The 54,284-nt window shown below is 51.2% G+C and carries 71 protein-coding genes and 3 tRNA genes; 55 read left to right on the top strand and 19 right to left on the bottom strand.

Annotated features, from left to right (window positions below):
• The first annotated feature begins 230 nt into the window (after positions 1-230).
• From NNO02_RS04015 to sdiA, 9 genes are all read left to right on the top strand, one after another.
• Positions 231-1,526: a FliC/FljB family flagellin gene (locus tag NNO02_RS04015; protein WP_271454254.1), complete on the top strand. Its 1,296-nt coding sequence runs from the start codon at positions 231-233 to the stop codon at positions 1,524-1,526.
• A 79-nt stretch (positions 1,527-1,605) separates the two neighbouring features.
• On the top strand, positions 1,606-2,808 hold the full coding sequence (fliB, locus tag NNO02_RS04010; protein ID WP_032936835.1) for a flagellin lysine-N-methylase: 1,203 nt from the start codon (positions 1,606-1,608) through the stop codon (positions 2,806-2,808).
• A gap of 196 nt (positions 2,809-3,004) precedes the next feature.
• A complete protein-coding gene (fliA, locus tag NNO02_RS04005; protein WP_005127740.1) occupies positions 3,005-3,724 on the top strand; it encodes an RNA polymerase sigma factor FliA in 720 nt (239 codons plus the stop codon).
• A 57-nt stretch (positions 3,725-3,781) separates the two neighbouring features.
• Positions 3,782-4,333 carry a flagella biosynthesis regulatory protein FliZ gene (gene fliZ, locus NNO02_RS04000; protein ID WP_040232441.1) on the top strand — a complete coding sequence of 184 codons (552 nt, stop codon included), beginning with the start codon at positions 3,782-3,784 and terminating at the stop codon, positions 4,331-4,333.
• A 214-nt stretch (positions 4,334-4,547) separates the two neighbouring features.
• Positions 4,548-5,348, top strand: coding sequence for a cystine ABC transporter substrate-binding protein (tcyJ, locus tag NNO02_RS03995; protein WP_119174357.1), 801 nt, complete (start codon positions 4,548-4,550; stop codon positions 5,346-5,348).
• 155 nt (positions 5,349-5,503) lie between these two features.
• A complete protein-coding gene (gene dcyD, locus NNO02_RS03990; RefSeq protein WP_271454253.1) occupies positions 5,504-6,490 on the top strand; it encodes a D-cysteine desulfhydrase in 987 nt (328 codons plus the stop codon).
• A 21-nt stretch (positions 6,491-6,511) separates the two neighbouring features.
• A complete protein-coding gene (gene tcyL / locus NNO02_RS03985) occupies positions 6,512-7,180 on the top strand; it encodes a cystine ABC transporter permease (protein WP_061068102.1) in 669 nt (222 codons plus the stop codon).
• Positions 7,177-7,929, top strand: a complete 753-nt coding sequence (gene tcyN / locus NNO02_RS03980) for an L-cystine ABC transporter ATP-binding protein TcyN (protein WP_271454252.1) — start codon at positions 7,177-7,179, stop codon at positions 7,927-7,929. Before tcyL ends, tcyN begins: the two co-directional genes overlap by 4 nt.
• 230 nt (positions 7,930-8,159) lie before the next feature.
• On the top strand, positions 8,160-8,882 hold the full coding sequence (sdiA, locus tag NNO02_RS03975; protein ID WP_137381532.1) for a transcriptional regulator SdiA: 723 nt from the start codon (positions 8,160-8,162) through the stop codon (positions 8,880-8,882).
• Positions 8,883-8,948: 66 nt separating this feature from the next.
• On the opposite strand, the gene NNO02_RS03970 is transcribed toward sdiA, so the two are convergent.
• Both NNO02_RS03970 and NNO02_RS23820 read right to left on the bottom strand, forming a co-directional pair.
• Positions 8,949-9,173, bottom strand: a complete 225-nt coding sequence (locus NNO02_RS03970; RefSeq protein WP_005127733.1) for a DUF2594 family protein — start codon at positions 9,171-9,173, stop codon at positions 8,949-8,951.
• A gap of 19 nt (positions 9,174-9,192) precedes the next feature.
• Positions 9,193-9,240, bottom strand: coding sequence for a hypothetical protein (locus NNO02_RS23820; RefSeq protein ID WP_418222342.1), 48 nt, complete (start codon positions 9,238-9,240; stop codon positions 9,193-9,195).
• Between the two features lie 393 nt (positions 9,241-9,633).
• Here NNO02_RS23820 and uvrY point away from each other — a divergent pair, with 393 nt between their 5' ends.
• From uvrY to NNO02_RS03935, 6 genes are all read left to right on the top strand, one after another.
• A complete protein-coding gene (gene uvrY / locus NNO02_RS03960) occupies positions 9,634-10,290 on the top strand; it encodes a UvrY/SirA/GacA family response regulator transcription factor (RefSeq protein ID WP_137381533.1) in 657 nt (218 codons plus the stop codon).
• On the top strand, positions 10,287-12,119 hold the full coding sequence (uvrC, locus tag NNO02_RS03955) for an excinuclease ABC subunit UvrC (RefSeq protein ID WP_271442692.1): 1,833 nt from the start codon (positions 10,287-10,289) through the stop codon (positions 12,117-12,119). Before uvrY ends, uvrC begins: the two co-directional genes overlap by 4 nt.
• A gap of 55 nt (positions 12,120-12,174) precedes the next feature.
• Entirely contained in the window at positions 12,175-12,723 is a 549-nt protein-coding gene (gene pgsA / locus NNO02_RS03950; RefSeq protein ID WP_003030490.1) for a CDP-diacylglycerol--glycerol-3-phosphate 3-phosphatidyltransferase, read from the top strand.
• 151 nt (positions 12,724-12,874) lie between these two features.
• Positions 12,875-12,950: transfer RNA gene (locus NNO02_RS03945), tRNA-Gly, on the top strand.
• 51 nt (positions 12,951-13,001) lie between these two features.
• Positions 13,002-13,075 (top strand) — tRNA-Cys (locus tag NNO02_RS03940).
• Between the two features lie 12 nt (positions 13,076-13,087).
• Positions 13,088-13,174: transfer RNA gene (locus tag NNO02_RS03935), tRNA-Leu, on the top strand.
• A 128-nt stretch (positions 13,175-13,302) separates the two neighbouring features.
• On the opposite strand, the gene NNO02_RS03930 is transcribed toward NNO02_RS03935, so the two are convergent.
• Genes NNO02_RS03930 through NNO02_RS03915 form a run of 4 tightly spaced genes read right to left on the bottom strand, consistent with a single transcriptional unit; the run spans position 13,303 to position 15,952 of the window.
• Entirely contained in the window at positions 13,303-14,310 is a 1,008-nt protein-coding gene (locus tag NNO02_RS03930) for a phage integrase (RefSeq protein ID WP_048998564.1), read from the bottom strand.
• Positions 14,307-14,900 carry a hypothetical protein gene (locus tag NNO02_RS03925; protein WP_048998565.1) on the bottom strand — a complete coding sequence of 198 codons (594 nt, stop codon included), beginning with the start codon at positions 14,898-14,900 and terminating at the stop codon, positions 14,307-14,309. Before NNO02_RS03925 ends, NNO02_RS03930 begins: the two co-directional genes overlap by 4 nt.
• Positions 14,901-14,917: 17 nt before the next feature.
• Positions 14,918-15,550: a membrane protein gene (locus tag NNO02_RS03920; protein ID WP_048998567.1), complete on the bottom strand. Its 633-nt coding sequence runs from the start codon at positions 15,548-15,550 to the stop codon at positions 14,918-14,920.
• A 9-nt stretch (positions 15,551-15,559) separates the two neighbouring features.
• Complete coding sequence (locus NNO02_RS03915) at positions 15,560-15,952, bottom strand: helix-turn-helix domain-containing protein (protein ID WP_101743135.1); 393 nt, start codon at positions 15,950-15,952, stop codon at positions 15,560-15,562.
• A 311-nt stretch (positions 15,953-16,263) separates the two neighbouring features.
• On the opposite strand from NNO02_RS03915, the gene NNO02_RS03910 reads away from it, so the two are divergent.
• The 14 genes from NNO02_RS03910 to NNO02_RS03845 all read left to right on the top strand — a co-directional run bounded on the left by NNO02_RS03910 (position 16,264) and on the right by NNO02_RS03845 (position 23,948).
• A complete protein-coding gene (locus tag NNO02_RS03910) occupies positions 16,264-16,467 on the top strand; it encodes a hypothetical protein (protein ID WP_024142410.1) in 204 nt (67 codons plus the stop codon).
• Positions 16,468-16,477: 10 nt separating this feature from the next.
• The gene (locus NNO02_RS03905) at positions 16,478-16,678 is read left to right on the top strand and encodes a DUF4761 family protein (protein ID WP_137378553.1); all 201 of its coding nucleotides are present in this window, start codon (positions 16,478-16,480) and stop codon (positions 16,676-16,678) included.
• Positions 16,668-16,841, top strand: a complete 174-nt coding sequence (locus NNO02_RS03900; protein ID WP_271454251.1) for a hypothetical protein — start codon at positions 16,668-16,670, stop codon at positions 16,839-16,841. The genes NNO02_RS03905 and NNO02_RS03900 overlap by 11 nt, the downstream gene beginning before the upstream one ends.
• 12 nt (positions 16,842-16,853) lie before the next feature.
• The gene (locus NNO02_RS03895; protein ID WP_271454250.1) at positions 16,854-17,081 is read left to right on the top strand and encodes a phage filamentation protein Fil family protein; all 228 of its coding nucleotides are present in this window, start codon (positions 16,854-16,856) and stop codon (positions 17,079-17,081) included.
• Positions 17,082-17,099: 18 nt separating this feature from the next.
• A complete protein-coding gene (locus tag NNO02_RS03890; RefSeq protein WP_101743133.1) occupies positions 17,100-17,372 on the top strand; it encodes a hypothetical protein in 273 nt (90 codons plus the stop codon).
• 69 nt (positions 17,373-17,441) lie between these two features.
• Complete coding sequence (locus NNO02_RS03885) at positions 17,442-17,666, top strand: hypothetical protein (RefSeq protein ID WP_124021243.1); 225 nt, start codon at positions 17,442-17,444, stop codon at positions 17,664-17,666.
• Positions 17,663-18,211, top strand: coding sequence for a 3'-5' exonuclease (locus tag NNO02_RS03880; protein WP_271454249.1), 549 nt, complete (start codon positions 17,663-17,665; stop codon positions 18,209-18,211). The genes NNO02_RS03885 and NNO02_RS03880 overlap by 4 nt, the downstream gene beginning before the upstream one ends.
• Before the next feature lie 8 nt (positions 18,212-18,219).
• Positions 18,220-19,185 carry a DNA adenine methylase gene (locus NNO02_RS03875; protein ID WP_271454266.1) on the top strand — a complete coding sequence of 322 codons (966 nt, stop codon included), beginning with the start codon at positions 18,220-18,222 and terminating at the stop codon, positions 19,183-19,185.
• A complete protein-coding gene (locus NNO02_RS03870) occupies positions 19,185-19,391 on the top strand; it encodes a hypothetical protein (protein WP_003835835.1) in 207 nt (68 codons plus the stop codon). The genes NNO02_RS03875 and NNO02_RS03870 overlap by 1 nt, the downstream gene beginning before the upstream one ends.
• Complete coding sequence (locus NNO02_RS03865; RefSeq protein ID WP_271454248.1) at positions 19,388-19,561, top strand: hypothetical protein; 174 nt, start codon at positions 19,388-19,390, stop codon at positions 19,559-19,561. Before NNO02_RS03870 ends, NNO02_RS03865 begins: the two co-directional genes overlap by 4 nt.
• A 10-nt stretch (positions 19,562-19,571) precedes the next feature.
• The gene (locus NNO02_RS03860) at positions 19,572-20,120 is read left to right on the top strand and encodes an AsnC family protein (RefSeq protein WP_271454247.1); all 549 of its coding nucleotides are present in this window, start codon (positions 19,572-19,574) and stop codon (positions 20,118-20,120) included.
• Positions 20,117-22,756, top strand: a complete 2,640-nt coding sequence (locus NNO02_RS03855; protein ID WP_271454246.1) for a replication endonuclease — start codon at positions 20,117-20,119, stop codon at positions 22,754-22,756. The genes NNO02_RS03860 and NNO02_RS03855 overlap by 4 nt, the downstream gene beginning before the upstream one ends.
• Before the next feature lie 158 nt (positions 22,757-22,914).
• Entirely contained in the window at positions 22,915-23,178 is a 264-nt protein-coding gene (locus NNO02_RS03850) for a DUF7415 domain-containing protein (RefSeq protein WP_271454245.1), read from the top strand.
• Positions 23,179-23,252: 74 nt separating this feature from the next.
• Entirely contained in the window at positions 23,253-23,948 is a 696-nt protein-coding gene (locus tag NNO02_RS03845) for a hypothetical protein (protein WP_023305078.1), read from the top strand.
• Positions 23,949-24,339: 391 nt separating this feature from the next.
• Here the strand turns inward: NNO02_RS03845 and NNO02_RS03840 are convergent, their stop codons facing one another.
• Both NNO02_RS03840 and NNO02_RS03835 read right to left on the bottom strand, forming a co-directional pair.
• Positions 24,340-25,392, bottom strand: coding sequence for a phage portal protein (locus NNO02_RS03840; protein WP_271454244.1), 1,053 nt, complete (start codon positions 25,390-25,392; stop codon positions 24,340-24,342).
• Positions 25,393-25,394: 2 nt separating this feature from the next.
• On the bottom strand, positions 25,395-27,116 hold the full coding sequence (locus NNO02_RS03835) for a terminase large subunit domain-containing protein (protein WP_008500365.1): 1,722 nt from the start codon (positions 27,114-27,116) through the stop codon (positions 25,395-25,397).
• 160 nt (positions 27,117-27,276) lie between these two features.
• Between NNO02_RS03835 and NNO02_RS03830 the strand changes: the two genes are divergently transcribed.
• From NNO02_RS03830 to NNO02_RS03755, 17 genes are all read left to right on the top strand, one after another.
• Entirely contained in the window at positions 27,277-28,110 is an 834-nt protein-coding gene (locus tag NNO02_RS03830) for a GPO family capsid scaffolding protein (RefSeq protein WP_010835070.1), read from the top strand.
• Positions 28,111-28,133: 23 nt separating this feature from the next.
• Complete coding sequence (locus NNO02_RS03825; RefSeq protein ID WP_271454243.1) at positions 28,134-29,183, top strand: phage major capsid protein, P2 family; 1,050 nt, start codon at positions 28,134-28,136, stop codon at positions 29,181-29,183.
• A gap of 46 nt (positions 29,184-29,229) precedes the next feature.
• Entirely contained in the window at positions 29,230-30,093 is an 864-nt protein-coding gene (gene gpM / locus NNO02_RS03820) for a phage terminase small subunit (protein WP_271454265.1), read from the top strand.
• Between the two features lie 103 nt (positions 30,094-30,196).
• Complete coding sequence (locus NNO02_RS03815; RefSeq protein WP_271454242.1) at positions 30,197-30,694, top strand: head completion/stabilization protein; 498 nt, start codon at positions 30,197-30,199, stop codon at positions 30,692-30,694.
• Positions 30,694-30,894: a tail protein X gene (locus NNO02_RS03810; RefSeq protein WP_271454241.1), complete on the top strand. Its 201-nt coding sequence runs from the start codon at positions 30,694-30,696 to the stop codon at positions 30,892-30,894. The genes NNO02_RS03815 and NNO02_RS03810 overlap by 1 nt, the downstream gene beginning before the upstream one ends.
• Positions 30,885-31,166, top strand: a complete 282-nt coding sequence (locus NNO02_RS03805; protein ID WP_000420349.1) for a hypothetical protein — start codon at positions 30,885-30,887, stop codon at positions 31,164-31,166. The genes NNO02_RS03810 and NNO02_RS03805 overlap by 10 nt, the downstream gene beginning before the upstream one ends.
• The gene (locus tag NNO02_RS03800; protein WP_271454240.1) at positions 31,163-31,714 is read left to right on the top strand and encodes a lysozyme; all 552 of its coding nucleotides are present in this window, start codon (positions 31,163-31,165) and stop codon (positions 31,712-31,714) included. The genes NNO02_RS03805 and NNO02_RS03800 overlap by 4 nt, the downstream gene beginning before the upstream one ends.
• Entirely contained in the window at positions 31,711-32,106 is a 396-nt protein-coding gene (locus NNO02_RS03795; protein ID WP_271454239.1) for a DUF2570 domain-containing protein, read from the top strand. Before NNO02_RS03800 ends, NNO02_RS03795 begins: the two co-directional genes overlap by 4 nt.
• Positions 32,015-32,251: an Rz1-like lysis system protein LysC gene (gene lysC, locus NNO02_RS23815; protein ID WP_418230110.1), complete on the top strand. Its 237-nt coding sequence runs from the start codon at positions 32,015-32,017 to the stop codon at positions 32,249-32,251. The genes NNO02_RS03795 and lysC overlap by 92 nt, the downstream gene beginning before the upstream one ends.
• Positions 32,248-32,697 carry a phage tail protein gene (locus NNO02_RS03790; RefSeq protein ID WP_008500374.1) on the top strand — a complete coding sequence of 150 codons (450 nt, stop codon included), beginning with the start codon at positions 32,248-32,250 and terminating at the stop codon, positions 32,695-32,697. Before lysC ends, NNO02_RS03790 begins: the two co-directional genes overlap by 4 nt.
• On the top strand, positions 32,694-33,335 hold the full coding sequence (locus tag NNO02_RS03785; protein ID WP_271454238.1) for a phage virion morphogenesis protein: 642 nt from the start codon (positions 32,694-32,696) through the stop codon (positions 33,333-33,335). The genes NNO02_RS03790 and NNO02_RS03785 overlap by 4 nt, the downstream gene beginning before the upstream one ends.
• Entirely contained in the window at positions 33,335-33,919 is a 585-nt protein-coding gene (locus NNO02_RS03780) for a phage baseplate assembly protein V (RefSeq protein WP_271454237.1), read from the top strand. Before NNO02_RS03785 ends, NNO02_RS03780 begins: the two co-directional genes overlap by 1 nt.
• Entirely contained in the window at positions 33,916-34,284 is a 369-nt protein-coding gene (locus tag NNO02_RS03775; protein WP_010835080.1) for a GPW/gp25 family protein, read from the top strand. Before NNO02_RS03780 ends, NNO02_RS03775 begins: the two co-directional genes overlap by 4 nt.
• Entirely contained in the window at positions 34,271-35,167 is an 897-nt protein-coding gene (locus NNO02_RS03770; protein WP_271454236.1) for a baseplate assembly protein, read from the top strand. Before NNO02_RS03775 ends, NNO02_RS03770 begins: the two co-directional genes overlap by 14 nt.
• Complete coding sequence (locus tag NNO02_RS03765; protein ID WP_008500379.1) at positions 35,160-35,774, top strand: phage tail protein I; 615 nt, start codon at positions 35,160-35,162, stop codon at positions 35,772-35,774. Before NNO02_RS03770 ends, NNO02_RS03765 begins: the two co-directional genes overlap by 8 nt.
• Entirely contained in the window at positions 35,764-37,359 is a 1,596-nt protein-coding gene (locus tag NNO02_RS03760; RefSeq protein ID WP_271454235.1) for a phage tail protein, read from the top strand. The genes NNO02_RS03765 and NNO02_RS03760 overlap by 11 nt, the downstream gene beginning before the upstream one ends.
• Positions 37,356-37,520, top strand: a complete 165-nt coding sequence (locus tag NNO02_RS03755; RefSeq protein ID WP_271454234.1) for a hypothetical protein — start codon at positions 37,356-37,358, stop codon at positions 37,518-37,520. The genes NNO02_RS03760 and NNO02_RS03755 overlap by 4 nt, the downstream gene beginning before the upstream one ends.
• A gap of 258 nt (positions 37,521-37,778) precedes the next feature.
• Here the strand turns inward: NNO02_RS03755 and NNO02_RS03750 are convergent, their stop codons facing one another.
• Positions 37,779-38,471, bottom strand: coding sequence for a hypothetical protein (locus tag NNO02_RS03750; protein ID WP_271454233.1), 693 nt, complete (start codon positions 38,469-38,471; stop codon positions 37,779-37,781).
• Positions 38,472-38,642: 171 nt separating this feature from the next.
• Between NNO02_RS03750 and NNO02_RS03745 the strand changes: the two genes are divergently transcribed.
• The gene (locus NNO02_RS03745; RefSeq protein WP_271454232.1) at positions 38,643-39,212 is read left to right on the top strand and encodes a recombinase family protein; all 570 of its coding nucleotides are present in this window, start codon (positions 38,643-38,645) and stop codon (positions 39,210-39,212) included.
• Between the two features lie 7 nt (positions 39,213-39,219).
• Here NNO02_RS03745 and NNO02_RS03740 read toward each other — a convergent pair whose 3' ends face one another.
• From NNO02_RS03740 to NNO02_RS03715, 6 genes are read right to left on the bottom strand one after another with little or no spacing between them, the layout of a single operon-like run.
• On the bottom strand, positions 39,220-39,708 hold the full coding sequence (locus NNO02_RS03740) for a phage tail protein (protein ID WP_024142417.1): 489 nt from the start codon (positions 39,706-39,708) through the stop codon (positions 39,220-39,222).
• A gap of 9 nt (positions 39,709-39,717) precedes the next feature.
• A complete protein-coding gene (locus NNO02_RS03735; RefSeq protein ID WP_271454231.1) occupies positions 39,718-42,657 on the bottom strand; it encodes a phage tail tape measure protein in 2,940 nt (979 codons plus the stop codon).
• Positions 42,647-42,895, bottom strand: a complete 249-nt coding sequence (locus NNO02_RS03730) for a GpE family phage tail protein (RefSeq protein ID WP_149022286.1) — start codon at positions 42,893-42,895, stop codon at positions 42,647-42,649. The genes NNO02_RS03735 and NNO02_RS03730 overlap by 11 nt, the downstream gene beginning before the upstream one ends.
• Positions 42,820-43,119: a phage tail assembly protein gene (locus tag NNO02_RS03725; protein WP_200022222.1), complete on the bottom strand. Its 300-nt coding sequence runs from the start codon at positions 43,117-43,119 to the stop codon at positions 42,820-42,822. Before NNO02_RS03725 ends, NNO02_RS03730 begins: the two co-directional genes overlap by 76 nt.
• 52 nt (positions 43,120-43,171) lie before the next feature.
• Positions 43,172-43,687, bottom strand: a complete 516-nt coding sequence (locus NNO02_RS03720; protein ID WP_010835090.1) for a phage major tail tube protein — start codon at positions 43,685-43,687, stop codon at positions 43,172-43,174.
• Complete coding sequence (locus tag NNO02_RS03715; protein ID WP_008500387.1) at positions 43,688-44,869, bottom strand: phage tail sheath subtilisin-like domain-containing protein; 1,182 nt, start codon at positions 44,867-44,869, stop codon at positions 43,688-43,690. It lies immediately after the preceding gene.
• Between the two features lie 151 nt (positions 44,870-45,020).
• On the opposite strand from NNO02_RS03715, the gene NNO02_RS03710 reads away from it, so the two are divergent.
• Positions 45,021-46,175, top strand: coding sequence for a phage late control D family protein (locus tag NNO02_RS03710; protein WP_271454230.1), 1,155 nt, complete (start codon positions 45,021-45,023; stop codon positions 46,173-46,175).
• Positions 46,176-46,220: 45 nt separating this feature from the next.
• Positions 46,221-46,469, top strand: coding sequence for an ogr/Delta-like zinc finger family protein (locus NNO02_RS03705; protein ID WP_271454229.1), 249 nt, complete (start codon positions 46,221-46,223; stop codon positions 46,467-46,469).
• A gap of 329 nt (positions 46,470-46,798) precedes the next feature.
• Here the strand turns inward: NNO02_RS03705 and NNO02_RS03700 are convergent, their stop codons facing one another.
• Positions 46,799-47,143, bottom strand: a complete 345-nt coding sequence (locus NNO02_RS03700; protein ID WP_271454228.1) for a hypothetical protein — start codon at positions 47,141-47,143, stop codon at positions 46,799-46,801.
• A 219-nt stretch (positions 47,144-47,362) separates the two neighbouring features.
• Here NNO02_RS03700 and NNO02_RS03695 point away from each other — a divergent pair, with 219 nt between their 5' ends.
• Positions 47,363-47,833 (top strand): SRPBCC family protein, encoded by a 471-nt coding sequence (locus tag NNO02_RS03695; protein ID WP_271454227.1) that lies wholly within the window; start codon positions 47,363-47,365, stop codon positions 47,831-47,833.
• Between the two features lie 121 nt (positions 47,834-47,954).
• On the opposite strand, the gene NNO02_RS03690 is transcribed toward NNO02_RS03695, so the two are convergent.
• Positions 47,955-48,974 (bottom strand): patatin-like phospholipase family protein, encoded by a 1,020-nt coding sequence (locus tag NNO02_RS03690; RefSeq protein WP_271454226.1) that lies wholly within the window; start codon positions 48,972-48,974, stop codon positions 47,955-47,957.
• Positions 48,975-49,296: 322 nt separating this feature from the next.
• Here NNO02_RS03690 and NNO02_RS03685 point away from each other — a divergent pair, with 322 nt between their 5' ends.
• The 4 genes from NNO02_RS03685 to NNO02_RS03670 all read left to right on the top strand — a co-directional run bounded on the left by NNO02_RS03685 (position 49,297) and on the right by NNO02_RS03670 (position 51,924).
• The gene (locus NNO02_RS03685; protein WP_271454225.1) at positions 49,297-50,439 is read left to right on the top strand and encodes a transglutaminase-like domain-containing protein; all 1,143 of its coding nucleotides are present in this window, start codon (positions 49,297-49,299) and stop codon (positions 50,437-50,439) included.
• Complete coding sequence (locus tag NNO02_RS03680) at positions 50,417-50,773, top strand: mercuric transporter MerT family protein (protein WP_333908922.1); 357 nt, start codon at positions 50,417-50,419, stop codon at positions 50,771-50,773. The genes NNO02_RS03685 and NNO02_RS03680 overlap by 23 nt, the downstream gene beginning before the upstream one ends.
• Positions 50,770-51,051 carry a heavy-metal-associated domain-containing protein gene (locus NNO02_RS03675; protein WP_271450232.1) on the top strand — a complete coding sequence of 94 codons (282 nt, stop codon included), beginning with the start codon at positions 50,770-50,772 and terminating at the stop codon, positions 51,049-51,051. Before NNO02_RS03680 ends, NNO02_RS03675 begins: the two co-directional genes overlap by 4 nt.
• Before the next feature lie 207 nt (positions 51,052-51,258).
• On the top strand, positions 51,259-51,924 hold the full coding sequence (locus NNO02_RS03670; RefSeq protein ID WP_271450233.1) for a YecA/YgfB family protein: 666 nt from the start codon (positions 51,259-51,261) through the stop codon (positions 51,922-51,924).
• A gap of 81 nt (positions 51,925-52,005) precedes the next feature.
• On the opposite strand, the gene tyrP is transcribed toward NNO02_RS03670, so the two are convergent.
• Positions 52,006-53,217, bottom strand: a complete 1,212-nt coding sequence (tyrP, locus tag NNO02_RS03665; protein ID WP_202038372.1) for a tyrosine transporter TyrP — start codon at positions 53,215-53,217, stop codon at positions 52,006-52,008.
• A 233-nt stretch (positions 53,218-53,450) separates the two neighbouring features.
• Here tyrP and NNO02_RS03660 point away from each other — a divergent pair, with 233 nt between their 5' ends.
• Positions 53,451-53,690, top strand: coding sequence for a YecH family metal-binding protein (locus NNO02_RS03660; protein WP_005127720.1), 240 nt, complete (start codon positions 53,451-53,453; stop codon positions 53,688-53,690).
• 45 nt (positions 53,691-53,735) lie between these two features.
• Here NNO02_RS03660 and ftnA read toward each other — a convergent pair whose 3' ends face one another.
• Entirely contained in the window at positions 53,736-54,233 is a 498-nt protein-coding gene (ftnA, locus tag NNO02_RS03655) for a non-heme ferritin (RefSeq protein ID WP_005127719.1), read from the bottom strand.
• Positions 54,234-54,284: the final 51 nt, after the last annotated feature.

The raw sequence follows: 54,284 nt of genomic DNA, 5'->3' as shown, positions 1-54,284 counted from the left end.
ATTGTTATGCGGGTTATCGGCAGTCTGCGCGCAAAGTTTAATGATAGTTTGGTGAAAATAATGCGCAGAATAGTGGTGCATATAGAGGGTATTTCGCGGGCTAAGAAAAAAAACGACGGAAACTAAAAATTTTCTAAAGTTCGAATTTAAGGTGCCGATACATGGGTTACGGTCAGAAACCGTGGGCAACAGCCCAATAACATCGAGTTGTAATTGATAAGGAAAAGATCATGGCACAAGTCATCAATACAAACAGCCTGTCGCTGTTGACCCAAAACAACCTGAACAAATCTCAGTCCGCTCTGGGCTCTGCTATCGAACGTCTGTCCTCTGGTCTGCGCATCAATAGCGCGAAAGACGATGCTGCTGGCCAGGCGATCGCTAACCGCTTCACTTCTAACATCAAAGGCCTGACTCAGGCATCCCGTAACGCTAACGACGGTATCTCTGTTGCCCAGACTGCTGAAGGCGCGCTGTCTGAAATCAATAACAACCTGCAGCGTGTTCGTGAACTTTCCGTGCAGGCAGCAAATGGTTCTAACTCTGATTCTGACTTGTCTTCAATTCAGGACGAAATTAATCAGCGTTTACAAGAGATCGATCGCGTATCTCAGCAGACTGATTTTAACGGCAAGAAAGTATTAAATCAGGCTGGGAGCTTAACAATACAAGTCGGTGCTAATGACAATGAAACTATTACTATTGATTTGAAAAAAATCGATAGCACAACCCTAGGTTTAGCAGATCTGAATATCTCTAACAGTGGGACCTCAATAAAAATGGGCGATACTATTAATGTTCGTTACTCGCCTTCTAAAACTGCAGATTTTTCAGATGTAAATACTGGGGTTGGCGAAGTTGATTTCGCAGCTTTAGCAGCGGCAGATGCCACGAATGTTAAGTTAGTTCAAGACAAATCAGGTAAGTATTACGCTTCCGGGGATAAAGGCGCTACATACTATGCTGCATCAGTTGATAATAAAACGGGTAAGGTCACTATTGATAGTCGAAATCCAAAGGCTGACACTACAGGATTAACTCTTACTGATGTTGCCGAAATTGGCAAAAATGTGACCTCAAGTACGACTACACTGACACCGAATCAATCCTTGGTTAGTTATAAAGATCAATCAGGTAATGCAGCATACGCTGTCAAAACTGTAGATACTAACGGTGCTTCAACTTATGTAAATGCAGTTATTTCTGATACTGGTGTGGTTACGGCTGGAAGCAATACTCTCAATTTGGGAACTACAGATCCTTTGAAGAAAATTGATGATGCATTATCTGACGTTGATCAGTTCCGTAGCTCCCTGGGTGCGATTCAAAACCGTTTTGAATCTGCAATCACCAACCTGGGTAACACTGTGAACAACCTGTCTTCTGCTCGTAGCCGTATTGAAGACTCCGACTACGCGACCGAAGTGTCTAACATGTCTCGTGCGCAGATCCTGCAGCAGGCGGGCACCTCTGTTCTGGCACAGGCTAACCAGACCACGCAAAACGTCCTCTCTTTACTGCGTTAATCCACCGATTGGGTTACTCAGTCATTAGAGACAATAAAGGCAGCGAAAGCTGCCTTTTTTCTATACTGGAGTCTGAAAAATGCAAGAAATTACCGTTACTGAACCCCATTTTGTGACTACGTTTCAGTGCACTGGCACGCAATGTCGCGATCATTGCTGTAAAGGCTGGAATATACATCTGGATAAGGCAACGGTGAATAAGTATGTCTCCAGTAAAAATGAGAATATTAGAAATATTGCTAAAGAGAATATTATTCTGCTTAAGAAAGATATTATGCAGTGGGGGATGATTAAACTTGCGGATAACACAGGGAACTGCCCATACCTCACTGAAGAGAGTCTGTGCCAGGTACAAAAAACGCTCGGGGTCCAGGCGTTAAGTCCGATTTGTCAGGCATTCCCGCGTGTTGAGCGCACTTATAAAAATGATGTGAGAAAATCGCTAAATTTATCCTGCCCTGAGGTTGCTAGCATTGTATTAACAGACCCGAATGCGATGATGTTAAATGAAAAAAGCATCGTTAAACCGCAGGCTAATGCTAAACCCGCGCTTACACCACAGCAGAAATTGTTGAATCTTTTTTGTTTAAGTCTTGTTGATCAGGCTGGGCGTGATATCAACGCCGGACTTTATGCGCTGATTAAGTTTACGCTATTTATCGAGAAATTTAAGGCGGTTGATAATACCGCATTGGCCGAGATTGAACCCGTTTATCATGCACTGTTGGCTCAACTTCAATCGGGCGAGTTAAGAAAAGAGTTGTCAGATTTCTCGGCGGATCGAAATATCAAATTATCCTTAGCGCTTTTGTTGCAAGATTATTTCCGCAGTATCGACGGGAGTCGAGCGAGTGGGGTGTTGAATTACTATATTCAGTGTTTACTGAGAACGTTAACTCAGGACGATATGCAGTCTGTAGATGAGGGGATCGCCAGACTAGAGGCGACCTGGCAGAAGGTTTACGAACAACAGGATGAGACTGGATTCGATCTTAAAAATCTTATTTTGTATAAGATTTGGGAAAACAATTTCCCTAATCAAAAGAACGTAGATCCGTTACGATCCTTATACATGATAGGCGTTGAATACTACTTCATCAAAATGTTGATCGCCGCAAGTGCCTACGAAAGAACATACCTTGAGGAAGAAGATGTGATCAATATCGTCTACAGCTTCCATTCGCGAAGCCAGCATAATCCTACCGTCCATGAGAATTTTCACAAGCACATCGAGACCGTCAGAACGGGTGATGACCTGTCGATGATTCATCTCTTGACATAATTTTACCAGGGATGCGTGAAAGCGCATCCCTGGCACGTTAACCATTTGATTTATGGTTGATTATTTTCTCTGCGAAATAACTCCATAACCTACATAAGTGAAATAACCCTTCTTTTATAGCCTTATTCCTCCGATAGAACCCCCTGCAGAAACGGATAATCATGCCGATAACTCATTTAACGCAGGGCTGTTTATCGTGAATTCACTGTATACCGCTGAAGGTGTAATGGATAAACACTCGCTGTGGCAGCGTTATGTACCGTTGGTGCGTCACGAAGCATTGCGCCTTCAGGTGCGCTTGCCGGCGAGCGTGGAACTGGATGACCTGCTACAAGCGGGCGGCATCGGGTTATTGAATGCAGTTGACCGATATGACGCTTTGCAAGGAACGGCATTTACCACTTACGCAGTGCAGCGTATTCGTGGGGCTATGCTGGATGAACTACGCAGCCGGGACTGGGTGCCGCGTAGCGTTCGGCGCAATGCCCGCGAAGTGGCACAGGCGATGGGGCAACTGGAGCAGGAATTAGGGCGCAACGCGACGGAAACAGAAGTGGCGGAGCGTCTGGGGATCCCTGTACAAGAGTATCGTCAGATGTTGCTTGATACCAATAACAGCCAACTCTTCTCATACGACGAGTGGCGGGAAGAGCATGGCGATAGTATTGAGCTGGTGACAGAAGAGCATCAGCAAGAAAACCCGTTACAACAGCTTCTTGAGGGGAACCTCCGTCAGCGCGTGATGGATGCGATCGACGCATTGCCGGAGCGCGAGAAGCTGGTATTGACGCTGTACTATCAGGAAGAGCTGAATCTGAAAGAGATTGGTGCTGTTCTGGAAGTCGGTGAATCACGGGTCAGTCAGTTGCACAGCCAGGCCATCAAACGTCTACGCACCAAGCTGGGTAAGCTATAAGGGGTAATCTTTGCCCCTGAACAATGCCGCATAACGTATTGACTACCAGGAGTTCTCATGACGGTGCAGCAATCAAAAAGACGGCCACTAAGCCGCTACCTCAAAGATTTCAAACACAGCCAGACGCATTGCGCCCATTGCTTTAAGTTGCTCGACAGGATCACGCTGGTTCGCCGCGGGCAGATTGTGAATAAGATAGCCATCTCCCGCCTGGACACGTTGCTTGATGATGCTGAATGGGCGCAAGAGAAAAAAGAGTGGGTGGCGTTGTGCCGTTTCTGCGGTGATTTGCATTGCAAAGAGCAAAGCGACTTCTTTGACATTATCGGCTTTAAACAATTTTTGTTTGAGCAAACCGAAATGAGCCACGGTACGGTGCGCGAATATGTTGTTCGCCTGCGTCGTCTTGGCAATCATCTGACCGAACAAAAAATTTCCCACGACCTGCTGCAGGAAGGGTTCCTCGACGAAAACCTCGCCCCGTGGCTGCCAGAAACCAGCACCAATAACTACCGCATTGCGCTACGTAAGTATGAGCAGTTTAAAGCCCATACACATATGGGGCATATGCAGAAATCCGCCTGGACAGCCAGTTCTGATATATATTAAAAACGAATAAGGTGTAACAGAGTCGTGTTTGTGAATTACGGCGAACGTTCTACACTACGCTCATACACACGTCATCCTTCAAGCTGTCTCTGCGTTGGCGCCCCAGTCACTTACTCTGGTAAGCTCCTGGGGACTTACTCGCTTGCCGCCTTGATACAACTCGAATGATTTTGTGGATAAATAGCAGTCACTAATGACAATATTCGGGGTAACTATGAAATTAGCACTTCTGGGACGTCAGGCGCTGATGGGTGTAATGGCTGTTGCACTTGTCGCGGGTATGAGCGCAAAAACATTTGCGGACGAAGGTCTGCTAAATAAAGTGAAAGAGCGCGGCACGCTGCTGGTGGGGCTGGAAGGGACTTATCCCCCGTTTAGTTTCCAGGGTGACGACGGCAAACTGACCGGTTTTGAAGTGGAATTTGCCGAGGAGCTGGCTAAACATCTGGGTGTGAAAGCCTCGCTCAAGCCGACCAAATGGGACGGTATGCTGGCGTCGTTAGATTCCAAACGTATCGATGTGGTGATAAACCAGGTAACCATTTCTGACGAACGTAAGAAGAAATACGATTTCTCTACCCCGTATACGGTTTCTGGTATCCAGGCGCTGGTGAAGAAAGGTAACGAAGGCGTGATTAAGACCGCCGCGGACCTGAAAGGTAAAAAAGTCGGTGTTGGTCTGGGGACCAACTACGAAGAGTGGCTGCGTCAGAACGTACAGGGCGTAGATATTCGTACCTATGATGATGACCCGACCAAATACCAGGATCTGCGCGTAGGCCGTATCGATGCCATTCTGGTTGACCGTCTGGCCGCGTTGGATCTGGTGAAGAAAACCAAAGACACACTGGCCGTGACCGGTGAAGCTTTCTCCCGCCAGGAATCTGGTGTGGCGCTGCGTAAAGGCAATGAAGATCTGCTGAAAGCTGTGGATGCAGCCATTGCCGAGATGCAAAAAGACGGTACGCTGAAAGCCCTGTCCGAAAAATGGTTTGGAGCGGATGTGACGAAATAATCATCATCCGGATAAAAAAGGCGCCTTTAACAGCGCCTTTTTTTATTCCATTGCGCCTGAACGTGCATAATAAAAAGAACATCACAACAACTTCTACTCTCAGGCTTTTGGGCTGCTTGTTGCCCACAAGATGATGAGTAAACACCGGAGGCTCTATGCCACTGCATAACTTAACGCGCTTTCCCCGTCTGGAATTTATTGGTGCGCCAACGCCGCTCGAATATCTCCCGCGTTTCTCTGATTATCTCGGCCGCGATATTTTTATTAAACGCGATGACGTCACGCCGATGGCGATGGGCGGTAATAAACTGCGCAAACTGGAATTTCTGGCGGCGGACGCGCTGCGTGAAGGCGCAGACACATTGATCACCGCAGGGGCTATCCAGTCGAACCACGTGCGTCAGACGGCGGCGGTCGCGGCGAAGCTGGGGCTTCACTGTGTGGCGCTGTTAGAAAACCCGATAGGCACGACTGCGGAAAATTATCTCAGTAACGGTAACCGCCTGTTGCTGGATCTGTTCAATACCCAGATTGAAATGTGTGATGCGCTGACCGATCCGAATGCACAGCTTCTGGAACTGGCGACACGGATTGAAGCGCAGGGGTTCCGCCCGTATGTGATCCCGGTTGGCGGTTCTAACGCGTTGGGCGCATTGGGTTATGTCGAAAGTGCGCTGGAAATTGCTCAGCAATGTGAAGGTGCAGTAGAACTTTCATCCGTCGTGGTGGCGTCGGGCAGCGCAGGAACGCACGCCGGGTTGGCAGTAGGGCTGGAACAATTGATGCCGAACGTTGAGCTTATCGGTGTCACCGTTTCACGCAGCGTTGCTGACCAAAAACCAAAAGTCGTTGCGCTTCAGCAGGCGATTGCCAGTGAGCTGGAACTGACCGCGGCGGCAGATATTTTACTGTGGGATGATTATTTTGCGCCGGGTTACGGTACGCCAAATGAAGAAGGCATGGAGGCAGTAAAACTGTTGGCATGTCTGGAAGGCATCTTGTTGGACCCGGTGTATACCGGTAAAGCGATGGCAGGCCTGATTGACGGTATCAGCCAGAAACGCTTTAAAGATGAAGGGCCAATCCTCTTTATTCATACCGGTGGGGCACCTGCGTTATTTGCCTACCATCCACATGTATGACAACCAGGTAGAAAAATACTAATGCAAGAAAGTATCCAATTGGTCATTGATTCGCTGCCGTATCTGCTGAAAGGGGCGGTATTTACGCTCCAACTGAGTATCGGCGGGATGTTTTTTGGCCTGGTGCTGGGGTTCATCCTGGCGCTAATGCGTTTGTCATCACTGTTACCTGTGCGCTGGCTGGCGCGCTTTTATATCTCTATCTTTCGCGGCACGCCGTTAATTGCCCAGCTGTTTATGATCTACTACGGTCTGCCGCAGTTTGGTATTGAGCTGGACCCGATTCCGGCTGCAATGATCGGTCTGTCGCTGAATACTGCGGCTTACGCGGCAGAAACGCTGCGTGCGGCCATCTCCTCCATTGACAAAGGGCAGTGGGAAGCTGGGGCGAGTATCGGTATGACACCGTGGCAGACGATGCGCAGGGCGATTCTACCGCAGGCGGCACGCGTGGCATTGCCGCCGCTGAGCAACAGTTTTATCAGTCTGGTGAAAGACACATCACTGGCCGCGACCATCCAGGTACCGGAACTGTTCCGCCAGGCGCAGCTGATTACTTCACGTACGCTTGAGGTGTTTACCATGTATCTGGCGGCCTCGCTGATTTACTGGGTCATGGCGACGGTGCTTTCTGCGCTGCAGAACTATTTTGAAGAACAGCTCAACCGCCAGGAGAGAGATCCGAAATGAGTGCTATTGAAGTCAGAAACCTGGTGAAAAAATTTCACGGGCAAACGGTACTGCACGGCATTGATCTGGACGTTAAGCCTGGTGAAGTTGTGGCGATTATTGGGCCGAGCGGTTCAGGCAAAACTACGTTGCTGCGCAGTATTAATTTGCTGGAACAACCAGAGGCGGGCACCATCAAGGTCGGAGACATTACCATTGATACCGCACGTTCCTTAAGCCAGCAGAAAGGACTGATTCGCCAGTTGCGCCAGCATGTGGGGTTTGTGTTCCAGAACTTTAATTTATTTCCACATCGCACAGTACTGGAAAACATTATTGAAGGTCCGGTCATTGTGAAGGGAGAACCGAAGGCGGAAGCGACAGCGCGCGCGCGTGAACTTCTGGCAAAGGTTGGGCTTGCGGGTAAAGAGAGCAGCTATCCACGGCGGTTATCCGGCGGTCAGCAGCAGCGTGTCGCCATTGCCCGGGCGCTGGCTATGCGTCCGGAAGTGATTCTTTTTGATGAACCTACCTCCGCACTTGACCCTGAACTGGTTGGCGAAGTACTTAATACAATTCGTCAGCTGGCGCAGGAAAAACGCACCATGGTCATTGTGACACATGAAATGAGCTTTGCGCGTGACGTTGCTGACCGGGCGATATTTATGGATCAGGGCAAGATAGTGGAACAGGGGCCTGCAAAATCCTTATTTACTCATCCGCAGCAACCGCGGACCCGCCAGTTTCTTGAAAAGTTCCTGATGCAATAAAAGGTTAGAGAGCACTCATCGAAATAGTTTTTTGGCGAGTGCTCATTGCATAACTATTTATAATTACTGCTTTATTATTATTGCTTCATCCTGCCAGCATTGTGGGCTGTTACGTTACACTCAAGTAATTTCTTATTTGTCCGATAATTTGCATATATAAAATACATTTATGTGTTAGCTTGTTTCATACATTTGGATGATTATCAATCTCAGGGGCATTACCACTTAGTATGCAGGATCATGATTTCTTCACCTGGCGACGGAGCATGCTGTTACGCTTTCAGGAAATGGCGGCGGCAGAGGATGTCTATAACGAATTACAACATCAGACGCAGCACTTAGAGTTCGACTTTTATGCGCTCTGTGTCCGTCACCCCGTACCCTTTACCCGACCTAAAACGGTACTTCATACGACGTATCCCAAAGCATGGGTCGCACATTATCAATCAGAAAATTATTTCGCTATCGATCCGGTACTGAAACCCGAAAACTTCAGTCAGGGCCACTTACCGTGGGATGATACCTTGTTCCGTGACGCACAGCCGTTGTGGGACGCCGCGCGTAATCACGGTCTGCGCAAGGGGATGACGCAGTGCTTGATGTTGCCAAACCGGGCACTAGGCTTTTTGTCTGTGTCTCGCGCAAGTTTACGTAATGGCCGCTTTGCGCAGGATGAAGTCGAGCTCAGGATGCAACTGCTGGTACGAGAAAGTCTGTCAGTACTTATGCGGCTGGAAGATGACATGGTCATGGCGCCGGAGATGCGTTTTAGTAAGCGCGAAAAAGAGATTCTGAAATGGACCGCTGAGGGGAAAACCTCTTCCGAGATAGCAATGATTCTGTCGATCTCTGAAAATACCGTTAACTTTCATCAGAAGAATATGCAGAAGAAGTTTAACGCGCCAAACAAAACACAGATTGCCTGTTATGCCGCCGCAACGGGGCTTATCTGAATAAAATGTCGTTCTGAGTGTCAGACGCAAAACCGGCTGAGAGCATCGCTGTCAGCCGGTTTCTTATCACTGACGATAGGCCTGTTTAATTTGTTTAACAGTGCTGGTAAATACCGCGGCCTGTGTTTCGTCCTCAATCAGCGCGATCTGTTTTTCCATTTTAAGAATCACGCGTCCTGCATCGGCTTGTCCCATTGCCTGCAGCATCAGCGTTAACATGGCCTTCAGGCAGGTGACTTCATTAGCCAGTTCTTGATTATTCTCAGCAGTGGAAAAATCAGGCGTACTCATTTATTTTCCTCGTTATGTTTCAATGAAAAAGTGCGATGGCAAACGTCAAGGCGGCGGAGTATACCATAAGCTCGGCTAAAAATATCTGAGGTTGTTTTTTGCGCAAACAAAACCCAATGAGATTAAAATAAACAAGATGTTGCAGTGCATATATTTTCTCCACTCTTTGTTTATTCCGAGTATTTTACTCGTTAATTATTGTTACAAGCTTACCTTCCTATTTAGCATTCGGCGTAAGAATATGAATTTTTTGTCACTATTCTGAAACAGCTATGCAGATATAACCGCTGGCAAAAGCCCTTCAGCCATGAAAGTTTCCACGGTTCGTACAATCTAATTTCCAAAAACGAGAGCAAAATCGAAAGTCGGGTGTTTTTTAGATTTCAAAGTTGAGATAAAACCCGTTAACATAGGACCGATTAACTATCGGTAGCGTTATCCCTATTCTGGAGATATTCCTTTGATCAACGTTTTTCTTGTTGATGACCACGAACTGGTGCGCGCAGGGATACGACGCATTCTGGAAGATATAAAAGGCATTAAAGTTGTCGGCGAGGCGTGCTGCGGCGAAGATGCGGTCAAATGGTGCCGCGCTAACGCCGTCGATGTTGTGCTGATGGACATGAATATGCCCGGTATTGGCGGTCTGGAGGCAACCCGCAAAATTGCGCGTTCCTCGGCTGACATTAAAGTGATCATGTTGACTGTTCATACCGAAAACCCGCTGCCGGCAAAAGTTATGCAGGCGGGAGCCGCGGGCTATCTCAGTAAGGGGGCAGCCCCTCAGGAAGTCGTGAGTGCGATTCGTTCGGTTTTTTCCGGACAGCGCTACATTGCTTCCGATATTGCTCAACAAATGGCGCTTAGCCAGATTGAGCCAGAGAAAACGGAAACCCCGTTTGCCAGTTTGTCTGAACGCGAGTTGCAGATTATGCTGATGATCACCAAAGGCCAGAAGGTCAATGAGATCTCAGAGCAACTGAATCTTAGTCCCAAAACAGTGAACAGCTATCGCTATCGAATGTTCAGTAAATTAAACATTCATGGTGATGTGGAGCTGACTCACCTGGCAATTCGCCATGGCCTGTGTAATGCGGAGACATTAACAAGCCTGTGACCGATCAGTTCGATGCTAAAGCGTTTCTGAAAACTGTGACCAGCCAGCCTGGCGTCTATCGTATGTACGATACCGCCGGGACGGTTATCTATGTCGGTAAAGCGAAAGACCTGAAAAAACGGCTCTCCAGCTATTTCCGCAGCAACCTCGCGTCGCGTAAAACCGAAGCGCTGGTGGCACAAATTCAGCAGATTGATGTCACGGTGACGCACACCGAAACTGAAGCATTATTGCTTGAGCACAATTACATCAAGCTGTATCAACCGCGCTATAACGTATTACTGCGCGATGATAAATCCTATCCCTTTATTTTCCTGAGTGGCGATACCCATCCGCGTCTGGCGACGCATCGCGGTGCGAAGCATGCTAAAGGTGAATACTTTGGACCATTTCCTAACGGTTATGCCGTCCGTGAAACACTGGCGCTGTTGCAGAAAATTTTCCCAATACGTCAGTGTGAAAATAGCGTTTATCGCAACCGTTCACGCCCCTGTTTGCAATATCAGATTGGCCGTTGCCTTGGGCCATGCGTCGCCGGCCTGGTGAGTGAAGAAGAGTACGCGCAGCAGGTTGACTATGTACGCCTGTTTTTATCCGGCAAAGACGATCAGGTGTTAACGCAACTGATCGCCCGGATGGAGAAGGCCAGTCAGAACCTTGAGTTTGAAGAGGCCGCGCGTATCCGCGACCAAATTCAGGCGGTTCGCCGCGTTACTGAAAAACAGTTTGTTTCCAATACTGGCGACGATCTGGATGTCATCGGCGTGGCATTTGATGCCGGGATGGCCTGCGTACATGTATTGTTCATTCGTCAGGGCAAAGTGTTAGGCAGTCGCAGCTATTTTCCTAAAGTGCCCGGGGGAACGGAGCTGGGCGAGGTGGTTGAAACCTTCGTTGGGCAGTTCTATTTACAGGGTAGCCAGGTGCGTACCTTGCCTGGTGAGATCCTGCTCGATTTCAATCTTAGCGATAAGACGCTGTTGGCTGACTCTTTGTCTGAGCTGGCCGGGAGGAAGATTAACGTCCAGACGAAGCCGCGAGGCGATCGCGCCCGATATCTGAAGCTGGCGCGTACTAATGCGGCTACGGCGTTAACCACCAAACTTTCCCAGCAGTCCACGATTACCCAACGTCTGACGGCGCTGGCATCCGTGCTGAAACTGCCTGCGGTGAAACGCATGGAGTGTTTTGACATTAGCCACACGATGGGCGAGCAGACCGTTGCCTCCTGCGTGGTTTTTGACGCTAACGGGCCGCTGCGCGCAGAGTATCGTCGCTATAACATTACGGGTATTACGCCGGGTGATGATTACGCGGCGATGAACCAGGTGCTACGTCGGCGTTACGGTAAGGCAATAGAAGAAAGTAAGATCCCGGATGTTATTTTGATCGACGGTGGTAAAGGCCAGCTAGGGCAGGCGAAAGCTGTTTTTGCTGAACTGGACGTGTCCTGGGATAAGCAGCACCCTCTGTTGCTGGGGGTGGCAAAAGGGGCAGATCGCAAAGCCGGCCTGGAAACTCTGTTCTTTGAACCGGAAGGTGAGGGGTTTAGCCTGCCGCCGGATTCCCCTGCGTTGCACGTGATTCAGCATATCCGCGATGAGTCTCACGATCACGCCATCAGTGGACACCGTAAAAAACGGGCGAAGGTGAAAAGCACCAGCACGCTGGAAACCATCGAAGGCGTTGGACCTAAGCGCCGACAAATGTTGCTGAAATATATGGGGGGTTTGCAAGGGCTTCGTAACGCCAGTGTCGAAGAAATTGCAAAAGTGCCGGGTATTTCGCAAGCTCTGGCAGAAAAGATCTTCTACTCGTTGAAACATTAGGCCCTCTGTAGCAACATAGGGGTAATTTCACTGACAACAGATAGTTATCCGTCATATGCAATTTAATATCCCTACATTGCTCACGCTGTTTCGCGTCATTCTGATCCCATTCTTTGTATTGGCGTTTTATCTGCCATTCACTTGGGCTCCCTTCGTTTGTGCGCTGATTTTCTGTATCGCAGCCGTTACCGACTGGTTTGACGGTTTTCTGGCGCGCCGCTGGAACCAAAGCACACGTTTCGGGGCGTTCCTCGATCCGGTGGCAGATAAGGTCCTGGTGGCTATCGCGATGGTGCTGGTGACGGAGCACTACCACAGCTGGTGGGTGACATTGCCTGCCGCCACGATGATCGCGCGTGAAATTATCATTTCAGCACTGCGTGAATGGATGGCAGAACTTGGCAAGCGTAGTAGCGTGGCGGTGTCGTGGATCGGTAAAGTCAAAACGACATCGCAAATGGCGGCACTGGCATGGCTGCTGTGGCGTCCAAATATCTGGGTAGAGTATGCCGGGATTGCACTTTTCTTTGTCGCCGCGATTCTGACTTTATGGTCAATGTTCCAGTATTTGAGCGCTGCACGGGGAGATTTGCTTGATCAGTGATCGTTTCGCCGCAAATTTCAGCAAACGATCGTCAGTGGTGAAAAATATCGTTGACTCATTGCGTCAGGTAAGTAGAATGCAACGCATCGAACGGCAGCACTGATTGCCAGACGATAACAAAATCAAGTGATTAACAAAGTTACTTGGTGATGCGGGAATAGCTCAGTTGGTAGAGCACGACCTTGCCAAGGTCGGGGTCGCGAGTTCGAGTCTCGTTTCCCGCTCCAAATTTAAAACATCGGCATTTGCGGATGTTTGGCTGAAAGCCAGAAGATTTTGGCGCGTTAGCAAAGCGGTTATGTAGCGGATTGCAAATCCGTCTAGTCCGGTTCGACTCCGGAACGCGCCTCCAATTTCTTCCCGAGCCCGGATGGTGGAATCGGTAGACACAAGGGATTTAAAATCCCTCGGCGTTCGCGCTGTGTGGGTTCAAGTCCCACTCCGGGTACCATGGGAAAGAATAGAATAATCAAAGCAATAAGCAGTGTCGTGAAACCACCTACGGGTGGTTTTTTTGTTTTTGTCGTTTGCCAGTGGCAGCAAAATGGCAGCAGCGTGGCAGCATATTTTTGTGTTTGTCTATTTTGCCTCTTGGCGGTTATCGAACGGGTTAAGTGCTACCGCAGCATCAAGGTGGTTTGGGGCAAAATGTGCATACCTCATTGTCATCATGATCGTGCTGTGCCCGAGAATTTGCTGTAACACCAAAATATTCCCACCTCGCATCATGAAGTGACTCGCGAATGTATGACGTAGTACATGGGTACGCTGTCCTTTGGGTAGCTCTATACCTGCGCGTGCGAGAGCTGCCTTAAAAGCCTCGTATGCGGGTGAGAAGAGGGCACCACGCTTTTTAGGGAGCATCGCCTGTAGTTGTTGTGAAATTGGCACTGTGCGGTTCTTCTTGCTTTTGGTTTGCGTAAACGTCAGACGACCAGGAAGGATTTGAGATTGCTTTAAGTCTTGAGCCTCGCTCCATCGTGCACCGGTCGCCAGACAAATTCGTACGATAATCCCTAAATCTTTATTTGCAGACTGGTCGCATGCTGCAAGCAATCGGTCAATTTCTTCCTCATACAGAAAAGCCAGCTCCTGATCACCTTCTTTGAACTGCCTGATTCCAGACAGCGGGTTATCTCCTTCCCATTCCCCCAGCCGCTTCATTTCCGAGAATACTGCATGCAGGTAAGACTGCTCGCGGTTTACTGTCGCTTCACTCAGCTTCTTCTTGCCTTTCTGATTCCATTCACCACTCAAACGCCGCTCCCGGTATACAGCGAAAGTGTTTTTATCAAAGTGAGAAGCCAATGGATCACCAAGACGTTCGCATATGGCTAGTAACTTCACCTTTCTCTCATCACCAGATGAGAGCGTTTTGCCGTGCATTTCATACCAACGCTCAACAAATGCAGAGAGCGTTACCGCACAGTCATTAATAGCCTGACTGGCGACGCTATTCATGGTGCGACGCTCATAGGAGAGTGCCTCACCTTTAGTTGCAAACTGTTTGCGTATACGCTTGCCATCGCGGCCATATGGGAAACACTGGCAGAGCCATTTGCCTGAGGGAAGTTTCCTTACTGTCATTTTTTAACCTGCTTATAAAATTTAGAAATCCCGACGCCGCCTTGATCATCATAGAGAAATTGCTTGAACACCGAGGACATTTGGCAGGTTTGTGCCTTGTCGAACAAGTCATTGAAGGATTTGGCGCTAGTGAATTTTCGCAGATCTGACAATGCCTGATCTCTTGTTTTGGATAATGTATAAATTGGTGATTTGAGCTGGGTTACGTTTTTAACACCGTTAGTGATACTAATTTCATTAACAGAGGAAGTGACAGTTACTTTATCTGCATCACTGAAAGCAAATGCCCGATAAGTGTTTGAGATAAGGGCTTTTTTAGCCAAGAGATCCTTTACTTCTGTGGACTCATTGGCAAATACTTCAGAGTACACATGAATTTTAAGGGGTTTGCGGCTAATTATCTCCAGATTCCCATCTTCTTCAGTGTAATCGCCAAATAATAAATTAAACTCTGATTCATCTTTTATCTTAGCAGGGCCATTTAAGCAGGTGAGTTCAGGCTGTGTCTGCCGTCGTTTTAAGACTTCCGCTGAAGATGAGAAAGAAGCAATCGCCAGTATGCATAGACAAAAAATAGATTTGCATTTCATGTTGTTCACCAATTTAATTAAAATTTAAAGAGCATGTAGCCAGCCAGCAGCCCAATAGCAAAAAGTAAAAAACATTCCTTTGGATTGGCGGTTACAAAATTGAAAAGTGTGACATTAGTCTTTTGTGGTGTTTCCAGTGGGCTTTCAATTTTCAACTGTTCAAGCCAGCGGGATGCTTCTTGGAGCTGACTCAGAGTGAGATGATTAAGACGGCCAGTACCAAAGTTGAAATGGCAATATCGCAACATTTTTTGCCGCACCGAGGATTCTTCGGTATTTTTTAATAGCAGATGGATGATCGCTCTTCGACTATCAGTTTCCTTGAGACGTTCAAGCATAGATTGCAAGAAACTTACGGCGGTGTGGTACTGGTTAACGGTCATGTCATCTATGCTGGAGACGCCAATTTCAGCATGTAATTTGTGCCAAACTTCGTAGGCTTCAACATTTACGCTCCCATCACAGATTGCAGCTACCAGTCTATTTAGTTCGATGCGCTGAGCCTTCACCATCGGGCGCTCATCCTTCTTTTCGGAAGGTATTGCAATGTTGATAGTGTGGCGCCCGTCAAATCTATCTATTTGAACGCGGTTTTCCGTGAAATCGCGTCCAGCTGTCCGGTTTTGATCTCCAGAGGAATTCACTTCCATACTGCTTCCCTATTTATTGTTTTCGTTGTAATCCCTGCCAGCCACTCGGTTGCCATTTCCTGACACATTTACTGAGTTTGAGACGGAGCTGCCAGCCGTTAAGGCTGCAAATACAGCAGCTTTGACAGCTAATGGGGCGTTTCTGAAATGATTAATTAGATCATGCTCGTCACGGGTTAGTGCAACGCCTCCAGATTCTTGCCCTGTCAAAATGAACTGGACGTTGGCTCCATTCATTGCGAATGAGAGTAAAACATCTCCTCCAGGTACTATTGAGCCCCTCTCATATTTCCCCCATGTTTCCCGTGAAACACCGCATAGAGCCGCAGCTTCAGCCTGACTTAGGGCTAAGCGCTTCCTCTCTGATTTCAGTCTAATTATGCATTGAGATGTAAAGCTCACATTTACCACCTTGACAAAAGAGATCTATAGATCTCATAATGTTTTCCACAGACACTTAGCAGATCACAATATACCACTATGACACAAGCACAAAACACACAGCGGGCGCGTACGCCCAAAAATAGCGTTGCGGGAGGGTCTTTACCGCTACGTCTGTCACCTGAAGAACGCACTGAGATTGAAGCAATGGCAGAAGCTGAATGCCGATCCGCTTCAAATATGGTTCGCATAGTTTTTTTGCGCGGGCTTGAGTGCATGAAATCCACACATTTGCCGCAATCTGGTAACTGATACTAGCGTGTGAGGTAGAAATGACGGGCGTGACCATCAATATGAATGTTGCTGCTCCTTATGTATCTCTCAAGGAGTATTCCAGACTAACCGGCATTCCATTCGATACATGCAGGTTAATGGTTCGCGACGGAAGGATAATTATCAGACCTAAGGAGCTATCAGGGGGCAAGGTAGAAGTAAACATGATAGCCATGCTCAAGGATGCCATCGCAAACAGTTGACAGGAAAACCATGAATCATCTAATCCAACTGAGTCGCCATAGTTATGTATATCGGGGATTCACTATCCACATGTGCCCTAAAAATTCCAGAACAATGCAGCGCGCATACAGCGTACTGAATGACGGGAATTACTTCGGCAGAGACTTTGCATTAGCAGAGGCAATGCGAACCATTGATAAACTAAAAAATGGTGGGAGAAATGAAACTTGAAGTGGCTATCGGGATTTTTATTTTTGCTGTGTTTGTTTTGAGCCTAATTCAGTTCCTGATTAGGTGGCATTGCAATAAAGCGAAGCGACAAAAAGAGAAGCGGCTTTCTGAATTTAAAGCCAGACGCGAAGAAGTAGAACGTAAGTCCCGCAGACAACTGTAGCAGGAACAAGATATGAACGATAACGCTCCATCACTTGCCAGCCTGTTAAGGCAGGGTTGCCAAGTAACACACCATCGCAATACTCGCGGCTGGATCGAGTGCCCTGACGGACGTTTCTTTAAACCAGAACCGAACAAGGTTCGCTTTATTAAAGGTATGAGTAAGCCTTTTGTTTATACGAAAAAGATAAATAAAGGCTTACTTACCACTCTGGCAAGAGCGATCAAAAAACTACTGTAGCGGTAGAAGGAGGCTTACGTGTTTACTGAAGAGAAAACATCGTGGGAACGGGAAATGCTGATTCGCGAAGCGGTGGAGAATGCGGAGAAAGGTTTTACTGTTAATTTAAAAAATGGCGCACGCATTGTTGTAACTCCTGACAGTCCATCAATTGATTTAATTATTTATGGTCTGGAGAAAACAATTCGCGGAAATCATGAACGGGCTCGAATGACCTTTATTGATTTTCTTTATTATTGGCACGAAAGGATATTTAAACAGGTTAAGCGGAAACCACGTCCTAATCACTAGTTAATCAGGTTTGAAAATTAAAGGCATTCATTATGTCGGGCTTCATTTTGCCTTTTTCAGGAGGTTGCCATGTCGGTTAAGTCAATAAAACTGGAGAGTGGAATTAGTGATCCGGACTTTATGGAAATAAACACCAATGCACGGAAAAGCGAACGTGCTCACCTTCTTGGTCTGCTGCGTATTTTTATGAGCCAACTGAAAAAGGAAAGTGCCACTCAGGAAGAAATTCATTTATCAGTCGAGCGGTGGATCAGCAACCGCGAATTAATCATCAGTGAGGATAAAAGCTTATGAACAACATCATGTTAGATATTCGCGCTCTGGGTAAATCTCCAGATTCTCCGGTGTTCGCTATTGAGTGCGTTTTTTTCGAACCATCAACGGGGAAGATTGGCCCGCAATATTACCGTGCAATTGATATCAGAACCGTGGGCGGTATTTACCCTGAAACGGTTTTACAGCTCATGAAGGGGGATGCCGAACAACGTGCTGAGGTTATCAATGCTACCTGTCGAGAGATTGATGCTGTCAGTGGCGTCTGTCGTTTTATCAAAGACAATGCCTCAAAACACGAAAAGCTCATTTGCTGGTCAGCCGGAGACTCCGCAGACGTTACTACGCTCGCGTATGCTCTTTCCCGCCATGGTCTTGGTCCATCATTACCGTATTTCGACATTCGCTACCTATCAACATTGATTCATATCGCTGGCGTTACCGGATACGTCCCGCATCCGCGCCGTTCTACAGCGACTTATATGCTGACAGATGCTGTTTATCGCGCCGAGCAGGTTTGCGAGATCTGGCAGCGCCTGACTTCTCCACACCTCGAATCGTTGTGAGTTTGAAAATGATTAAGTCACCTCTGAAATGGGCGGGTGGAAAAGCTCGCGTTATGCCGCAACTGCTGGAGCATTTGCCAAAAGCTGATTGTCTGATTGAGCCATTCGTTGGTAGCGGAACCGTATTTATGAATACGGAATACCGTCACTATGTGCTTTGCGATAACAATCTGAATCTGATCAACTTCTTCCGTCAACTAACAGGCCGACCAGAGGACACAATTTCTGCCTGTCGCTGGATATTTAGCGGCGGGAATAATGCCGAGGAATTTTATAAGCGGCGAGCTGAATTCAATTCTCTGACCCAAAAAGCGGACTTAGATCCGGATGCTGCGTTGCTTCATGCTGCGTATTTTTTGTACCTGAATCGCCATACGTACAACGGTCTTTATCGCGAAAATCTGAAGGGGGAATTTAACTCGCCCTTTGGAAAATATGCCGAGCCTTACTTCCCTGAAAATGAAATGCGTTTGTTTGCTGAAAAGGCCAATGACACAAAAGCGCTTTTCTATCATGGCGACTTTCGCGATTCAATCCCTGGCACTATGCGGCTGGCGCATGACGCAGTTATTTATTGCGACCCCCCATACATACCGGCCAGCAAAACAGCCAGTTTCACCACCTACGGCAAGCCGTTTACCCTGGATGATCATCGCGCCCTGGTTGCAGCCCTGCTCAATGTTAATCACCAGTATGGTCATCGCGCGGTGATATCCAACAGCGACACGCCTGAAACTCGCGAAATTTATTCCGCCTTCAACCTTCACTCCCTGAGTGTCCGCCGCTCTGTAAGCGCCAAAAGCCGCGATATGGCTGGCGAGGTTATTGGCGTTCTTCGCGTGTGTGATGACTGCGATAGTGCTGGCGGTGGCCGCTGCCCGGATTGTGGACCGGTAATGGGGAATGCAACTTACGGCGAGATGTTTTTAGGCTTCGACCCTGCCAAGGGCTGTGAAACGCAGGAGCCTTTCTGATGACCATCAAAAAGACTCATACGGGCATCGTTATTACCAAAGATGGCCCGCAGCGCAAGAAGTTGCACCAGACGGAATCCATGTGGGTAGTCGGTAAAACAGAGTGCTACCGGAAAGACACTGGCAAACGTCACTTTGCCGAACGTACCCGCCGTCGACTGCTGCTTGATTCAATCGAAGAGATTCGGGAGGTCGCCACCCGATGAACACAGTTGATGCAGTGATCACTCGCGTGCTCGACGTTCGCCCATATCGCCATTTCTGGATCGTGGAGGTGGAGGTGTTGAGTTGGGGCAGGTACAGCAGCACGACCATTATCCGTGATACCGAAAAAGACGCCAGGCAGGTTAAGCCAGGCGCCACCGTGACAATTTAGGGGCCGCGCGATGCATCTGAAACGAAGAGGAACACCAGGAAAAGCACCAAAGCATGTTCGGGCATGGACTCCGGAAGAAGACCAAATGCTTATTTTGCTATATGCGGAATTTAGTGCGGCTGAAGTTGCACGCCAGATAGGAAGGCCTCTTGGTGGTGTTGAGCGTCGTATTACAACACTCAGGAAGAGCAATCCAGGTCTCCTGGCAAAGCAGCGACCATTCACTTTGGAAGAAGAACATTTCATACGGCAGAACTGTAAAACAATGACGGTTGAACAGGTGGCTGAGTCTCTTCACCGGAAGCGTGGAGATGTGATCCAAAAAGCACTGCGTATGAAGATCAGTTTTTTTAAATGTGGGGATGCGCATCACAGCACTCGTATTTCAGATGCTGATGTACAGCTAATCAGGGAATTACGGGATGACGAACATGGAGCGAGACTGACGTTTGCCGAGATCGCAGAAAAATTCGACATAACTGAGCATGCAGCATGGCGGATTTATAATTACCGCCTTACGGCTGCTGACTGTGTTTCCCGTGAGCTGGTATCTAAATGAGCGATTCCATCCCACTGACATGGGAATGGAACGCCAAAAGGCAAGCAGTTAATCCATCCCTGGTTGAAGAGTCAGCGATCGAATACATCACTCCAAAAGGCGAACGCAAGGCGCTCGCCTATGGTGATCTGGTTGATGCTGTCTACCGTGCTCCTATGCGCCCGCGCGAGGGCGATGCGCGTGAAGCATTTGATCGCAATGGCCGCGCTAACTACCTCCGCCGCCGGGTGCAGACGCTCCCGGCGTTTATCCGTAAGCGCTTCTCGCAGCACCTTGAAAACCTCGAACGCAACAAGCCAAAAGACGTTGTGCGCTGGCTGTTTGGTACGTTTGAGCGCCATGTGTTACGCCGTGTTGATGCGGTTAATGCGCAATACCTTCCACAAAGTACACTCCCAGCGATCCTTCTCCCACTGCGCGATGACTTCCACCTGTTGCCATGGGCAGACAAAAAACGCCTGAAAAGACTGGCGTATAAGCTTGCGAATCTGATGAAAAGCGAGTTTATGCGCGAGTTTGATTTTCAGTACGAACAAACATCCGATCTCGAGTTTTCGTCGATTTACTCATACGGGGCTGTAGCGAGCAAGGCGGCGACGCTCAATATTGCCATCCCTGGATGGGCGCGTTATTGCGATGAAGAGCTGGACGCCGATGAGGCGCTGCGTGCCGCTGGCAGACTTCATTCCGAAAAATGGTGGCTTAACAAAATCCGCCGTATCCATGACTGCTGGCGCGAACATCTTATGATCGCGACCGGCTATGTCAGCAAAGTGGCTTCACCATATTGCTCTGATCCATGCTTCAGGGAATGGGTTGCGCAGAAAAAAGCGAACTTCGAATTCCTTCAGGCGATGGAGCTGGAAGACCAGGACACCGGCGAGCGCAGCTCATTACTGGATAAGGTGATGGGTAGTGTTTCCAACCCGAAGATCGCGCGGCATGAGCTGATGGTGCGCATGCGCGGGTTTGAGGATATGGCGAATGAAATGGGGCTGGTTGGCATGTTCTACACGCTGACAGCGCCGTCGCGTTACCACTCAACGCATGTCCAGTCAGGCAGACGAAACGATAAGTACCAGCACGCCAGCCCGCGTCAGACGCAAAAATACCTTTGCAAAGTCTGGGCGCGCGTCAGAGCCAAATGGAGTCGCGAAGGTATCCGCACGTTTGGTTTTCGTGTTGCAGAGCCACACCACGATGGAACCCCTCACTGGCACCTGTTGCTCTTCCTCCGTCCTGAGGAGGTGGAGTATGCAACTGCCATTTTCCGTAAGCATGCCATGAGAGAAGACGGGCAGGAGCCGGGGGCACAGGAGCACCGCTTTACCGTTAAGCCAATCGACGAGCAATTTGGCTCGGCGACGGGCTACATCGCCAAATACATTTCCAAAAATATCGACGGCTACGGCATGGATGGTGAGCTTGATCTTGAGTCAGGCCAGCCTGTCAGGGATATGGCAAAGCGCGTGCGTGCCTGGGCTTCACGCTGGAATATCCGCCAGTTTCAGCAGATTGGCGGCGCGCCGGTGACCACCTGGCGGGAGCTGCGCCGGTTAGGTGACCGTGAGCTGGTATTGCATCCGGAGCTGGAAGCGGCACGCGCCGCAGCCGATGCGCCAGACTGGCCGGGATATACCAACGCTCAGGGCGGACCATTTGTCGCGCGCGATTGCCTGCGCGTTCGGCTTAACTATGAATTCACCGAAAACGGCAATGATTATGGTGACACGGTCGCCAAAATTACTGGCGTTTATTGCCCTTATACGGGCAGCGAATCAGTCATTTTCACCCGCACCACCGATTACAAGATTGTGCCGAAGCGTAAGCCGTCGCCGGTCGAGATTTTGACCTTAGAAGGCCGCGCAGCGGCCCCTCGGAGTTCTGTCAATAACTGTACGGGGCGCTCCGGAACGGACGAAAAACCACCGTTAAAAGTGGCGGTGCCAGCTGGTACCACACCGTCAAAACCGGCGATGCATGCCGGTTTTGATCACCCGGACAGTCAAATGACAGAACTTCCGCTGAATATCGAAGATTTGCGCCGATATTCACGCCAGCAGCGGCAGGAAATCACCAGCAGACTGAAAAACTTTGGCCGCGAAAGCTCAGATCAGGCCTTCGAGCGTACCGCGCGCGGCTTGCGCACGTCTATTGATGATGAAACTGCGTTGACGTGGGGGCCAAAAGTGGCCGCTGCGAAAGATATGAGCCTGACACCGGAAGAGGCAGAACAGCGTTGGCGCGAACAGCTGCGGGCCGAAGCCGAGCGGCGCGCGAATAACTACGCCGCAGCTGTTGCGGAATACCAGAAGAAAAAAGCCGGGGCCGCACTGCAACAAGCGCAACAAAAAGAAGCATCACAGAAGAACAGCATCCCCGAAGAGCTGATCAACAGTATCGGCGCGCAGCTGCGTAGCTGTCGGATATTCGTCAGTGATGACGTTGTTCGGTCAATAGCCTCCGGTGCCAGCGTTCGCCACGGTGGAGGGATGCTGGCGGCTGACGGTGGCCGGTTACGTGAAGTAAGGGCATGGCGCGCAGGTGAGAAAGATAAATCAACTTCTGAATATGTGGCGGTGTGTGACCTGGTCACGCGCTGGAAGAAGGCAGTTAAACGGAAAAATGAGAGGTAAAAATGAAGCACTCAGACACCAGAAAAACGAAGACAGCAAACAGGGCGCAGAGAAGGAAAAACAAGAGCAAGGGCAGAGCGAAAGCCATCGTTTACAAGTCCAGACAGGTGGGGCCGTCTTATTGGCAAGGCACTGAAGGGAAGAGACCTGCGCTAGTGATGCCAGCTATCCCAGCAGGGCGTGAAAAAATCTGCGGCTGCGACTGGTTGGACTGGAATGAGCTGTCAGCGCTAGGTCTTATTGTCCGCATTAACACTGAAATCCTTCATCCGCTTGGACTGGCGATTTTCCGTGATCCGGCTTCCGGCATCTCAGCGGGAGCCATGATTGCGCCAGATGGTAAATGGGAGTATGCGCCCGATGTTATTGAAGGGCTGCGAGTAAGGCTCTCCGATTACTCCGGCAAATACGGTCACTTTTGACGGTGCTGGCGATTCTATCGAGCGCCGTCATTTCTGGCGGTGCTGCAGGTTTGTTTTTTTGGAGCAAGAAAGTTATGAGCTATCTGGGAAGTAAAGCGGCGAGTGGGGTTTATCAAAAGATTATTGCTGAAATGCCTCCGCATGATACCTACATTGAAACGCACCTGGGCAGTGGTGCGGTAATGTTTTACAAGCCACTCGCAGCCAGGACGATTGGAATTGATGTTGATGAAAGTGCTTTTAAGTTAACCCGAAATCGCTGGTCAGAGATGGGGGAAACTCCGCCTCTGTTGCACCTGTATCACGGTGATGCTGTAGGGTTTCTGGAAAGAGAAGACTTTACTCGACATGGCCGCGTGCTGGTCTATTCCGATCCTCCCTATCTGCCAGAAACGCGCACCAGCCGCGCCCGCTACCGTCATGAATATACCGTTGCCGATCATGAGCGTCTGTTAGCCTGCCTGATGAGTCTGCCGGAGAACGTCAGCGTTATCCTTTCTGGCTATCCGTCGCAGCTTTATGACGAAACGTTAGTGGGCTGGCGCAGCAAAGAATTTCAGGCAATGACGCGCGGCGGGGTGAGGACGGAGAAAATCTGGATGAACTACCAGGAGGGGCGCGCTTATTCGCATACTTTTGCAGGCAAAAATTACAATGATCGCTATCGAATCAAGCGAAAAGCGCAGCGCTGGAAGGAAAAATTTGCAGCGTTACCGCCTGCCGAGCGCCTGGCGATCATGGTGGCGCTCGGCGAGGTTGATCAGGTGTAAAAATGGGGCCGCGTGGATGCAAAAAGTTGCACAAATTTGCACAATTTTTGAAACAACATTTTTTCCATGCCGCCCCAGCGCTGGCGGGGCCTGGGCGGCCTGCACAAAGTGCACAAAAAGAGGTCGGTTTAGCGCGCAGGCGAGGCGGGGGAGCAAGCGCGCGCAAAGGGGGGCAGGCAGGGGGGCATATCCTTCGCCATTCGCCGCCTGCTGGGCGCTCATGTTGATGGTTGAGCGAAGCGGCAGCACGAGAGAAGTCGCGCCAGAAGCCCGCAGGCTGCGTCTGGTAGGGGGAGTGATTTATTTGTGTTTCGTGAGTGTCTGATATGGCCGGAAATGATGGTGCTGCGGGTGGTACCGCACCGCCAGAAATGACGATGCGGCAAGGAGATCACTTCGTGGGTTCAAGCAATGCGTAAGGGTTGAAGCGAATCACCTCCTCACCCAGCCAGTCGTTAACATGCTTCATGGCTTCCATGTAGGGTGTCAGCTCGTTGACGGCGAACACGCGGGCCGCTTTCTCAATATCACCGAATGAACCGTTCCCTTCCGGAATGGCGCCCATCAGTTGCGGCGGTACCCGGTGCGCTGCCAGCATGTCATCGCGGGTGGAAGACTTCACCCCTACAAACTCATCCTTAGCCGATATCTGGCTGAATGGCAGTATTTGCACGGAGTCTTTGCCGCCGTTAGGTGCGTGCAGAAGGATGTTCTTAAACGCACCGCCGCGCCGGGTATCCGTCAGCGTCTTTTTGAGCTTATCAAGGCTCTCTTGGTCGGCCATCGCGCTGTTAACGTAGACGATGCAGCCAGCGTGTGAGCCGTTGTCGTAGTAGAGCTTTCTGAACTTGTCTGCAGAATGGGCCAGATTTGCAGACAGCAGGCCAGCGAAATACTCAGGCATGCCGTATATTTCCTGGTGAATATCCGGGCTGAGAACGTGGCATACCGAGCCCGTTGAAAACATGTGATCCTGTAGCCCGGCCTGAATAAACCAGTAAGTGTCCAGGTCAGAACCACGGCGTGTGTATTTCGCCAGCGAGTGACGAAAGCCAAAGGAACCACCAAGCCGGTTTTTTCGCATCTCAAGATAACCATTCCCGAAGACAAACCAGTCCAGCGCGAAGGCGGAGAACACCTGGCGGGAAAGAAGTTTGTGCGGGACAAAGCATCCGGCAAGGACGTTGCGCTTGAAATAAAGCGCCGACTGGTGCCAGCTCGCATAGCCAAACTGACGGGCGAGGCCATACCAGTCAATGGGGGGTTCGTAGTATCGCCCGTTGTCTGCGCAATACATGTTATCAAGCAGGTCGCTGGCACCACTCACCGGCCATGGACCGTCGAAGGTGAATGAGTTCAGCTCCGGTGACGCTTTCAGTGAGGCGGCGAGATCTGCCTGCTCCCTGGCATACTTCCTGCCGCGTGTGGGTCTTTGTTTGCTCAAGGTTAATACTCCGTAACTGTCATACTGCTGCCGCCTTCTTGTCCCAGCGGTTCGTTAATGGTGGCAAGCATCGTCGCCCATGCGAGATCGCCATGACTGACGCCGCGAGAGCGGTCCGTGTCGTAAGTGACAACACCGCCAGGGGTAACGATCTTGCGGACAGAGTTGAATGCACCAACCAGGTCAAGCTCACCACGATCAAACTCCCAGCGCCCGCCACGAATCAGCTGTTGCATCTTCAGCACGAGCATTCGTTTGCTGGACGGTGAGAACTGGTAACAAACCGCTGCCGGGAAATGCTTTTTAACCAGCTGATAAACCGCTTCACCAATACCGGTACCATCGATCCCAATGTGCTGCACGTTGTACCGGGTGAGCATGCCGATAATTAGATTGGCCTGCTCTTCGAACTCCATCCCTCGTATGCGTAGTGTCTCAATCGTGCGGAACTTGCCGCCGGGCACCATCGGCACAGCGTTAACGGATATGGCTCCACTGTCCCCCTTGCCGCTGGCGCCGTTCGGGTCATAGCCAATCCAGACGGGACGATCAGCCATGGGGCGGGCCGCATATGGCCGCCAGTCGGGCCAGTCGTCATAACCATCAGCGCCGCATGCCAGTAGCCTGTTATAGTCAAAGGCGCTTTCACCGCTTTTGATGAACTGGCATCCGTACAGGTTGTCGTATTCCTCCGGGCTGTTCTCTTCCCGGATTTCGTCGATATCAGTCAGATCCCATCCATGGTCGATAGCATCCTGCAACGTGACAATCTGCCTCCAGATCTTGTCCGGGCACATCAGGCCGCTGTTAAGCGTTTTCCAGGATGTATCAAATTCAATGCGCTTGCCATGGCTGCGACCTTTGTTAAATGCTTCACCTGTCCAGAATGGATAAGCCTCATGGCTTTCTGCTGAAGGGGTGGAGAAATAGGTACGCGTTAGACCTTTTAGCGTTGCCATGGCGCCCGCGACTTTTTTCAGGTTGGCAAACTGGCCTACCCAAAAGAATTCGTCGAAATACAGGTTGCCCGTGTATGACTGAGCGGTAGCCGCTGACGTGCCAAGAAAATGCAGCTCGGCGCCGTTGAACAGCTGGATCATGTCGCCGCCCTTAAGCTCTACATCTACTTCTTCAGCGGCCGAGCGAATGAAACTTCGAAACTGGTACGCCTGGCGGCGGCTTGCCGATAAAAAGATTTGGTTGCGCTGATGCTTATATTTCACATCCTCAGACAGGGCGCGCACCAGAGCTTCACGTGCGAAATACCACGTCGCGCCAACCTGACGGCTTTTCAGGATCATGCGGTTGCGCCAGTGGTGATTGTCATACCACCCTTTCTGGTGCCAGTGCAGAGAACCGAGAATGTTCTCCCGCAGCGCGGCAATCTGCGACTCTGAGAAATAGTTTTGTTTTTTGCGGATCTTTTTCTTCGGCTGGGTGGCTGCTGTGCCGTTATCCAGCTTTTTCAACTGACGGGTGAGCAGGTCAATCTCTTTGAAATCACCGCCGGTCTTTTTGTCTTTGCCAGTGAGCTGAATTAGCCTGGCATCAATGGATGTTGTCACGCGCTGGATCGGCGGTGTGGCGTCCCATTCATCTCGCTTTTTCCATGAGTAAACCGTGTTCTGGTTGATCCCCATCAGGCGTGCGATCTCTGCTGGCGGGTAGCCCTGCCAGTAAAGCTGTCGTGCACGCTGCATGATGAATGCTTCTTCAATCGCCATTAATCCTCCTCGCTTCCTGCCGGGGAGATTAACCCGCGCGCGCGTACCCTTGCGCTCGCTTTAGGTTGTGGTGCTCCGCTCACAACAACAACGCGTTGAGGGGGGATGCGTCCCCCTGCCATCATCTCCGGGAACTCAGAAAACAAGCGAGTAAACGAACATGGCAGGCACAGCAAAACCACGTAAGAAGTTTCGCGTGGCCGTCTCCGGAAATACCGTTGACGGGCGCGAAATTCAACCGCAGCACCTTCGCGATGCAGCAGCAAATTACAACCCTGAGGTGTATGGCGCGCGGGTCAACATTGAGCACTATCTCTCTATGTTCCCGAATAGCGATTTTGGGGCGATGGGGGATGTGGTAGCCCTCAGCACCGAAGACATCACCGAAGGTGCACTGGCGGGGCGCACCGCGCTTTATGCCGAAATCGAACCATCCGAGCGCATGGTGCAGATGACCGACAAAGGGCAAAAAGTCTATTCCAGTATTGAGCTGCATCCGCAGTTTGCCCTCAACGGCAAAGCCTATGTTGTCGGGCTGGCAATGACCGATACCCCGGCGAGCCTGGGTACTGAGCGTCTTAAATTTGCCTCACAGCAGCGTGCATCGGTGATGGCCTTCAATAACCAGCAGGGTGAGGCGCCGATGTTCACCGAAGCGCTTGAAGCAGAGGTGATCGAGCTGACCGCCCAGCGCAGCGATGAAGGTGCTAAGTGGTTTAATCGCGTGATGAGCATTATTGGCAAAGGTCAGAAAACGGACGATCAGCGCTTCAGTCAGATGCATCAGGTCGTTGAGGCCGTGGCGCAATCGCAATCCGAGCAAATTGATCGCTTCAGTGCCGCAGAGCAGGAGCGCCAGGAGGATAAGGCCGCTATCCAGAAGCTGACCACTGAGCTTGCGGAGCTGCGCCAGAAGCTGGTGAGCACTGAAGCTTCCTTCAGTCAGCGACCACCTGCGAACGGCGGCGCCAACGCGCAGCTGGCTGATTACTGATATCCACTACGAGAGCAGAAAACATGGAAAACAATACCCGCCAGCTGTTTGATCAGTACGTTGCGCAACAGGCGCGATTAAACGGCGTATCGACTGCGGCAGTCGCTGCGAAATTTGCGGTAGACCCTGCGCGTCAACAGCGCATGGAGCAGGCCGCACAGGAGAGTGATTCTTTCCTGAGCAAAATTAACGTGTTTGGCGTTAACCAGCAGATTGGTCAGAAAGTGCTGATTGGCAGCAAAGGCCCGATGGCTGGCGTTAACAACAGCACCACCAACCGTCGTAATCCAGGGGCTAACCATTCAATGGAGCCGTTTGATTACATGTGCCGCAAGGTCAACTACGACTACGGGATCAGCTATGAACAGCTTGATGCCTGGGCGCATATGCCGGAATTCCAGCCCCTGATCAGCAAGGCGATGGCTCGCCAGATGTCACTTGACCGCATCATGATTGGTTTCAACGGCACAAAATACAGCGATCCATCAGACCGCGCGGCTAACCCGCTGTTGCAGGATTGTGGCATTGGCTGGCTGGAGAAAATCCGTACCGAAGCCTCACATCGCGTGATTTCCGGCGTCACGATCACCTCCCGTGATGAAGATAACAAGGTTATTGCGAAAGGGACTTACGGCAACCTGGGCGCGGCGGTGTACGACGCCAAAAACAGCCTGATGGATGAGTGGCACAAACGTAATCCTGACAACGTGGTGATCCTGGCGGGCGACCTGTTGACCACCGGCAACTTCCCGGCGATTAACGCCATGAGCCAGACCAACCCGAACACCGAAATGCTGGCCGGTCAGCTGATTGTCGCGCAGGAACGTGTCGGCAATATGCCGACCTTTATCGCGCCGTACTTCCCGGTCAATGGCGTACTGATCACGCCATTTAAAAACCTGTCCGTGTACTACCAGCGCGGTGGAATGCGCAGGACGATCAAGGAAGAGCCGGAATACAACCGTATTGCGACCTATCAGTCATCGAATGATGACTTTGTGATCGAGGACTACGGCAACGTCGCATTCATTGACGGCATTACCTTTGCCGAGGCGCCGGAAGGTGGCGCATAACCGCACACTGGCGGGCTTAGGCCCGCCGTTCATCGGGGAAGAAACAATGCTGACACCGGCACAACGACATTTTCAACGCGTCATGGCTGAGCGCCATGGCAAGGCAGATGATCTGTCAGAAACGGCGCGTACTGCGCACGAGCAAATTCTGCACCGCATGCGTATGGATATGAGTGCTCTGAAGAAAATTCAGGGCGAACAGGCAAAAGCCGCGCTTAAACGCCAGCTGCTACCCAATTACGAGGGGTGGATTGAAGGGACGCTGGAGGGAGACAGCGGGCGACAGGATGAAGTGATCACGCGCCTGATGATTTGGGCGATTGATATTCGGGATTATCCGCTGGCCGTACGCATCGGGCGGTATGTCATCGCGCACAACCTGGCAATGCCAGACCGGTTTAACCGCACGGCAGCGACAGCACTGGTCGATGAGATTTGCGATCCCATTCTGGTGCAGGTCAAGGCGGATGACAGCACTGATGTTAAGCCATATCTGGCGGTGCTCGATGAGGTCCAGGAGATCACTGAAAACAGCGATATGCCAGACGTCGTCCGGGCCAAGCTGTATAAAGCCCGCGCTTTTGCTTTGTGCAACGGCACTGCGGATGAACAGGCGACTGCGCTTGAGCTGTTGCGCCGCGCGCTGAATCTCGACTCCGGCGCCGGGGTGAAAAAGCTGATCGATAAGCTTGCCCGACAGGTAAAAAAAGCCTCTGCGGAAAATGCATCAGGCAGTGAGGGGGCAGACCAGAGCGGAGGCGAAGAGGGCAATAATCAGGCTGCAGCAACGCCGGAAGTGACGGTGCCAGATGCCAAAAAGCCAGCCGCCAAAAACAACCCCGGAAGCACAACACGTAAAACGGCGGCCCGCAAAACAACGACGAAAAAGCCCACCGCCGATAAAAAATAACCGACTTGCGCCCCGTGCGCTGGCGGCGCGGGCGGAGATCTGCAACACATCGCGTTAGCTTTTCTCCGCCCGCTCACCGCCAACCTTTTCTGGAGACTACACGATGAGCCTAGTGGCCCCTCGCACAGTTACCCCCTCTGCGGAGGATGTGCCGGACGTGGATGACGGCGGAGAGAAAGTCACCGCCGGGGAGTTCTGGCCCGAGATAGTGCTGAGCAACGTCCGTAAGGAGATGCGAATCACCGGTGCGGTTACCACTTCGCGTTTAAAGCAGGTGGTCATTGAAGCCGTAGCCCACACAGCTGACCAGCTGAAGCAGTGGCAGGCTGAACAGATTGGGGCCGGATATGCCAGTTTGGCCGCCGTACCGGCAATGGTGATTAACGAAGAGAGCGTAAAGGTATATCGCTGGCGCCGCGCAGTTTACAGCATCTCGCGGGCCCTGCTGATCGAGACTTTCCGCGATGTTGACACCACGGGCGACGCGGGTGAGAAGCGCGCCGCCGCTCTCGCAACCCAGGCGAATGATCACTGGCGTGATGCGCGCTGGGCTATCTCGGATATTCAGGGCGTAGTCCGTAACTCTGCGGAGGCGTTCTGATGAAAGTGAAGGCATTGCAGGGCGATACAGTGGATTTGTTGTGTCAGCGTCACTACGGCATCACCCAGGGCGTGACCGAGATCGTACTGTCTGCGAATCATGCGCTGGCCGGTCAGATCTTCCTTGATGCAGGGCAGGAAGTTGAGCTGCCTGACGTCGACACCTCTGCGACAAAGGAGACTGTTCAATTATGGAGCTGATAAACCGCCTCTGGAACTGGACGGTGTACCTCTGGTCGATGCTGCTGACGGGCGTCGGCATGATGACGCAGAAGGACTGGCTGGCCTTCATTGCTGCGCTCACCGGGATCGTGGTTGCCGTGCTGGGTGAGCTCCATCGCCGCCGGATGTCGCGCATCCATGAAACCAACAATGTTCTGCTGAATGAATTGATCGATGCGATTCGGGACGATACCGAGAACCGGCAGGACGTGAAGGAGTTAATCCGGACTATCAGGGAGTCACCGCGATGAAAAGAGGAATTATTGCCTGTTCTGTTGCGGCGATTGTCTCTCTCGCAGCGGCACTCTGGCCGCAGACTCTGCGCACAAGTCCTGAAGCGCAGCTGAAGATGGCGAAATACGAGGATTGCCGAAAGACGCCGTATTACTGCCCGGCAGGTGTGCTGACCGTAGGCATGGGGTCGACCAGCAACGTGCAGAACCGCGAATACGCCGAGCGCGAGATCGCCGAGCGATGGGTGAATGACCTGTTTCGTGCTGAGAAATGCGTAAACCGCGAGTTTAATGGCGCAGCTGCACCACAACGGGTTTTCGAAGCGCTCACTGACGGCGCATTTAACGTCGGTTGTGGTGGTCTTGGCTGGTACACCAACAAAAAGGGCCAGAAGGTCAGAACAACAATCTGGCGCAATGCGCAGGATGGTAACTGGCAGGGCGTTTGCGAGCGACTCACAGACTTTGTCAACTCCGGCGGAAATCGTCTGCCGGGGCTGGTAAAGCGCCGGGAAGAGTTTCGGGACTGGTGCCTTTCAGAGCCTGGGCTGAAGGGGGCGAAATGAAAGCGCTGGGTGTATTTTCCGTTTTTATTTCCCTTCTGCTGGTCATCGCAGGCGTCAGGCTGACGCTGGAGAGCAGTAAGCGAGAGGCCGCAGAGACGGCCCTTGGAGAAGCCAACCAGAAGCTTAAGCAAACCGGTGATGTGCTGGCCGAGGTCAGGGCGTTACGTAACGACGTGAACGCAGTGGCCGCTGGTCTGAAAACACTGACTCAGAAGCGTAGCGATACAGGGGAAAAGCGCCGTGAAAATATCAAAACTGAGCTGGCCGGTGATAAATGCGCCGCTGTGCCTGTGCCTGACCGTGTGGCTGACAGCCTGTACCAGCGAGCCGCCGAAGTTGGCGCCGGTGATTATTCAGGAACCTTTACCGGAAAGTCTGACGGCAAAAACTGAAACGCCAGCACCGCCAAAACCAATGACATACGGGAGCCTCGCTCCGTGGTCCGATGCGCTGCTGGATGCGCTGGACACATGCAACGCCGATAAGGCGGGTATCAGAGAGCTGGAACTGCGGCGAATCGCCAGGGGGATAAAGTGAAAAAAGCAGAGTTGATGCGTGAAGCCCTGATAGCCGGTAACACCTGGTGTAAGGCCAACCCGGAGCAAATCACCGTCTGGGTGGAAAAAGGCAATATCGGGATTGAAGCGACCGGCGAACCGTCTTTCATGTACCTCTACACCATCAATATTCTCGCCGTGGAATTCCCCGGGGCGGTTGATGACCTGATGCTGCCGATCATGGCCTGGGCCTGGCAATATCAGCCGGATTTACTGCTGAATCCTGACAATAACCGCAAGGTGGAGTTTGATGCTGACATTATCAGCGACGACCTGGCCGATCTTCTGTTCAAGGTGCCGGTCTGGGAGCGCGTCATGGTGGAAACCGTTGACGGGAAGCCCGTCGCGAAGCACCTGAGTGAAGACCGCCCGCGCATCCATGGCGGAGAGTGGGGAGTGGTATTTGGCGGAGGAGAGTTGGCATGACCGATGATGCAGCGCTGTTTCATCAACTCGATCAGGTTTTTGCAGACATCCTGTCCGCAATGGCGCCAGCGAGCCGGTTGCGTACTGCGCGCGGAATAGCGACTACATTACGCCGTAGCCAGAGCCAGCGCATCGGGAAGCAGACAGCTCCGGATGGCACGAAATACCAGAAGCGTCATCGCCGCGTCTTACGCTCCCAGGCTGGGATCGGGTTTGTCTGGCAAGGTGAGGAGCGTCGTCTGAGGAACTGGCGGGCAACCCGTGGAAGCCGGGGACGCATGCTTACAGGCTTTGATGAGGGGAAAGGGGCCGTTCGCTCGTTCTATCGCTCTGATATTGAGCGTTATCTTGATATCAGTTTCAGCGAGACGCGCCGTGATACCACGAAAAGCGATCCTATGTTTCGCCGACTGCTCACAACCCGTTTTCTGAAAGCAAGAGCGACTTCTGAGGGGGCTGTAGTTGGTTTTTCGGGCGCAACTGCCCGCATCGCCCGCGTTCACCAGTACGGGCTACGGGACAGGGTTAACGACAGTGGCGCGATGGCCAGCTACCCGCGCCGTGAGTTGCTCGGCCTGAGCAAGGCGGACCGCATGGCTATAGCCCGACAGGTCATTGATTCTCTGGGGGTTAGCTGATGGATCTGGCTGAAGTCATTCGCCTGCTGGAAAACATCGTTCGCACCGGTACGGTGACGGAGATAGACGAGGAAAAGTGGCGGGTAAGGGTAAAAAGCGGAGAGCTGGATTCGACCTGGCTGCGCTGGAATGCACAGCGTGCAGGCGCTTTCAGCATCTGGGTACCGCCGTCTGTTGGCGAGCAGGTATGGTTCCTTTGCCTTGGGGGTAACACTACCGCTGCGATCATCGGGGGAAGTCTTTACAGCAACGACAATCCGGCGCCAGGCACATCGGCAAAAGAAATGATCGTAACCGCCCCGGATGGCGCGAAGTTTCGCTATGACGCAGAGGCAGGGGCTTTGCAGGTCAGCGGCATCAAATCAGCAACGATCGAGGCGTCGGTTAAAGTCTTGCTGAAAACGCCGCTGGTCGAGTGTACCGAGATGCTGAAAACCAAAAATTTCACCGTTACGGAAGGCGGGAAAATGCAGGGGGACTTTACGCACACTGGCGGTGCGTTCATCTCAAACGGTGTCCAGATTGATGATCATGGTCATGGTGCCGTGCAGCGTGGTGGAAGCTGGACGGAGGGCACGAAATGACGGTGCGCTATACCGGGATGAATCCTGATGGCACGGGAACGCTGACGGATGCCGCCCACGTGTGGCAGTCAGCCAGCGACATTCTTAACACCCCGATTGGATCGCGGGTCATGCGCCGTGACTATGGCTCTCTCGTTCCTGATCTGATTGATGGTCCGCAAAACGACGTTACACGCATGCAGCTGATGAGCGCGGTGGTTATTGCGCTGGCGACATGGGAGCCGCGGATCACGCTGAGCATCGTGGATGTACGTTATTCGCAGTCCGGAGCAGTGGAGGCGGGATTGTCAGGGGCTCTGACGGAATCTATGGAACAGCAGACGACAACCTTAACACTCAGGAAAAGCAGCAATGGCAACAGTTGATTTGGCGCAGCTACCGCCGCCGCAAATTATTGAGGTGCTGGATTTTGAAGTGATTCTGGCGGATGTCAAAGCCGTCATGATCGCGGCTTTCCCTGATGAACAACAGACCTCTGTTGCCGCAGCGTTAAAACTTGAGTCTGAACCCCTGACCATACTGGCGCAGGTGATTGCCTACCGGGAATTAATGCTGCGCCAGCGAATCAATGAGGGTGCTGCGGCCTGCATGTTGAGCCATTCCGTCTCCACCGATCTTGATAACCTTGCGGGTAACCTGAACACCGAGCGCCTGGTTCGCATTCCGGCTACCGAAACCACCGATGCAGAGATGGAAAGCGATACCGCACTGCGTCTGCGTGCGCAATCTGCTTTTGAAGGGCTGAGCGTTGCTGGCCCTACCGGGGCATACGAATATTTTGCGAAGAGTGCCAGCGGTAAAGTTGCTGATGCCAGGGCAACCAGCCCTTCTCCCGCTGTCGTCGTCGTGTCCATTCTGTCTACCGAAGGAGATGGCACAGCGAGCGACGAGCTGATCGCAACAGTAAACGACACGCTCTCAGCGGATGATAAGCGGCCTGTCGCCGACCGGCTAACCGTCCAGTCAGCGGAGATTGTGAATTATGAAATTGACGCTCTGCTTTATCTCTATCCGGGGCCGGAATCTGAGCCGATCCTGAGTGCGGCAGATAATGCACTGCGGACATGGCTGGGAGAGCAGGGGAAAATCGGTCGCGATGTTGCGCGTTCGGCCATTATGGCCGCTCTGCATGTGCAGGGGGTGCAGCGCGTAGTTTTGCTGAATCCTCAGGAAGATATCGTGATCGATGATACCCAGGCGGCACGATGTATTTCGCACACCATCAGCGTAGGGGGAACGGATGAATAACAGCCTCCTGCCGCCTTCAGCCAGCACCTTCATGCGGAATGCGGAGAAACCGACGGCGCGGATCAGCGGTATTCCTGTCGACCTTCGAAAGCTCTGGAATCCGGATGAATGCCCCGTGGAGTTTTTACCCTATCTGGCCTGGGCGTTGTCTGTTGATCGCTGGGATAAGCGCTGGTCTGAACAGACCAAGAGGCAGGTAATAAAAGCCTCCTGGCTTGTCCATCGTCACAAAGGCACGATTTCAGCGCTGAGGCGCGTTGTTGAACCTTTCGGCTATTTGCTGAGGGTGATTGAGTGGTGGCAGAACGGCGAGGAGCCAGGCACTTTCCGGCTTGAAATCGGCATTCAGGATGAGGGGATCACCGAGGAAACTTATCGGGAGCTTGAGCGCCTGATCGACGATGCAAAACCCAGAAGCCGTCACCTCACCGGCCTTTCGCTTTCGCTTCAGTCTCAGGGTTATATCGAGATAGGGGCGGGGTGTTACGTGGGTGATACGCTGACGGTATATCCCTATTTTCCTGAAACTATCGCTGTGGGTGGCAATGACTACACCGGCGCAGCAATCCATTTAATTGATACCGTGGAGATCGCAAGTGGCGACTAAATATCTTGCCCTGTTGACCAATATCGGGGCGGCAAAACTGGCAAAAGCCACGGCGTTGGGTACGAAAGTTGAGATTACCCAGCTGGCCGTTGGTGATGGCAATGGTGTACTGCCTATACCGAATCCGGCACAGACTGCCCTCGTACATGAGTTACGCCGCGCCCCTTTGAATATGTTGACGGTGGACCCGGCGAACGCCAGCCAGATCATTGCGGAACAGGTCATACCGGAAGACGTCGGCGGGTGGTGGATTCGTGAGATCGGCCTTTTCGATAAAGATGGCGATATGGTGGCGATTGCCAATTGCGCTGAAACCTATAAGCCTCAGTTGCAGGAGGGGAGCGGGCGCGTTCAGGTTATTCGCGTGATCCTGATTGTCAGCAGCACCGAAGCCGTTACGTTGAAGATTGATCCGGCTGTTGTACTGGCAACACGCCAGTATGTTGACAGCCAGCTGCGCGCGCATGAGCAGTCACGTAATCACCCGGATGCGTCAACGACAGAGAAAGGTTTTGTGCAGCTCAGCAGCAGTGTGACCAGTGACAGCGAATCGCAGGCGGCAACATCGAAGGCCGTTAAAATTGCGATGGACAATGCGAATGCTCGGCTGGCTAAAGAACGCAATCTCGCTGATTTACCTAATCCGGCACTGGCGCGCCAGAATCTGCAACTTGGTGACAGCTCGACGAAAAACACCGGTACAACGGCCAATACTGTTGCGGCGGGTGATGATGCACGTATCACCGGCGCGATGCAGAAAAGCCAAAACGGGGCGGATATTCCAGATGTGGCGAAGTTTCTCCAAAACCTTCAATTGAGAGAATCGTTTTCTGGGGTGGTTGGGGCGGTACGAAATGGAAGGGTAAGTGTCGCCTCTGCGTCAGCATCGGCAACATTCTCAGCAGATGAATTGATTGTGGAAGATGGCGATGGACGCCAGTATCGATTGAGTAATTTCAATAAATCTGTAGACCTGATGAAAACAGGGGCTGGCGGGATGGATACGGGCACAGTTCCGACAACAGGATTTGTTGCTTTGTATGCGATTTATAATCCGACTACTGATATGTCGTCATTGCTTGCGGTAAATGCAACCTCCGCTGAAGCACCAGAGATTTATGGTGGTTCATCGTTACCTCCTGACTATACCGCCAGTGCACTGGTGAGTGTTTGGGGCATTTCAGAATCAAAATTCAAAACTGGAACGCAGCATGGGCGAGTTATTAATATTGACCGTCAGACCGCAATAACAACAACCGCAACAATAAATACGCTAACTGAGTTATCTATCGCCGCGATTGTTCCCAAAAATGCAAGGAAAGTAAGTGGCTATGGTTCCATCTATGCAACAGCAGGTGGTGGTGCGCAATCAGGCGGTTTAATTATTGATGTTGCATCCACAAATAGCGGTGTCGGGTACGTATCAATCGGGGGTTATGTCGGGAATTATGGCATAGGGGTTTATGGTCAGTTTGCGGAATTATTGCTATCAACCCCACAATCAATTTTTTATGATGTGAACCCAAACGGCACATCAATCACGGGTTTTTCTGCATCATTATTCATCAGTGGATATACGATATGATTTACGCTGAATTAACACCAGATGGAAAGTCTATTGTGGCATTGTTCTCATGCGAGCAAGAAAATTCCACACAGATTGATAAGAATGATGCGCGTTATATTGAGTTTTATAACGCGCAACCTGAGGTTATGCAGCAAATACTGCCAGCCCCAGCGATATAAGAAACATGCTACTAACTGGCCTGTTCCCCCAGAGGTGTAGGCCATTCAATAGCACGCTCTACTTCTCATGCGCCGGGTTAACTGGCGCTGGCAGTCCGCTTTGAACATCTGCTGGTAGCAGAGAGAAATATTCAGCGTATCGTTGGTCATCCAGCTCCACTTCTCCGGGATTGCTATAGAAATCTGGTGATTGTGGTGACGCAAATACAGCGACTATTTTTGTTTCTGTGGTATCTGAAAACTGAACATAAATCATAGTTAAATCTCATATGATGTTACATAAACTGACGAGCTGTTCGTTGTACCTACTGCACTGCCCGCGTAGTAGATAGTCGATGGCTCAGTGAGTTGAATTTTGAATATTCCAGTAATATTTGTGCCGCTATTTGCTACTCTCGTTCTACCCACCATATTCTTACGGGGGGCAACATCGATTGAGATATTATAAATGTTGGATGATCCGCCTGCTGACGCTGACATTAAACCTGACACTGCTTTTGCATTTAAAGGTACTGTATTTACCAGTGATATTGGGGTTGCTGTAGAAACCGGGCTTGATGTTGAAAGTACCGTCACCTGTTGAATTGACAATATTCTCCCCACTAAATCACCGATAATGAACTGGCCTGACTCAATACCCCACACAGCAACCAGTGCGGATGCTGTAAATCCAGCTGGCATATTTGTGCCACCATAAACTTCTGGAACATTGGCGTTTGTCGCATTAACGGCGAGAAGTGCTGACGTCGCTGTCGTCGGGTTATAAATAGCATACAGTGCCACGAAGCCGGTGGTCGGCACAGACCCCGTATCCAGCCCACCTGCACCGGTAGTCGCCAGGTTGATTGTTTTGCTGAATGCACCCAGTCGATACTGGCGACCTGCGCTATCTTCAACAATCAACTCATCGGCTGAAAATGTCGCAGTAGCACTCGCGGTAGCCACTGACATTCTGGCGTTTCTCGACTGCCCGACAACGCCAGAAAATGATTCTCTCAATTGAACGTTTTCCGTAAGACATGGTTACTTCTGATGGTGCGGTACCTAACCTGCAGTACAGCCAGAAATGACGATGCTCGATACAATGCGAGGGACTATGGCATCTAAATAAAGGAGATTTTTATGCTGATCGGCTATGTAAGGGTGTCAACAAATGACCAGAACACCGCGCTGCAAAGAAATGCGCTGGAAAGCGCAGGATGTGAACAAATATTTGAAGACAAAATAAGCGGCACAAAAGCGGAAAGGCCGGGGCTTAAGCGTTTATTACGAACCTTATCGAATGGGGATACGCTGGTTGTCTGGAAGCTTGATCGTCTCGGGCGGAGCATGCGCCACTTGGTGACTATGATCGAAGAGCTACGCAATCGCGGTGTTAACTTCCGCAGCCTGACAGACAGCATTGATACCTCAACACCTATGGGGCGTTTTTTCTTTCATGTCATGGGCGCACTGGCAGAAATGGAGAGAGAGTTAATCGTTGAGCGCACCCGCGCCGGTTTGGTTGCAGCTCGTGCAGAAGGAAGGATAGGAGGGAGGCGACCAAAACTGACAGAGCAGCAATGGGAACAGGCGGGAAGACTGATCGCCGCAGGGGAGAAACGACAGCGGGTGGCTATTATTTTTGATGTAGGAATATCGACACTTTATAAAAAGTTCCCTTCAACAAGAAGGGAACATGAAGGGGCTTAAGGCATTATTAAAACAGACCGTTGAGCGAGTCTTTCACCTGGTTTATCGCATTATTTGCACTCGTCTTTAACCCGGCCAGGGCATCGCTGACGGTCGAGCTTTGCAGCTTCTCCCTGTAATCCGCATCGACACGGCTCAGGCTGAGGGTAAATTCGATTTTTTTTGGATTCCCAAATCGGTCGAACTCGGACTTTCCCCGCTCCAGACGTGTTAAAACGTACATACCATAAATACGCCCCGTACCCTCAATAAGCGGCCATGGGCGCCCTGCGTAGCCGACAGTTTCAAGGGCTGACAGCGAGAGATTTCCACCGGTGATTTCCGGGTAAAGGACGCCTGACAGCGTTATATTGTCATCACCAGCGCCAATGTACTGCCAACCGGCTGACTGGTTAACCCGCTCGTTTTTTACGTGCCTCCACTCCTGCGAGTGCTGGAGTTGCTGGTAAGGGGTGGTGCGCAGCATAAAAACGAACATTCCAAAGACCATCATCATAATCGTCACCTATTCTCTGTCGCGGAAAGAACCACGGTTAATTCTGCCGGTGCTGGCCATTGCATCACGCACAACATTGCGCATCATTCTTTCCAGCTCCTGATCCGTGCGCTTACCAACATCGTTAAAGGTAATGTTAAAAACTGGGCCGCCGCCGATTGGAGCGGTAACGGGAGCTGATACCGGGGCCTGTGTGGCTGCTGTCGCTGAAATAACGCCGCCAGCTGCGGGTGTTGCCACTCGCGGTACTGATTGCGGTGTAACGCGCGCTTCTTGATATGCGCCACGCAAAGCTAGGGCACGTGGCAGGTTTTTGAAAATAATGTCACCCGGCCCGACTTTCTTGGTGTTGTCAGCGGTTGCTTTTGTATTGTCTGCGATGTTTTGCAGACGTCGTTGCGTACCAGTATTTCCTGACAGTGGCGAGGCCGCAGGTGGTGCGCCAGTAGTAACTGGCGACTCTGCTTTTTTGGGGGCGACTTTAGCCATATCACCGGCAAGGAAAGCCACCTTATCCTGAAGGAGGGCGGAGCGTTGCGCATCCTCAATTTTCTTGCGCGCCCTCTCTGCTTCATCGGGTAATACACCAAGTTTTTCAAGTATCCAGCCAAGGGTATCAAGAAGCATCTTGGCTGGGGTCAGGGCGAGATTTATTGCACCGCCGAGTACGTTACCGAAGATCTCGCCAGCACTCGTGCATTTTTCAAGTGTCTCCTTGCTGGTCTGCACTGGCGATAAGAGATTCGTAAACCACTGCCAGACGGATTTAACCCCATTGCTGATCATGTCAAAGATGGGGGAAAAGGTGGCAAAGGTATCCCTGAGAGGGGAAATCGCCTGCATAACTCCGGTAAACATACCGAGGAAAAACGCCTTAATGGGTTCCCAGTATCGCCAGATTAGCAATCCCGCAGCGACAAATGCGGAACCAATCAGGCCTATTGGACTGAGTAAAAAAGATAAAGCCCCACCAAGAATAGATACCGCACCGGTGATCATGCCCCAGATTGCTGGCAAGCCAGTGAGGCGCAATAGCAACATACCAATGTTTTTAGTCAGCGGTCCCAAAAGTGTGCCTGGAGACAGGAAGGCAGTAAGCAGACCAGAGCGAACCGCAGGGAGAATAGCTGAAATTATTCCCAGTTTAGGGGCGATTCCTGACAGTACGACTGACCAGCCTCTGACGTTCGCCATGGCAGGTCCCGAGACAGTGCCGAGAGTGCGAAAAGCTGCAATGGTGCCGAGCAGCCCGCGACCACCGGTCAGCAATGAAAAACCGAGCTGAAGTTTGGTGAGGGGGCCAATAAGAATACCCATCGCTAGTGATGTAGCGCCAATTGCCGCCACCAGTGCAAGTGCTCCACCGACAACCAGAATGATTGTTTGTGTCAGGCGGGGATTTTCTTTTACCCAAGTACTGGCGGCGGTGATCATATCGCTAAGCCCCTGAGTAAGAGAGCGCAGAGGGCCATCGGTGGTCTCTTCGACCTGAATGCGGAAACCTTCCCATGCGCTGTCTAGGTTTTTCAGATCACCGCTGAGGTTGTCAGCCATGACCTTCGCTGCCTTCTGCGCTTCACCCTGAGAGCCGCGCAAATCGGCCAGGAGTTTTTGCAGCTCACCGCTACCAGCCGATCTAACCAGTGCCTGAAATGACTTTGCTGCTTCCTCGCCTGCTATGTCTTTGAAGAATGACAGCTGGTCTGTGTCACCGTACTTTTTGATAGATTTATAAATATCAGATAAGACTACTTCGGCCGGTCGCATTTTCCCGGTGGCATCGGCAACAGAAACGCCCAATTCTTTCAGGGCTGCCTGAGCTTTTCCTGTTGGTGCAGCCAGACGCGAAAAGGTGGTTTGTAGGCCAGTACCTGCAATACTGCCACGCAGGCCAACGTTCGCCATTACACCGATCATGGCGGTTGTGCGCTCAACATCAACGCCAAGACCGGCCATCCCGGTTCCTGCATACTTCATCGCCTCACCGATATTCATTAAATCGGTGTTAGTACGGGTAAATGCCGCGGTCAAAACATCACTGACCCGATCCATCTCCTTTGGATCGAGACGGAACTGCGAAAGAATGTTGGAGCTGATGTCGGCACTTTCACCAAGATCCATGCCACCGGCGAGCGCCATATTCAGAACGCCAGGCAACGCAGCCTGAATAGCAGCCGGAGTAAAGCCAGCCATTGCAAGAAACGCCTGCCCGCTGGCTGCATCGCGCGAAGTAAATGCGGTTTCGGCACCGAGTTTTTTGGCCTGCGCGCGCAGATCTGCCAGTTGGGAGGAGTCTTTGTTGAGTCGGGTTAAAGCCTGAACGCGAGACATTTCCTCATCGAAACCAATCGCAGGCGCCAGGAATGATCCGCCAGCGTAGCCCGCAGCAGCAGTGCCCAGCATCATCCCCATGCCTGCCCCACGAAGCTTGCCCGCACTCTCTTTAGCTCGATCATACCCGGCCTGTGCTTTTTGGGTAGCAGCCAGCTGGCGACGTTCGCGCTCAAGTGTCTGGTTGTATTGCTCTGTACGCCTGATGGCACTTTGGACGGCGCCGCTCCCGGTGGTGAGGTTAACGCCATGCTGGCGCACTGCCTGAGCGGCTGTGCGCAGCTGCGTCGTTTGCCTGCCGTAGGTTTCAGTCAGCCGGGAAAGTTTGGTACGAAGTGACTCAAGTCGCGCCGTCTGGGCTTCAGTAAGCTGACCACCTTCGCGTTGTTTCTGGTTGAGGCCGTCAAAGGCTCGCTGGGTGCTCTTCAGCTTCTGCGCAGTGTCATTGGCTTGCGAGCGCAGCTTATCAAATGACGCTGCGCTTTTTTCCAGGTCTTTGATTGAGGACTGTGTTTTTTTGAGGGAGTCGGAAAGGCCGCCAATGGCTTTACTGGCGGCGTTGACCGGGCGGGTGAGCTTGTCAATTGCACTGAACGCAACGCGAATACTAAGATCCATCGTCGTCATCCTCCTTCTCATAGTTACCGCTTCTGATGGCCGCCCGTTCGCGCCAGGCCATCAGCTCGCGCAACTCCATGCTGTGCATTTCGGAGGGCGGCCAGTGAAATATCACAGCGATGTCGGCGATCAGATCGTCGACATCGCTGAATACTGCCTCTCTTACTTGCTCGCCGTCGCCGCCTCGCTCGGTGCGGACGGCGCCGCTTTCGTCAAAAAAGGCGTGATTTCTTCGCACAGCGCCGTAAAGTCTCCGGTCGCCATTGAGGAAATATCGGTGGTTGTCAGCTGAGGCGCGGTGACGCGAGTCAACAGAGTTGATACGGCGTCATAGTCGAAGTTAAGAACATCAACCAGACGCAGGCCGCGCAGTGAGCCAGCCTGCTTGATTGTGTCGGTGATTGCGACGGATTTAATTTCCTGGTCGGCGCGTTTAATGGGTTGGCTGAGAGTTACTGACATTATTCATTCTCCGGGCGGCCAGGCGGCCGCCATTAGTAGTGGTTAAAAAAGATTACTGGCCGAGGCCCAGGGCGGACGCAATGCGATCCGGGTAGAGACTCTTACCGTTGCGCTTGTAGATGAAGTTCAGCAGGTCGATTTCCAGCAAAGGCTTGTCATCCACGGACAGCTTGTAATACGTATTTTTGAGCGCATAAGTATGGCTGGTGTCATCTCCCTGCTTGGCTTCGCCCTGGTCAACTTCGGTAATACGTCCTCGCATCTCGACCTCAAGCAGGGAACTTGTTCCACCGCTGTAGATCTCACCGACAAAGCGCGTGCGTAGTTCGTCAATATCCCCGCCCCATTTAAGGATCAGCTCTTCGACCATGCCGCCAACAACCATTGATGCATCCAGCGCGCCTGAATCAAGGCCGAGGTCAACAGCAGCGGAGCCAAGCATCCCGCCACCCTGGTAATCTTCCGTTTTACGGGTAATTTTCGGGAGCGTGACGCTGGGGATCTTCCCTATGTAGTTGTCGCCATCGACAAACATCGTGAACAGGCGGAGTTTCTTCGGAATAGCCATTTATGCACCTCCCAGCGATGCAAAGGCTGGTTCGTAATACTGATCGGTAAACGTCTGGATCAGCGTCAAGTTTTCCAGCGGTGGTACGGGGCTGTAGTTGTAGCGAACAACCGCTTTACCCTGGCGAATACCGGTGGTCGGGTTATCGACAATATCAAACCAACATGCCGCACCAATTAGTTTGCCAGCAGTGACCAGCGCCTGAAGCTTGGCATTGATCCCGCTTACAACGTCTTTGACGTTAGCCGGGGTAAGCGGTTTATCCACGGTGGTGAATTGTGCTTCCGCAATGCTGTCCGCAAGAATTTGAGCCGTCCGGGTAAACACCTCGAAAATATATTCTTCGGTGTCGGTGGTACGGTTACCCCAGAACCGGAAGCCATCGCGTTTGATCAGCGTGGTAATCTCGTTAGCGTTCAGCTCGTTAGCGTCGGAGTCCTCCGCCTGTAACGCCCAGAACACGTCTTTGGAGATACCCAGGACGTTTTTCACCGCAACGTTAGAAAGTGACTTGTGCCAGCCCTGCTCATTATCAATCAGTGCCCGCAGGCCAAGCGCATAGGCAACAGCCGGGAATTCTTCATTAACGCCGGTCTGCGGGTTGAAGGCGATGAAGTTGGGCCAAATCATCATCCCTTCACGCTCGGCGAACTGCTCGCGGTAGGTTTTTGCTTCGGCAATAGTCTCGCAGCCATCACAGTAGCTGTAAGAGAATGCACGCAGCTGTTTCGCAATTACGCGCAGCTGTGCGGTTACTTCCTGCGTGTCGTACATCGGAATGCCGAGGATGCGAGGGCGATAACCGGTTTTCTGTTCTGCGGTCAGCAGGGCAAACATCCCGGTATAGCTTCCGTCAGCCTGTGTGCCACCGATAATGAGCTGGGATTGCGTTTTGGCATTTTCTCCTTCCTTTGCTTCAGCGACACGAACAACAATTACACGCGTGCTGACCTGGTCGGAAATAGCCTTGAGAGATTTATACAGTGAGCCTGTTTTGCCCGCCTTACCCAGCACGCTAATCACGCGAGTGATCAGGACTGGCGTATCAAGTGGAAAGGTGAGGGGATCGGCATCATCGGCCACCGCAACCAGACCAATGACCGTTGAATCAATGTCATTGATCGCGGTCTGGAGGTCGGTGTTTTCTTTGGTGCGCGCCCCGTGGAAAAAGTTGTCGGTCATACTCTACCGCCATCATGTTTAGTGAGTTCATGGTGATATTCGCTGAATTCCGGGTGGCAGACACGTTTAGATGGATGTCGCAGAAAGGCGACAACAAAAGGCTGTTTGTCCTATCGCGCGCGCATGGAAATATTTGCGGGAGGAGAAAGCGATGGCACTGACAACTGACGCAATAGAGAGCGCAAAAAGCCTGCTGAATGCGGGTGCTGAGAAATTCAAAAATTATCCTGGCGACTTGTCACGTGTGCCAGCGTTTAACGTAACGCTTGGCGGCAAGGCGCTGATCATGCTGGATGAGAAACTGATCTCGTTAGAATTAACAGATAACAGGGGCTTTAATGCTGATGAACTGACTATCACTGTTGATGACAGCCAGGGAGATATTGAGTTACCGCCACGTGGCGCTGAGTTATCGGTAGCGATAGGCTGGCAGGGAGAAAAACTGGTACACAAAGGGATTTTCATCGTGGATGAAATTGCGCACTCAGGGCCGCCGGACCGTATCGAGATCACGGCCAGAAGTGCAGATTTCCGCGATGAATTTAACGTTAAGCGGGAGGTGTCGTGGCATGACGTTACAGTAGAGCGCATCGTCTCTGCTATAGCTCACCGATACAAGTTAAAACCTCTCATCTCAGAGCAACTGATGTCCGCCGAAATCGATCATGCAGATCAGACGCAGGAAAGCGATATGTCGTTTCTGACGCGCATGGCGGAAATGCTGGGCGCTATTGCAACTGTGAAAAATGGTTACCTGCTCTTCATCCTGCCTGGTGGCGGTGTCAGCGCAAACGGCAGAGCGTTGCCGGAATTTTCCATCACGCGCAACAGCGGAGATCGCCATTCTTTCCGGATTGCAGATCGCGACGCATACACTGGCGTGCAGGCGTACTGGCTTGATATGGATTTCGGGAAAAAGAAAAAGGTTACTGTTAAAAAGCGGAAGAAAACCGCAGACAAAAAGCCGCGTAGCAGCAGCCGGGAAGGGGACTATATTGCCGGTGAAGATGGTAACGTTTTTGTACTCCGTACGACGTACAGCAGTGAGATGGCCGCACAACGTGCAGCAGCTGCAAAATGGCAACAACTCCAGCGCGGAGCTGCTGAGTTCTCTTTAACCCTGGCTTACGGGCGAGCGGATCTGTATCCGGAGATGCACGGAACGGTAACGGAGTTCAAAGACGTCATTGACGGCCAGGACTGGATAATTGCGAAGGCAAGCCACACTATTGACGATAGTGGGTTTAAAACGCGGCTGGAGTTGGAAGCAAAAATACCTGAATGGATTGCAGAAACCGAATCATAGCGGCCATAATATGAGCGAGTTCAACTCCCGCCATGGGAGGCCATTATGTTTAAGTGTCCTGTTTGTGGTGCCGTCGCCCGTACGCGCACCAGTCGCCCTCTTAGTGAAATGACAGTCCGGCATTATCACCAGTGCCAGAATTTCGAATGCAGTATTACGTTTACTACGCTCAACAGCGTTGAAAAGCTTGTAACCAAACGCGTGCCCCGCGAAAAGTTACCGGCTGATTTCATCCCATCCGATGCTTTCCCTGCTTCGCACTATGGGAGGAATCAGCTTAATTTGGCCCTCTAAATAGTGGCAGCAAAAATCAAACCATTACCTGTGATTATCAGCGATTACCAGCAAAGAGAGTCTTATTTATCATAAGCTTATGTTTTATAAGACTCTCTAATAGTTTTTAAAATCCCTCGGCGTTCGCGCTGTGTGGGTTCAAGTCCCACTCCGGGTACCATGGGAAAGAATAGAATAATCAAAGCAATAAGCAGTGTCGTGAAACCACCTCCGGGTGGTTTTTTTGTGCCTGAGATTTACTGACAGCAAGTAGCTTGTGTCGCAATACCCCTCCAGTAAAGCAAAACCGCTAAAACGTCCAATTCACCAACATGATTTAGCCCATTCGTTTATCGGCGTATAGGCGTGTTCAGCATAAACCCTCCCCGGGCCGGGTTGTTCATGAACCCATCACGGGCGGGGTTATCGTTGTGGTTCTGAAAACCGCTCATTATGAGGGGATCGTTAATGCCATCCTGAATCGCAAAGGGTCTGTGGATCCGGTTACGGGCTCTGAACGTAAACGCAAAATCATCTGCTCCGCCAATCACGATAACGCCATTGCCGGCAGCTAACGCAGCACTCAACTCTTGCTCTCTTTGAGCCTGACTTTGCAATGTACCGGCTGCAACAGATGAAGACGCCAACAGCAGTAGTGCAAGGACGGCGCATGAAAATACCTGTGACAGTTTCATGATAAATACTCACAAATAATATGGCTATTAAAGTATAGCGTTTGATGACGCTCTTATCCGGGCGCTAAACAACCATTTTCTGGCAGCTGAGGCGGTGATTCTGGGGGGCTGGCCGGTGTAATTAAACACTATAATAAAAACAGCTCACAGGTGATTATGCCTGTTCGTAGCACAGGCAGGTGCCGCAGATTTTTCACCCCATAGGGGAGAGAGAAGGCGATGGCTGACTATCAGTTTTCCACACTCTGGCGGGTTGAGGCTTCACTGCAGGATGTCTGGGATGTTTTCTCTCACCCGGATCAGTGGCCAGAATGGTGGAGCAGCCTTGAGCGTGTTGTTGAGATCAAGAAAGGCGATATACAGGGGGTCGGAGCGTTGCATCGTTACACCTGGAAGGGCGTGCTTCCGTATCGTTTAACCTTTGATATCAATGTATTAAATATTTCGCAGTACTCTCTTCTTGAAGGTGCTGCCAGCGGCGAGGTTGAAGGGCGCGGGGTATGGTCTTTTATTGATACCGGTAGGGAAACTGTTGTCAGGTACGACTGGAATGTACGAACCACGATTCGCTGGATGAATATACTTGCCCCACTGGCGGCACCGGTATTTCGTTGGAACCACGATACGGTAATGCGCGAGGGGGCGAAGGGATTAGCCTGTAAACTTGGCACCCATGTGTATATATCTTGATTCAGAGCCTATCCCATTAGGGCTATTTTGCTTGCCATTTCGACGCGGGCAGTGCTCAAACTGTTTGCGCCAATGACGTCTGCTGGAATAGGTTCTTAGTCCTCTGTTCTCAGAGGCAGTTTTATCCCTGAAAATTAAAAATCCCGCCGTTGTTAACTAACAATGCGGCAATTTCATTTAACGTGTTGTCGAATGCCGCGGCATTTTGCAGTCCTGCGTTATGCAGCAGTTCTAAATTCTCACGCGATGCGTTATCCAGCGTTGGATCGGCACCATATAATTCGGGTTGAAGCCTGTAATATTTCGCGTTTTTTACCGTTGAGGCGATTTGTTGTAAATAGTAGGCAGTCATCTGCGGGCCACCTTCGAGCGCGATATCGATAGCAGGTTTCGCCCAGCCAAAGGGTCCCCAGTCTTTAACCTCTGAATATGAATAACCCTGCAGCTTTTTACCGGTACCCAGAGAGACAATGATCATGTCTTTGATGCCAGCGACGTTTGAAAACTTAATCGCCTCGGAATAAGCACACAGTGCTGGATCGTTTGCCACGACACCACCATCGACCAGGACATACTTTTGCGGTAATGGGGGAAGTGAGTAAATACGTGCTGCTTCGAAGTACGTTGGTGCTGCGGATGTACCACGTAAAACATCTCGGACCAGAAAATCCCGTTTTTTGGCTACGGCAGAGTGTTGTTTGAAGATCACCGGAAGACGACTGCTGACATCATAAGCAACAAAGCAGGTTGGTTTTAATAATTCACTCAGTTTTGTATCACCGAAGGCTGTTTTTAATACTCGTTCCAGTTCCGTTGCCGAGTATTTTTCATCACTTACACCGCCTAATGAGCTGATGGTTTTCCAAATGCCGACGTCAAAAATCTCATCGCCGTCCTGAAGATAGAAGTTGACGGCTTCCTGAGCGGAAAATTTGGGGTTTCCTGTCGCGTCGGGACACACATAGGCAGAACAGAGGATGGCGCCAGTACTGGTGCCTGCGACTAAATCGAAGTAATCAGCGATTCTTGCTGTCGGTTTTTTTGCTCTATCTTGTAACTTCTTCTCCAGTGCGACTAATAGCATACCTGGCAGGATGCCTCTGATGCCACCGCCATCAATAGACAGTATTCTCATCGCCATTTTGACTTCCTCTCAGTGTATGAAACATGAAAGCGGGAGACTACATGTGAAGTGCCTGCGTTTAAATATAGACAGGTTTTCGGCGGTGTTTCCTTAATAAGAATGAGGGATCTTCATGTCGTCATTACTGTACTTTCTCGCCGGTAAGTGGCTTAATGGCGGCCACATAGTTTCTTATTTCATTCACAGTTAACAGGTCTGTTATTGATGAATAACCTCCATCGACTCGCCTTTTTATGTCAGCGTCTGTCTGCTGTGATGATCGCCTACGGTTTTTTTCTATTCAGCCGTCGCTTAATTTTCACAATATGGACAGACAGCAATGCAACGTCGACAATTTCTCAAAAATAGCGTTCTCCTTTCCGCCGCCGGTTTAGTCGGCCCTTCGGTTGTTAGCCGGACGGTACAGGCTGCTGAGCCTGCAATCATGCCGGTGGCACGTCGGCGCTTTGTGCTATCGCAAACGTATAAGCTCAACCCACCAAAGGGTTCAAGTGGTGTCGTGAAGTTGTGGATCCCTTTGCCGGTCGATACCGCATTCCAGCAAATGATAAATCTTGCTTTTAGCGGCAATTATAAGCAGGCGTATGTCACAACCAACAATGTCTATGGCGCAAAAACGTTGTTTGCCAGTTGGCCTGACTCGCAGGGAGAGCTGCTGATCAAGGTTGATATCGACATTGAGACAGCCGATTGGGAACCGCTGCAGCATGACGCGTTAAAAAACTGGCAAGCACCGGAACAGATTACTTACCCGCTGGATGCAAAATCATATTTGTTACCAACAACGCACACCCCGATTGATGGGCTGGTCCTGGAAACAGCGCGTAAAATTACCGGTAATGAACAAGACCCGCTGAAAAAAGCTCGCCTGATTTACGAGTGGGTGAGCAGTCATATGGAGCGTGATAATGACGTTATCGGCTGCGGAACCGGGGATGTCGCGGAGATTTTGAAAAGCGGGAAGCTCAAGGGCAAATGCACCGACATGAGCTCTGTTTTTGTCGCCCTGGCCCGAGCCAGCGGCATTCCTGCACGTGAGTTGTTCGGGATTCGTCTGGGGAAAGCAAACAAGCTGGAGCGTTACTCAAAAAGTGCTTTTGGCAAAGCCGACAGTGCAGGTGTTGCCGATGTAAGCGGGGGGCAGCACTGCCGCGCGGAGTTCTACCTGGCTGGCTACGGCTGGCTACCGTGTGATCCGGCCGATGTGACCAAAATGCGTCTGGCAGAGAAAAAAACACATCAGGATGCGGACGTCCAGGCGGTGAATACCTATCTGTTTGGCAACTGGGAAATGAACTGGGTTGGCTTCAACTATGGTCGTGACTTTGAACTGTACCCGGCTACTGAGCAGGGCGCGATGAACAACTTTGGTTATCCGTATGCTGAAGTCGACGGTGACCCCATCAATTTCTATGACCCGAAAGCGTTCTCTTACCGCTATGTCGCAACAGAACAACGCTAAAGGGGCGGGATTGACCCTACTGACGGCCGCCGCGGCTGCCGTCACGGCTGGCTTATGTTGCGTGGGACCGCTGCTATATCTGCTGTTTGGTATTTCGGCGGCGAGCTTTGCCGTGTTCACTCAGCTTGAGTTTCTGCGCATTCCCCTGATGTTGCTGTCCTTAGGGCTATTATTACGTGTTTTCTGGCGACTCTACTTTTCTAAGAAACTATGGTGTTCCGGATGGCTGTCCCTGAAGCAAGCGCGCATTCTTTACTGGTGTGCGTTGGCGCTGATTCTGCCCGTGTTGTTTTACCCCACGATCGTGGCCTGGTTTTATGAGGTGTTTGAGTGAAGATTGTTACGTTAATTGCATGTCTACTGTTGCCATTGTGGACTCAGGCTGCCAATCAGAAAGTGGTGCTGGATATACAAAATATGACCTGCTCGCTATGTGTCATTTCGGTTAATCAGGCGCTACGTGAAACGGATGGGGTGATTAAAGCCAAATCTTCGCTCAAAACCCGGCAGGCAGAGGCTATCGTCCCGGAGGGATTTTCTACCGATACGCTCCTTAACGCGGTGGCGAAAACGGGGTATACCGCAACGTTGAACCGTATTGAGCCACAATAAACCACCTTCGGGTGGTTTTGCTCTGTTTTCCGCGTATGATGCCCGGCGGCTGATGCTCCCTTTTGTGCGTTAACTACCGGAATTCCCCTCGTTTCCTGTTAACCTGAATTGGCGGTACCTGTAAGCCGCTCATGCCCATTTGGATCTGTTATCCCACCAGCCATGTAAGATAATCACAGGCAAGAATTTTTACTAAGGAAAAGCGTTATGAAAACGGGACCACTAAACGAGAGCGAACTGGAATGGCTGGATGATGTGCTGACTAAGTACAATACGGACAAGTCTATTCTGGATGTGTCAGAGCTGGATGGCTTACTGACGGCGGTGCTCAGTTCACCGTATGAGATCGAGCCGGAGCAGTGGCTGGTCGCTATCTGGGGCGGTGCGCAGTATGTTCCGCGCTGGTCCTCCGAAAAAGAAATGGCGCGTTTCATGAATCTGGCGTTCCAGCATATGGCGGATACGGCCGATCGTCTGGATGAGTTCCCGGAGCAGTTTGAACCGCTGTTTGGCCTGCGTGAAATTGAAGAACATGAGCTGACTATCGTAGAAGAGTGGTGCTTTGGCTATATGCGAGGCGTCGCGTTGTCGGATTGGTCAACGCTACCTGATTCACTGAAACCCGCTCTCGATGCGATTGCGTTACACGGGACAGAAGAAAACTTCGAAGTGGTGGAGAAACTGACACCAGAGGCATTTGAAGAGAGCGTGGATGCCATTCGTCTGGCGGCTCTGGATCTACATGCTTACTGGATGGCACATCCGCAGGAAACACCGGTTAACGTCCCGGTAAAAGTTGATGCCAAAGTGGGGCGCAACGACCCATGCCCGTGCGGCAGTGGTAAAAAATATAAACAGTGCTGTCTGCATTAAAAGAGAGGGGCGTAAGCCCCTTTTACTTTACAGAGCCAATAGTAGGCCTGATAAGCGTAGCGCCATCAGGCAAAATCTTCGTTAACCCACTTCAGGCAGCAGCCCTGCGGCTATAGAAAATTGCACTGCTATCACCACGATGCCGCAAATAAAGACCAGCGCCAGCGCCGGCGTGCCACCCATTACGCGGTAGTTTGCCTGCGGGTTGTGTTTTCTGCTCCGCCAGGCCAGCATGGAAGGGATCAACAGAGCCAAAACGGCCAGGGCAACGCCTGCATATCCCAGCGCCATGACAAAACCTCGCGGATAGAAAAGAGCAAATGCCAGCGGTGGCAGGAACGTCACGACACCAGTTTGCATTCTGCCGGCCACAGTATTACGGCGCTGAAAGAGATCTGCCAGGTAATCAAATAACCCCAGTGCCACACCGAGGAAAGAGGTGGCCAGTGCGAGGTCGGCAAACAGATGCACGGCCAGTTCGACGTGCGGTGAAGCCACGACTTCACGTAATGCCTGTAACAAACCGTTTAAGCCAGCGTGATTGGCTAAAAGTCCCATAAACGTTGACGAGTTAATGCTACCGAGCGTGGCCAGTTGCCAGAAAATATAGGCCACTAACGGGATGGCGCTACCGCTGATAAACACCCAGCGCAGTTTACGGATGTTGCCGTTCATGTAGCTGACGATGCTGGGTACGCTACCGTGAAAACCAAATGAGGTAAAAATAACCGGGATCGCGGAGAGTGCCAGGCCTTGTTGAAGCGGCAGGGTAAGCAGGTTCACCTTATGAATATGCGGCATCAATAGCGCGAGCATTGCCACCAGGAAAATGATTTTGGCGCTAAACAATAGACGATTGAACAAATCAACCAGTGAGGTCCCGACGCACACCACGCCACCGGCAACAAAGGTGAACAGCAATACGCCTGTGGTGGGCGAGATGCTGGTTCCGGTCCAGTCACTGATGCTGGAGGCCAATAGCTCGCCTGCACCACTGATGTAGGCGGCGGTCAGGGCATACATCAAGAACATCATGCTAAAGCCCGTTACCCACTGCCCGTATCGACCAAGATAGCGTTTTGCCAGTGTGCCAAGCCCGGTGTCTGCCGGTACATGCTGGTACACTTCAAGCAGCAACAGCGCGGTGTAGCACATCAGGGCCCATAGCCCAACCAACAATACCAGCGTGACGCTAAACCCCACGCCTGCCGCCGCCAGCGGCATTGCCAACATACCGGCACCAATCGTGGTTCCCGCCACGATAAAAATACTACCCAGGGTTCTGTTTTTCACGCTTTCCTCTGTCCCAGAGATAATCAACGGTTATATCTGCGGCGCAGGTTAAGGCATAACGCTATTTTCGTCAAATCACCGTTACAAGTGCTGTATATTAATATTTACAGATACTGAGGCTTAAGATGTATTAAAAATGATATTTATCTGCTCTCTGCCCGCATAAACCTGCGTTAGCGCAAAGCAGCGTTGTGCGGTTCACATTAGGCTACGGGCTTTATTGAGGAGGTAGTATGGAATCTATTCACGGTCACGAAGTGCTCAACATGATGATTGAATCTGGTGAGCAGTATTCACATGCCAGCCTTGAGGCGGCGATTACCGCGCGGTTTGGTGAGCAGGCACGTTTTCACACCTGTTCAGCAGAAGGCATGACGGCGGGCGAGTTGGTCGCATTTTTAGCGGCGAAGGGGAAGTTTATTGCCAAAGAAGACGGCTTCTCTACGCATGAAAGCAAGATCTGCCGCCACTAAGATTCTCGAATAACGGTGGCAAACTGCCACCGTTACCCAACAACATTAATTCTGTGTATCAAGGGTTGCCAGTTCTTTATCGATGAAATAAAGACCTTCGCCACTTTTACCGGCCAGCGATAACTTATCGATGACAGATTTAAATAATTTCTCTTCTTCATGCTGCTCAGCAACATACCATTGCAGGAAATTAAAGGTCGGATAATCCTGGTGGGTCATTGCCGCATGCGCCAGTTCATTAATTTTCTGGGTGATCAATTGTTCGTGCTCATAGGTTACACGGAACAGTTCATCCAGCGAGGCATATTCTGCAAACGGTGAAGAAACAGTATTAATACGCGGCAGGCTGCCGGTATCCGTCAGGTAATCGAACAGACGCTGCATATGCGTCATTTCTTCCTGGGCGTGACGACGCAGAAACGCGGCCGCACCTTCGAAGCTGTGATAGCTGCACCACGCACTCATCTGTTGGTAGAGCAGGGATGAATATAATTCAAGATTCATTTGCTCATTCAGTTTATCGATCATTTCTGTTTTCAGCATGGTTCTGCTCCACGAACGTTATTATATATTGACGTGGCGCCACTATAATTT

The sequence above is a fragment of the Citrobacter sp. Awk 2 genome, assembly GCF_028069815.1.
Classification (GTDB): Bacteria; Pseudomonadota; Gammaproteobacteria; order Enterobacterales; family Enterobacteriaceae; genus Citrobacter.
Note: the sequence above shows the minus strand (reverse complement) of the source record. Positions and strands in the feature narration are given on the sequence as shown.

Coding starts and splice junctions, on each gene's coding strand:
- NNO02_RS03930 (WP_048998564.1), bottom strand. CDS start 14,310: ATGACAGTAAGGAAACTTCCCTCAGGCAAATGGCTCTGCCAGTGTTTC.
- tcyJ (WP_119174357.1), top strand. CDS start 4,548: ATGAAATTAGCACTTCTGGGACGTCAGGCGCTGATGGGTGTAATGGCT.
- NNO02_RS03870 (WP_003835835.1), top strand. CDS start 19,185: ATGACCATCAAAAAGACTCATACGGGCATCGTTATTACCAAAGATGGC.
- NNO02_RS03895 (WP_271454250.1), top strand. CDS start 16,854: ATGAACGATAACGCTCCATCACTTGCCAGCCTGTTAAGGCAGGGTTGC.
- pgsA (WP_003030490.1), top strand. CDS start 12,175: ATGCAATTTAATATCCCTACATTGCTCACGCTGTTTCGCGTCATTCTG.
- ftnA (WP_005127719.1), bottom strand. CDS start 54,233: ATGCTGAAAACAGAAATGATCGATAAACTGAATGAGCAAATGAATCTT.
- NNO02_RS03845 (WP_023305078.1), top strand. CDS start 23,253: ATGAGCTATCTGGGAAGTAAAGCGGCGAGTGGGGTTTATCAAAAGATT.
- fliZ (WP_040232441.1), top strand. CDS start 3,782: ATGACGGTGCAGCAATCAAAAAGACGGCCACTAAGCCGCTACCTCAAA.
- NNO02_RS03805 (WP_000420349.1), top strand. CDS start 30,885: ATGGAGCTGATAAACCGCCTCTGGAACTGGACGGTGTACCTCTGGTCG.
- NNO02_RS03800 (WP_271454240.1), top strand. CDS start 31,163: ATGAAAAGAGGAATTATTGCCTGTTCTGTTGCGGCGATTGTCTCTCTC.
- NNO02_RS03725 (WP_200022222.1), bottom strand. CDS start 43,119: ATGTCAGTAACTCTCAGCCAACCCATTAAACGCGCCGACCAGGAAATT.
- NNO02_RS03775 (WP_010835080.1), top strand. CDS start 33,916: ATGACGGTGCGCTATACCGGGATGAATCCTGATGGCACGGGAACGCTG.
- NNO02_RS03825 (WP_271454243.1), top strand. CDS start 28,134: ATGGAAAACAATACCCGCCAGCTGTTTGATCAGTACGTTGCGCAACAG.
- NNO02_RS03660 (WP_005127720.1), top strand. CDS start 53,451: ATGGAATCTATTCACGGTCACGAAGTGCTCAACATGATGATTGAATCT.
- NNO02_RS03670 (WP_271450233.1), top strand. CDS start 51,259: ATGAAAACGGGACCACTAAACGAGAGCGAACTGGAATGGCTGGATGAT.
- NNO02_RS03900 (WP_271454251.1), top strand. CDS start 16,668: ATGAAACTTGAAGTGGCTATCGGGATTTTTATTTTTGCTGTGTTTGTT.
- NNO02_RS03780 (WP_271454237.1), top strand. CDS start 33,335: ATGGATCTGGCTGAAGTCATTCGCCTGCTGGAAAACATCGTTCGCACC.
- NNO02_RS03710 (WP_271454230.1), top strand. CDS start 45,021: ATGGCACTGACAACTGACGCAATAGAGAGCGCAAAAAGCCTGCTGAAT.
- NNO02_RS03740 (WP_024142417.1), bottom strand. CDS start 39,708: ATGATGATGGTCTTTGGAATGTTCGTTTTTATGCTGCGCACCACCCCT.
- NNO02_RS04015 (WP_271454254.1), top strand. CDS start 231: ATGGCACAAGTCATCAATACAAACAGCCTGTCGCTGTTGACCCAAAAC.
- NNO02_RS03925 (WP_048998565.1), bottom strand. CDS start 14,900: ATGAAATGCAAATCTATTTTTTGTCTATGCATACTGGCGATTGCTTCT.
- NNO02_RS03735 (WP_271454231.1), bottom strand. CDS start 42,657: ATGGATCTTAGTATTCGCGTTGCGTTCAGTGCAATTGACAAGCTCACC.
- fliB (WP_032936835.1), top strand. CDS start 1,606: ATGCAAGAAATTACCGTTACTGAACCCCATTTTGTGACTACGTTTCAG.
- NNO02_RS03770 (WP_271454236.1), top strand. CDS start 34,271: ATGGCAACAGTTGATTTGGCGCAGCTACCGCCGCCGCAAATTATTGAG.
- sdiA (WP_137381532.1), top strand. CDS start 8,160: ATGCAGGATCATGATTTCTTCACCTGGCGACGGAGCATGCTGTTACGC.
- dcyD (WP_271454253.1), top strand. CDS start 5,504: ATGCCACTGCATAACTTAACGCGCTTTCCCCGTCTGGAATTTATTGGT.
- NNO02_RS03815 (WP_271454242.1), top strand. CDS start 30,197: ATGAGCCTAGTGGCCCCTCGCACAGTTACCCCCTCTGCGGAGGATGTG.
- NNO02_RS03905 (WP_137378553.1), top strand. CDS start 16,478: ATGAATCATCTAATCCAACTGAGTCGCCATAGTTATGTATATCGGGGA.
- NNO02_RS03705 (WP_271454229.1), top strand. CDS start 46,221: ATGTTTAAGTGTCCTGTTTGTGGTGCCGTCGCCCGTACGCGCACCAGT.
- NNO02_RS03910 (WP_024142410.1), top strand. CDS start 16,264: ATGACGGGCGTGACCATCAATATGAATGTTGCTGCTCCTTATGTATCT.
- NNO02_RS03745 (WP_271454232.1), top strand. CDS start 38,643: ATGCTGATCGGCTATGTAAGGGTGTCAACAAATGACCAGAACACCGCG.
- NNO02_RS03855 (WP_271454246.1), top strand. CDS start 20,117: ATGAGCGATTCCATCCCACTGACATGGGAATGGAACGCCAAAAGGCAA.
- NNO02_RS03835 (WP_008500365.1), bottom strand. CDS start 27,116: ATGGCGATTGAAGAAGCATTCATCATGCAGCGTGCACGACAGCTTTAC.
- tcyN (WP_271454252.1), top strand. CDS start 7,177: ATGAGTGCTATTGAAGTCAGAAACCTGGTGAAAAAATTTCACGGGCAA.
- NNO02_RS03720 (WP_010835090.1), bottom strand. CDS start 43,687: ATGGCTATTCCGAAGAAACTCCGCCTGTTCACGATGTTTGTCGATGGC.
- NNO02_RS03785 (WP_271454238.1), top strand. CDS start 32,694: ATGACCGATGATGCAGCGCTGTTTCATCAACTCGATCAGGTTTTTGCA.
- NNO02_RS03810 (WP_271454241.1), top strand. CDS start 30,694: ATGAAAGTGAAGGCATTGCAGGGCGATACAGTGGATTTGTTGTGTCAG.
- NNO02_RS03700 (WP_271454228.1), bottom strand. CDS start 47,143: ATGAAACTGTCACAGGTATTTTCATGCGCCGTCCTTGCACTACTGCTG.
- NNO02_RS03680 (WP_333908922.1), top strand. CDS start 50,417: ATGTCGCAACAGAACAACGCTAAAGGGGCGGGATTGACCCTACTGACG.
- NNO02_RS03920 (WP_048998567.1), bottom strand. CDS start 15,550: ATGGAAGTGAATTCCTCTGGAGATCAAAACCGGACAGCTGGACGCGAT.
- tcyL (WP_061068102.1), top strand. CDS start 6,512: ATGCAAGAAAGTATCCAATTGGTCATTGATTCGCTGCCGTATCTGCTG.
- NNO02_RS03715 (WP_008500387.1), bottom strand. CDS start 44,869: ATGACCGACAACTTTTTCCACGGGGCGCGCACCAAAGAAAACACCGAC.
- NNO02_RS03695 (WP_271454227.1), top strand. CDS start 47,363: ATGGCTGACTATCAGTTTTCCACACTCTGGCGGGTTGAGGCTTCACTG.
- NNO02_RS03860 (WP_271454247.1), top strand. CDS start 19,572: ATGCATCTGAAACGAAGAGGAACACCAGGAAAAGCACCAAAGCATGTT.
- gpM (WP_271454265.1), top strand. CDS start 29,230: ATGCTGACACCGGCACAACGACATTTTCAACGCGTCATGGCTGAGCGC.
- NNO02_RS03795 (WP_271454239.1), top strand. CDS start 31,711: ATGAAAGCGCTGGGTGTATTTTCCGTTTTTATTTCCCTTCTGCTGGTC.
- NNO02_RS03970 (WP_005127733.1), bottom strand. CDS start 9,173: ATGAGTACGCCTGATTTTTCCACTGCTGAGAATAATCAAGAACTGGCT.
- NNO02_RS03685 (WP_271454225.1), top strand. CDS start 49,297: ATGCAACGTCGACAATTTCTCAAAAATAGCGTTCTCCTTTCCGCCGCC.
- NNO02_RS03690 (WP_271454226.1), bottom strand. CDS start 48,974: ATGGCGATGAGAATACTGTCTATTGATGGCGGTGGCATCAGAGGCATC.
- NNO02_RS03885 (WP_124021243.1), top strand. CDS start 17,442: ATGTCGGTTAAGTCAATAAAACTGGAGAGTGGAATTAGTGATCCGGAC.
- NNO02_RS03750 (WP_271454233.1), bottom strand. CDS start 38,471: ATGTCAGTGGCTACCGCGAGTGCTACTGCGACATTTTCAGCCGATGAG.
- NNO02_RS03850 (WP_271454245.1), top strand. CDS start 22,915: ATGCCAGCTATCCCAGCAGGGCGTGAAAAAATCTGCGGCTGCGACTGG.
- NNO02_RS03755 (WP_271454234.1), top strand. CDS start 37,356: ATGATTTACGCTGAATTAACACCAGATGGAAAGTCTATTGTGGCATTG.
- NNO02_RS03765 (WP_008500379.1), top strand. CDS start 35,160: ATGAATAACAGCCTCCTGCCGCCTTCAGCCAGCACCTTCATGCGGAAT.
- NNO02_RS03880 (WP_271454249.1), top strand. CDS start 17,663: ATGAACAACATCATGTTAGATATTCGCGCTCTGGGTAAATCTCCAGAT.
- NNO02_RS03865 (WP_271454248.1), top strand. CDS start 19,388: ATGAACACAGTTGATGCAGTGATCACTCGCGTGCTCGACGTTCGCCCA.
- NNO02_RS03875 (WP_271454266.1), top strand. CDS start 18,220: ATGATTAAGTCACCTCTGAAATGGGCGGGTGGAAAAGCTCGCGTTATG.
- NNO02_RS03830 (WP_010835070.1), top strand. CDS start 27,277: ATGGCAGGCACAGCAAAACCACGTAAGAAGTTTCGCGTGGCCGTCTCC.